Annotated in this window: 54 protein-coding genes and 1 tRNA gene (1 of these 55 running past the window's edge); 28 read left to right on the forward strand and 27 right to left on the reverse strand. The window is 49.9% G+C overall.

The window, feature by feature from the left end; all coding sequences use genetic code 11:
- Window positions 1-243: 243 nt before the first annotated feature.
- From hcp to BOO20_RS08250, 4 genes are all read right to left on the reverse strand, one after another.
- The gene (hcp, locus tag BOO20_RS08235; RefSeq protein ID WP_076791975.1) at window positions 244-1,872 is read right to left on the reverse strand and encodes a hydroxylamine reductase; all 1,629 of its coding nucleotides are present in this window, start codon (window positions 1,870-1,872) and stop codon (window positions 244-246) included.
- Window positions 1,873-1,898: 26 nt separating this feature from the next.
- Entirely contained in the window at window positions 1,899-2,309 is a 411-nt protein-coding gene (locus BOO20_RS08240; protein ID WP_076791976.1) for a tetratricopeptide repeat protein, read from the reverse strand.
- A 168-nt stretch (window positions 2,310-2,477) separates the two neighbouring features.
- Window positions 2,478-3,353 carry an ATP-binding protein gene (locus tag BOO20_RS08245; protein WP_076791978.1) on the reverse strand — a complete coding sequence of 292 codons (876 nt, stop codon included), beginning with the start codon at window positions 3,351-3,353 and terminating at the stop codon, window positions 2,478-2,480.
- Window positions 3,354-3,542: 189 nt separating this feature from the next.
- Window positions 3,543-3,965 carry an Rrf2 family transcriptional regulator gene (locus BOO20_RS08250; protein ID WP_076791980.1) on the reverse strand — a complete coding sequence of 141 codons (423 nt, stop codon included), beginning with the start codon at window positions 3,963-3,965 and terminating at the stop codon, window positions 3,543-3,545.
- 240 nt (window positions 3,966-4,205) lie between these two features.
- Between BOO20_RS08250 and BOO20_RS08255 the strand changes: the two genes are divergently transcribed.
- The 5 genes from BOO20_RS08255 (at window position 4,206) to folP (ending at window position 9,494) form a co-directional block, all read left to right on the forward strand.
- Complete coding sequence (locus tag BOO20_RS08255; protein ID WP_076791981.1) at window positions 4,206-5,105, forward strand: class I SAM-dependent methyltransferase; 900 nt, start codon at window positions 4,206-4,208, stop codon at window positions 5,103-5,105.
- Window positions 5,106-5,156: 51 nt separating this feature from the next.
- The gene (locus BOO20_RS08260; protein ID WP_076791983.1) at window positions 5,157-5,591 is read left to right on the forward strand and encodes a heme-binding domain-containing protein; all 435 of its coding nucleotides are present in this window, start codon (window positions 5,157-5,159) and stop codon (window positions 5,589-5,591) included.
- Window positions 5,592-5,969: 378 nt separating this feature from the next.
- Window positions 5,970-7,517, forward strand: coding sequence for a hypothetical protein (locus BOO20_RS08265; protein WP_076791985.1), 1,548 nt, complete (start codon window positions 5,970-5,972; stop codon window positions 7,515-7,517).
- A 62-nt stretch (window positions 7,518-7,579) separates the two neighbouring features.
- A complete protein-coding gene (locus tag BOO20_RS08270) occupies window positions 7,580-8,572 on the forward strand; it encodes a site-2 protease family protein (RefSeq protein WP_076791986.1) in 993 nt (330 codons plus the stop codon).
- A gap of 19 nt (window positions 8,573-8,591) precedes the next feature.
- Complete coding sequence (gene folP, locus BOO20_RS08275) at window positions 8,592-9,494, forward strand: dihydropteroate synthase (RefSeq protein ID WP_076791988.1); 903 nt, start codon at window positions 8,592-8,594, stop codon at window positions 9,492-9,494.
- A gap of 116 nt (window positions 9,495-9,610) precedes the next feature.
- Here folP and BOO20_RS08280 read toward each other — a convergent pair whose 3' ends face one another.
- Entirely contained in the window at window positions 9,611-10,156 is a 546-nt protein-coding gene (locus tag BOO20_RS08280) for an ORF6N domain-containing protein (protein WP_006365624.1), read from the reverse strand.
- A gap of 422 nt (window positions 10,157-10,578) precedes the next feature.
- Between BOO20_RS08280 and smc the strand changes: the two genes are divergently transcribed.
- The 4 genes from smc (at window position 10,579) to nth (ending at window position 16,054) form a co-directional block, all read left to right on the forward strand.
- Window positions 10,579-14,118: a chromosome segregation protein SMC gene (gene smc, locus BOO20_RS08285; RefSeq protein WP_076791990.1), complete on the forward strand. Its 3,540-nt coding sequence runs from the start codon at window positions 10,579-10,581 to the stop codon at window positions 14,116-14,118.
- A 21-nt stretch (window positions 14,119-14,139) separates the two neighbouring features.
- Window positions 14,140-14,841, forward strand: a complete 702-nt coding sequence (locus BOO20_RS08290) for an HAD family hydrolase (protein WP_076792054.1) — start codon at window positions 14,140-14,142, stop codon at window positions 14,839-14,841.
- 10 nt (window positions 14,842-14,851) lie between these two features.
- The gene (nusB, locus tag BOO20_RS08295) at window positions 14,852-15,346 is read left to right on the forward strand and encodes a transcription antitermination factor NusB (RefSeq protein ID WP_076791992.1); all 495 of its coding nucleotides are present in this window, start codon (window positions 14,852-14,854) and stop codon (window positions 15,344-15,346) included.
- A 72-nt stretch (window positions 15,347-15,418) separates the two neighbouring features.
- On the forward strand, window positions 15,419-16,054 hold the full coding sequence (gene nth, locus BOO20_RS08300; protein ID WP_076791993.1) for an endonuclease III: 636 nt from the start codon (window positions 15,419-15,421) through the stop codon (window positions 16,052-16,054).
- 232 nt (window positions 16,055-16,286) lie between these two features.
- Here nth and BOO20_RS08305 read toward each other — a convergent pair whose 3' ends face one another.
- The 3 genes from BOO20_RS08305 to BOO20_RS08315 form a co-directional block, all read right to left on the reverse strand.
- The gene (locus BOO20_RS08305) at window positions 16,287-16,745 is read right to left on the reverse strand and encodes a hypothetical protein (protein WP_076791995.1); all 459 of its coding nucleotides are present in this window, start codon (window positions 16,743-16,745) and stop codon (window positions 16,287-16,289) included.
- Between the two features lie 135 nt (window positions 16,746-16,880).
- Window positions 16,881-18,761 (reverse strand): aminodeoxychorismate synthase component I, encoded by a 1,881-nt coding sequence (gene pabB / locus BOO20_RS08310; protein ID WP_368665434.1) that lies wholly within the window; start codon window positions 18,759-18,761, stop codon window positions 16,881-16,883.
- On the reverse strand, window positions 18,748-20,307 hold the full coding sequence (locus BOO20_RS08315; protein WP_076791998.1) for a Ppx/GppA phosphatase family protein: 1,560 nt from the start codon (window positions 20,305-20,307) through the stop codon (window positions 18,748-18,750). Before BOO20_RS08315 ends, pabB begins: the two co-directional genes overlap by 14 nt.
- Before the next feature lie 89 nt (window positions 20,308-20,396).
- Between BOO20_RS08315 and BOO20_RS08320 the strand changes: the two genes are divergently transcribed.
- The 3 genes from BOO20_RS08320 (at window position 20,397) to BOO20_RS08330 (ending at window position 22,319) form a co-directional block, all read left to right on the forward strand.
- Complete coding sequence (locus BOO20_RS08320; protein ID WP_144277139.1) at window positions 20,397-20,603, forward strand: hypothetical protein; 207 nt, start codon at window positions 20,397-20,399, stop codon at window positions 20,601-20,603.
- 78 nt (window positions 20,604-20,681) lie between these two features.
- A complete protein-coding gene (locus tag BOO20_RS08325; RefSeq protein ID WP_076792001.1) occupies window positions 20,682-21,353 on the forward strand; it encodes a diacylglycerol/polyprenol kinase family protein in 672 nt (223 codons plus the stop codon).
- A gap of 18 nt (window positions 21,354-21,371) precedes the next feature.
- Window positions 21,372-22,319: an L-threonylcarbamoyladenylate synthase gene (locus tag BOO20_RS08330; protein ID WP_076792003.1), complete on the forward strand. Its 948-nt coding sequence runs from the start codon at window positions 21,372-21,374 to the stop codon at window positions 22,317-22,319.
- A 28-nt stretch (window positions 22,320-22,347) separates the two neighbouring features.
- On the opposite strand, the gene BOO20_RS08335 is transcribed toward BOO20_RS08330, so the two are convergent.
- The 5 genes from BOO20_RS08335 to hisH all read right to left on the reverse strand — a co-directional run bounded on the left by BOO20_RS08335 (window position 22,348) and on the right by hisH (window position 27,341).
- Window positions 22,348-24,384 (reverse strand): helix-hairpin-helix domain-containing protein, encoded by a 2,037-nt coding sequence (locus BOO20_RS08335; protein WP_233120931.1) that lies wholly within the window; start codon window positions 24,382-24,384, stop codon window positions 22,348-22,350.
- Between the two features lie 33 nt (window positions 24,385-24,417).
- Window positions 24,418-25,161, reverse strand: a complete 744-nt coding sequence (locus BOO20_RS08340) for a pseudouridine synthase (protein WP_076792005.1) — start codon at window positions 25,159-25,161, stop codon at window positions 24,418-24,420.
- Window positions 25,162-25,181: 20 nt separating this feature from the next.
- Entirely contained in the window at window positions 25,182-25,781 is a 600-nt protein-coding gene (scpB, locus tag BOO20_RS08345) for an SMC-Scp complex subunit ScpB (protein ID WP_076792007.1), read from the reverse strand.
- A 57-nt stretch (window positions 25,782-25,838) separates the two neighbouring features.
- Entirely contained in the window at window positions 25,839-26,609 is a 771-nt protein-coding gene (gene hisA / locus BOO20_RS08350) for a 1-(5-phosphoribosyl)-5-[(5-phosphoribosylamino)methylideneamino]imidazole-4-carboxamide isomerase (protein ID WP_076792008.1), read from the reverse strand.
- A gap of 126 nt (window positions 26,610-26,735) precedes the next feature.
- Complete coding sequence (hisH, locus tag BOO20_RS08355) at window positions 26,736-27,341, reverse strand: imidazole glycerol phosphate synthase subunit HisH (protein WP_076792010.1); 606 nt, start codon at window positions 27,339-27,341, stop codon at window positions 26,736-26,738.
- A gap of 159 nt (window positions 27,342-27,500) precedes the next feature.
- Between hisH and BOO20_RS08360 the strand changes: the two genes are divergently transcribed.
- The 7 genes from BOO20_RS08360 to BOO20_RS08390 all read left to right on the forward strand — a co-directional run bounded on the left by BOO20_RS08360 (window position 27,501) and on the right by BOO20_RS08390 (window position 33,859).
- Window positions 27,501-28,346: a sulfide/dihydroorotate dehydrogenase-like FAD/NAD-binding protein gene (locus BOO20_RS08360; RefSeq protein ID WP_076792012.1), complete on the forward strand. Its 846-nt coding sequence runs from the start codon at window positions 27,501-27,503 to the stop codon at window positions 28,344-28,346.
- A 105-nt stretch (window positions 28,347-28,451) separates the two neighbouring features.
- On the forward strand, window positions 28,452-29,876 hold the full coding sequence (gltA, locus tag BOO20_RS08365) for an NADPH-dependent glutamate synthase (RefSeq protein ID WP_076792013.1): 1,425 nt from the start codon (window positions 28,452-28,454) through the stop codon (window positions 29,874-29,876).
- A gap of 61 nt (window positions 29,877-29,937) precedes the next feature.
- Window positions 29,938-30,345 carry a nickel-responsive transcriptional regulator NikR gene (nikR, locus tag BOO20_RS08370; protein WP_076792014.1) on the forward strand — a complete coding sequence of 136 codons (408 nt, stop codon included), beginning with the start codon at window positions 29,938-29,940 and terminating at the stop codon, window positions 30,343-30,345.
- 125 nt (window positions 30,346-30,470) lie between these two features.
- Complete coding sequence (locus BOO20_RS08375; protein ID WP_076792015.1) at window positions 30,471-31,244, forward strand: transporter; 774 nt, start codon at window positions 30,471-30,473, stop codon at window positions 31,242-31,244.
- Between the two features lie 100 nt (window positions 31,245-31,344).
- Complete coding sequence (locus tag BOO20_RS08380; RefSeq protein WP_076792017.1) at window positions 31,345-32,358, forward strand: energy-coupling factor ABC transporter permease; 1,014 nt, start codon at window positions 31,345-31,347, stop codon at window positions 32,356-32,358.
- Complete coding sequence (locus tag BOO20_RS08385) at window positions 32,358-33,125, forward strand: energy-coupling factor transporter transmembrane component T (RefSeq protein WP_076792018.1); 768 nt, start codon at window positions 32,358-32,360, stop codon at window positions 33,123-33,125. The genes BOO20_RS08380 and BOO20_RS08385 overlap by 1 nt, the downstream gene beginning before the upstream one ends.
- 11 nt (window positions 33,126-33,136) lie before the next feature.
- On the forward strand, window positions 33,137-33,859 hold the full coding sequence (locus tag BOO20_RS08390; RefSeq protein WP_076792020.1) for an energy-coupling factor ABC transporter ATP-binding protein: 723 nt from the start codon (window positions 33,137-33,139) through the stop codon (window positions 33,857-33,859).
- 152 nt (window positions 33,860-34,011) lie between these two features.
- Here the strand turns inward: BOO20_RS08390 and BOO20_RS08395 are convergent, their stop codons facing one another.
- The 4 genes from BOO20_RS08395 to BOO20_RS08410 form a co-directional block, all read right to left on the reverse strand.
- On the reverse strand, window positions 34,012-34,443 hold the full coding sequence (locus BOO20_RS08395) for a DUF1499 domain-containing protein (RefSeq protein ID WP_006366315.1): 432 nt from the start codon (window positions 34,441-34,443) through the stop codon (window positions 34,012-34,014).
- 212 nt (window positions 34,444-34,655) lie between these two features.
- Window positions 34,656-35,498 carry an NYN domain-containing protein gene (locus BOO20_RS08400; protein WP_076792022.1) on the reverse strand — a complete coding sequence of 281 codons (843 nt, stop codon included), beginning with the start codon at window positions 35,496-35,498 and terminating at the stop codon, window positions 34,656-34,658.
- Between the two features lie 155 nt (window positions 35,499-35,653).
- On the reverse strand, window positions 35,654-36,673 hold the full coding sequence (locus tag BOO20_RS08405) for a ferrochelatase (RefSeq protein ID WP_076792023.1): 1,020 nt from the start codon (window positions 36,671-36,673) through the stop codon (window positions 35,654-35,656).
- 18 nt (window positions 36,674-36,691) lie between these two features.
- Entirely contained in the window at window positions 36,692-37,774 is a 1,083-nt protein-coding gene (locus BOO20_RS08410; protein WP_076792025.1) for an efflux RND transporter periplasmic adaptor subunit, read from the reverse strand.
- Between the two features lie 165 nt (window positions 37,775-37,939).
- On the opposite strand from BOO20_RS08410, the gene hisI reads away from it, so the two are divergent.
- The gene (gene hisI, locus BOO20_RS08415; RefSeq protein WP_076792026.1) at window positions 37,940-38,353 is read left to right on the forward strand and encodes a phosphoribosyl-AMP cyclohydrolase; all 414 of its coding nucleotides are present in this window, start codon (window positions 37,940-37,942) and stop codon (window positions 38,351-38,353) included.
- Window positions 38,337-39,086 (forward strand): bifunctional demethylmenaquinone methyltransferase/2-methoxy-6-polyprenyl-1,4-benzoquinol methylase UbiE, encoded by a 750-nt coding sequence (gene ubiE, locus BOO20_RS08420; protein WP_076792028.1) that lies wholly within the window; start codon window positions 38,337-38,339, stop codon window positions 39,084-39,086. The genes hisI and ubiE overlap by 17 nt, the downstream gene beginning before the upstream one ends.
- A 5-nt stretch (window positions 39,087-39,091) precedes the next feature.
- On the opposite strand, the gene BOO20_RS08425 is transcribed toward ubiE, so the two are convergent.
- From BOO20_RS08425 to BOO20_RS08445, 5 genes are read right to left on the reverse strand one after another with little or no spacing between them, the layout of a single operon-like run.
- Window positions 39,092-39,472, reverse strand: a complete 381-nt coding sequence (locus BOO20_RS08425; RefSeq protein ID WP_233120932.1) for a VanZ family protein — start codon at window positions 39,470-39,472, stop codon at window positions 39,092-39,094.
- An 11-nt stretch (window positions 39,473-39,483) separates the two neighbouring features.
- The gene (locus BOO20_RS08430) at window positions 39,484-40,110 is read right to left on the reverse strand and encodes an LOG family protein (RefSeq protein ID WP_076792059.1); all 627 of its coding nucleotides are present in this window, start codon (window positions 40,108-40,110) and stop codon (window positions 39,484-39,486) included.
- Window positions 40,111-40,128: 18 nt separating this feature from the next.
- A complete protein-coding gene (gene ligA, locus BOO20_RS08435; RefSeq protein ID WP_076792030.1) occupies window positions 40,129-42,153 on the reverse strand; it encodes an NAD-dependent DNA ligase LigA in 2,025 nt (674 codons plus the stop codon).
- A gap of 13 nt (window positions 42,154-42,166) precedes the next feature.
- Entirely contained in the window at window positions 42,167-43,705 is a 1,539-nt protein-coding gene (locus BOO20_RS08440) for a hypothetical protein (RefSeq protein WP_076792031.1), read from the reverse strand.
- 29 nt (window positions 43,706-43,734) lie between these two features.
- Window positions 43,735-44,460: an ABC transporter ATP-binding protein gene (locus BOO20_RS08445; protein WP_076792033.1), complete on the reverse strand. Its 726-nt coding sequence runs from the start codon at window positions 44,458-44,460 to the stop codon at window positions 43,735-43,737.
- Between the two features lie 106 nt (window positions 44,461-44,566).
- Here BOO20_RS08445 and BOO20_RS13265 point away from each other — a divergent pair, with 106 nt between their 5' ends.
- The 6 genes from BOO20_RS13265 (at window position 44,567) to BOO20_RS08475 (ending at window position 50,409) form a co-directional block, all read left to right on the forward strand.
- Complete coding sequence (locus BOO20_RS13265) at window positions 44,567-44,701, forward strand: hypothetical protein (protein WP_255372202.1); 135 nt, start codon at window positions 44,567-44,569, stop codon at window positions 44,699-44,701.
- Between the two features lie 65 nt (window positions 44,702-44,766).
- The gene (locus BOO20_RS08450) at window positions 44,767-45,504 is read left to right on the forward strand and encodes an SDR family NAD(P)-dependent oxidoreductase (protein WP_076792035.1); all 738 of its coding nucleotides are present in this window, start codon (window positions 44,767-44,769) and stop codon (window positions 45,502-45,504) included.
- A gap of 113 nt (window positions 45,505-45,617) precedes the next feature.
- Window positions 45,618-45,893: a hypothetical protein gene (locus BOO20_RS08455; RefSeq protein WP_076792036.1), complete on the forward strand. Its 276-nt coding sequence runs from the start codon at window positions 45,618-45,620 to the stop codon at window positions 45,891-45,893.
- Between the two features lie 25 nt (window positions 45,894-45,918).
- Window positions 45,919-46,317, forward strand: coding sequence for a hypothetical protein (locus BOO20_RS08460; protein WP_076792061.1), 399 nt, complete (start codon window positions 45,919-45,921; stop codon window positions 46,315-46,317).
- A complete protein-coding gene (locus BOO20_RS08465) occupies window positions 46,301-46,690 on the forward strand; it encodes a hypothetical protein (RefSeq protein ID WP_076792038.1) in 390 nt (129 codons plus the stop codon). Before BOO20_RS08460 ends, BOO20_RS08465 begins: the two co-directional genes overlap by 17 nt.
- 212 nt (window positions 46,691-46,902) lie before the next feature.
- Entirely contained in the window at window positions 46,903-50,409 is a 3,507-nt protein-coding gene (locus BOO20_RS08475; RefSeq protein ID WP_076792041.1) for an alpha-amylase family glycosyl hydrolase, read from the forward strand.
- 104 nt (window positions 50,410-50,513) lie between these two features.
- On the opposite strand, the gene BOO20_RS08480 is transcribed toward BOO20_RS08475, so the two are convergent.
- The 5 genes from BOO20_RS08480 to gltX form a co-directional block, all read right to left on the reverse strand.
- Complete coding sequence (locus tag BOO20_RS08480; protein ID WP_076792042.1) at window positions 50,514-51,776, reverse strand: cytochrome b N-terminal domain-containing protein; 1,263 nt, start codon at window positions 51,774-51,776, stop codon at window positions 50,514-50,516.
- Between the two features lie 35 nt (window positions 51,777-51,811).
- Window positions 51,812-52,357, reverse strand: a complete 546-nt coding sequence (locus tag BOO20_RS08485; RefSeq protein ID WP_076792044.1) for a Rieske 2Fe-2S domain-containing protein — start codon at window positions 52,355-52,357, stop codon at window positions 51,812-51,814.
- 174 nt (window positions 52,358-52,531) lie between these two features.
- Entirely contained in the window at window positions 52,532-53,662 is a 1,131-nt protein-coding gene (locus tag BOO20_RS08490) for a carotenoid 1,2-hydratase (RefSeq protein WP_076792045.1), read from the reverse strand.
- Window positions 53,663-53,807: 145 nt separating this feature from the next.
- Window positions 53,808-53,880: transfer RNA gene (locus BOO20_RS08495), tRNA-Phe, on the reverse strand.
- An 86-nt stretch (window positions 53,881-53,966) separates the two neighbouring features.
- Window positions 53,967-55,487, reverse strand: a complete 1,521-nt coding sequence (gltX, locus tag BOO20_RS08500; RefSeq protein WP_076792047.1) for a glutamate--tRNA ligase — start codon at window positions 55,485-55,487, stop codon at window positions 53,967-53,969.
- Window positions 55,488-55,737: 250 nt separating this feature from the next.
- Here gltX and ftsH point away from each other — a divergent pair, with 250 nt between their 5' ends.
- On the forward strand, window positions 55,738-57,671 hold the 5' portion of the coding sequence (ftsH, locus tag BOO20_RS08505) for an ATP-dependent zinc metalloprotease FtsH (RefSeq protein ID WP_076792049.1). The gene runs 52 nt beyond the window's last position; the window shows 1,934 of its 1,986 coding nt (coding positions 1-1,934); the start codon lies at window positions 55,738-55,740; its stop codon lies off the right edge, out of view.

Below are 57,671 nucleotides of genomic sequence, written 5' to 3' on the forward strand. Positions count from 1 at the left end.
AACCCGATGACTGCGTTGGGCGGTGCTCGAAATCCTCATGTACTCCGTGTACACTCCGGGTTCTGCGCTCCGTCCGCCTTGTTCTCGGGCTTCTCACGACAATTAATAGAGGTGCCCTGATACTTCTTTTTTTACAGTACGTTCTCACAGTACGTCCTCTCCCTTATTATACGGATTATCTATAATATAACAGAAAGCCCCGACCGAAGCGGGGCTTTACTGTTTGATTAAAAGGATCTTCCGTTATGCGCCAACCATCATGGCTTCCACATCGGCAGCAACTGTTCCGATCGGCTTGATACCAAACTTCTCCACCAGCACTGCAGCTACATTGGGGGTGAGGAACTCGGGAAGTGTTGGTCCGAGGCGGATACCTTTGACTCCGAGATAGAGCAGTGCAAGCAGCACCGTCACGGCTTTCTGCTCGTACCATGCGATATCAAAGGAGATCGGCAGATCATTGATATCCTCAAGTCCGAATACCGCCTTGAGCTTCAGGGCAATGACCGCAAGTGAGTAGGAGTCGTTGCACTGGCCTGCATCAAGCACACGCGGGATGCCGCCGATATCACCAAGCTCCAGCTTGTTGTAACGGTACTTGGCGCAACCTGCCGTCAGGATGACGGTATTGTCGGGCAATGCACCGGCAACATCGGTATAGTACTTGCGGGAGTTGTGACGCCCGTCACAGCCGGCCATCACCACAAAGCGCTTGATAGCTCCGCTCCTGACCGCAGCAACAACCTTGTCAGCAAGGGCAATTACCTGGTTATGGGCAAATCCTCCGACAATCTTGCCGTTTTCAAGCTCTTTTGGTGGCGGGCAGGTTTTTGCCAGTGCTACAAGAGCTGAAAAGTCTTTCTGACCCCCTTCAGGACGTGCCGGAATATGTTTCAGTCCGGGATAGCCCGCCATGCCGGTGGTAAACATACGGTTTCGGTAGGCTTCACGAACCGGTACAATGCAGTTGGTCGTCATGAGAATCGGACCGTTGAAGGAGTCAAACTCGCGATCCTGCGCCCACCATGCACTGCCGTAGTTACCGACAAAGTGTGAGTACTTCTTGAATGCCGGGTAGTAGTGTGCCGGAAGCATTTCGCAGTGGGTATAGACATCAACTCCGGTTCCTTCGGTCTGCTTCAGCAGATCTTCCATATCACGCAGGTCATGACCTGAAATGAGGATGCCGGGGTTTTTACCGACACCGGTCTTCACTGTTGTGATCTCCGGGTGACCGTACGATTCGGTGTTGGCCTTGTCGAGCAGGGCCATCGCCTTGACGGCAACAGCTCCGGTTTCGAGCACCAGCGCAGTGAGTTCATCGGCTGAAAGCTCTTTGGTCAGAGCGGCAAGAGCCTTGACGTAAAATGCATAGATGTCGTCATCATGGTAACCGAGAACTGCGGCATGATCAGTATAGGCTGCAAGGCCTTTGACGCCGTAAAGCACGAGGCTTTTCAGCGACTGAAGGTCTTCATTTTCACTCAGGCTTTCAATACCTGCCAAAGCCGCTTTTGCCAGAAACTCATCCTTTGAGCTGCCGCTCCAGCTTGCAGCGTCATGCTCGGGCTGAACGGCAAGAGTTGCACTCAGTTCATCACGAAGGGCTAGGGTCTTGAAAATACGGGCAACAATGGCATCCTCATCGAAATTGGTATTGGTAACGGTTACAAAAAGCGATTCACTGATCAGCTGACCGACTTTTCGCGACACACTTCCCGGCTGTTTTTCGGCTGCGAGCGCAAGACCTTCGGCTGCATAGACAAGCACATCCTGCAACATCGCGGTCATATCATCCTTTCCGCATACCCCTCTCACCGTACATCCGCTGCCATGGACACTCTCCTGACATTGATCACAGTACATTCCCATCTCTCTATCCTCCATTTTGGTTATTGTTATTGCACATCCGGTGAGAGCATCGAGGCTTGCATCCGGTCCTCTGCCGCACCTTCCTTATCGCCGATTTTTTCCTTAACTGATGCCCTGCTGTTGTATGCTGCGTGAAGCAGCCGATTGTTACCGGGCTTTCTCCTGATAATTTCACTGAAGTCTTCCAGGGCACCATAGATGTCACCAACGTTGAGCCGTGCAATCCCCCGGTTGCCGTAAGCCGTTATCGCTTCGCGGAATCGCAACCCGATTTTCAAGGCAGTTGTATAATCATCAATGGCATCCCGATAATCCCCCGTGCTGCTTAGTGCATTGGCCCTGTTGCAGTAGGCATCAGCATTGTCCGGATCAGCCTGGATTACCCGGCTGATCTCTATTGCTGTACCCCGGTATCCCCCCATCGCATCTTTCAGCATCGCTTGTTCTGGTTATTCATTGAATCAGGAATATCCGGGCAACCACAAGGGATTGCCCCTACATTCACCGCTCTCTTTTTCGTCTGTTTCGTGGTCAAATAATCTTCATCTTCTTTCTCGTAAATACAGTAAATCACGAACGTCCCCCCCCCAAATGCGTGGGAGCCCCTACATTAAAACCCACTCTTCTTTCAGGGTTTCGCCCTTGAGACTGATCACCACTTTTTTTACCGGAACCTTGCGCGAGGCCTTCTTCAGCGCTTCAGCCACAATCGACATCAACCCGCCGCAACAGGGCACTTCCATAATCGCAACCGTGATGGTGTTGATGTGTGACAGGTCAATCATGGCGGCAAGTTTGTCAACATAGATCTCCATCTCAGAGTCAAGTTTCGGGCATGCTATCGCAAGGCTTTTACCGCTCATGAACTTTGCGTGAAAATCGCCAACAGCAAATGCGGCACAGTCGGCAGCAAGTAAAAGATCGGAACCCTGAAAGTATGGCGCCTGCGGTGAAACAAGATGGAGCTGGATCGGCCACTGGCGTAGGGAACTCGCCGGTGAGGCTGCCAAATGAGCTGGCGCTGCGTCTGAAGAGGAACCGCTGTCACGGAAATCCACCATTTTGCTGCCGGGGCACCCCCCGCCATGCGTACCATGGCGGTGTGGAGCCCTGACAGATGGTGGAGGGAGCGGATTGGCTATTCCCTGCTCTTTGAGGTAGTCAAGCGCCTGCTGCAGGTAGCCCTGCTCGTTATGCTCAATCAGATGCCGGAGATGGGCTGCAATCACATTCGCCCCTCCCTTTACAATACTCTCGTGCATAACCCGTTTTTCATCGTAGGGTTCGGCTTCACGACTCTCTATTTTCATCGCTCCGGTCGGGCAGTGCCCGATGCAGGCTCCGAGACCGTCACAGAAGAGATCACTGACAAGGCGCGCCTTGCCGTCAATAACCTGCAGTGCTCCTTCCGGACATCCTGGAATACACTCTCCGCATCCGGTGCATTTTGTTTCATCAATGGAGATTATCTGACGTCTCATGGTTTTGTCCCTTTCATGCACCACTAATAATCTGTTACGTGCTTCGATTTCTGCGTTGGTCGGTGCTCGGAATCCTCATGTACTTTCGTGTACACTCCGGTGCCTCCGCTCCGTCCGCCTTGTACTCAAACCACTCACGACGATTATTAATGGCGCATATTTTATGAGTTAGATTGTTTTTACTGCCTGTCACTTCCTGTTTGCCGCTTCAAGGTCACGGAGCAGCTTGCCGATGGTGACTTTTTCAAATTCGCTCTGCACCACCTGCTCGATGCGCATGATCTCATGGCGCAGTACACACCTCGAACGGTTGCCGCAGATCTGCTTGCGGAACATGCACTCCGACACCTGTACCTTCCCCTGAAAAATTTCGATCAGTTGCGTCACCGTTATCAGGTCGGGATCCTTTTCAAGCATAAACCCGCCCCGCGCCCCCTCTTTTGAGATAATCAGGTTGTGACGGATCATCTCCTGCAGGAGACGGCGCAAAAACTGATAGGGAATATCCTGCCCTGAAGCAATTGCCTTTGCGGAGAGATATCTCCCCCTCGCTGCGGCAAGTGCAAGGAGTGCCCGTATGGCGTAATCCGTATTTTTTGTCAGTACTTTCATTGTTATTTTTTAATTGATACCAATTTAGTATCAGTTAATTGAAAAACAAAATCTTTTTTAATAGTTTCCGGCGATCATGATTTTTTAAAAAAAACACAACAGGTCAACTCCGCTTTCACAAAAGAAAAAGGACGCTTGGAAAGCGTAAGTACCCGTGCAAGTTGTGCGTTTTTTTATAAATGCTTCAGGCTGTGTATATTAGAGTTCAGGAAAAAGAAACCCTACAGACCGGGACACATTATGCTGCAACTGAAAACTGCGGGTTTCAAAGCGCTGGACAATCTTCGCAGGGAGGGAGTATTTCCTCCCGACTGGAAGAAGGTGGCGGAGCTTGAAACAGTGGTAAACTCCGTTTTATCCCGGTTTCTTGAAGAACGATTCAGGGTCTCAGAAAAATTCGGAGGAGGGTTTCTTCTGCCGGAACTGATTGACCGGGCGCTTCGCACCACGGAAAACGAGCATATGGATGACCGAAATCTTCCGGAATGCGAAAAGCTTAAACTGGTCAATGCGCTCGACCGGCAAAACGCCATGATGCAACTCTATCAGCGTTATGTCGATCTTCTTCTGCCGATGCTCCTTGATATTGCCCGGCGGGAACAAAGAAATGCAAGGGTAGTTGAACTGGCTTGTGGTTCCGGAGGGCTGACTCTGGCACTCGGTGAAGCTGTCCGGCAAAAAAAGCTGCCGGTAACGGTTACCGGATCGGATATCGTTCCGGCTTATATTGATGACGCAAGGCGCAAGGCAGCGGAAAAAAATATTCCGGCAGAGTTTCGCAGACTCAATGCCCTTGAACTGACAGAGCTGAAAAAAGATGAGTTTGACGTTATGGTGTTGGCTCAAAGCCTGCACCACTTCACACCGGGTCAGCTTGCAGTCATTATTGCCCGCTCCAGAGAGCATGCCACAACGGCATTTGTGGGCATTGATGGATACCGGAGTCTGCTGCTGGCGGGCGGAGTGCCACTGATTGCTGCAATGCAGGGCATAACGGCGTTTACACTTGACGGGCTGACCTCGGCACGAAAATTCTATACCGAACTCGAACTGGATATGATTGCAGAGATCGCGACAGGTAAAAGAGATCATCAGCTTGCCTGTTCCTGGCCTCTGAGCATACTTTCTGTCCGGTTCTGAACCCTGATTTTTTAATCCGTATTAATCAACGATAAGAAGGAGAACAAACAAATGAATTTTGTAAAATTTTTAGGCGGCGCAGCTATCGCCCTTGCAGCCATTCAGCTTGTTCCTTACGGGCGTGATCACGCAAATCCGCCGGTGACCGGTGAACCGAAATGGGACTCCCCGAGAACAGAGGAGCTTTTCAACCGAGCCTGCAAGGACTGCCACTCCAACAATACTGTATGGCCATGGTACAGCTCTGTAGCGCCTGCTTCCTGGCTGACACAGCTCGATGTATCAAAGGGACGCGAGGCATTCAATGTTTCCGAATGGGGACGGCCTGAAGAGAATGAGGGCGAAAAAGCTGCCGAAGAGGTAAGGGAAGGTAAAATGCCGATGGTTATCTACCTGCCGGCACATCCTGAGGCAAAGCTGAATGCTGCGGAGAAAGATGAACTGGTCAAGGGACTGGTCGCGACTTTCGGGGACGAGAAGAGTTAGAAAAAAGGTGAGAAGGGAGCTGCGGCCAAGCCTAAAGACAAGGACAACGACCAGGATTAAAGGCATCACAATTTATTTGCTTCGCTATTCGATTGCGTTTTTGGGCGGTGCTCTGAAAAGAGAAGATGAAGAGATTTTGAACCACGAAATATCTCGAAAAGGCACGAAAACAGAGATTCCGGATTGAGGTCCGGAGGAAGGCGATATTGGTAGTTGGACACCTGTGGACGAAGAGAACAGCTTGATGGTTTACTTCTGCACCATTTCGTGTAATTTCGTCTGTTTCGTGGTTCGAAAATTCTCAAACCGCTCACGACAATTAACAGGAGTGAACTCAAGTGAGTCGAATGGTTCAATAATCAATAAATACCGTCGTCCATGAGTGGTCGTCGTCACCATATGGGGGGAGTTATTATCCTTGCTGCAATTCTTGGATTTGCACCTCTTCAATGCGGAGCAGAGGAGGTGGCCGGGCCACAGCTAACGACAGGTGCCCTGAAAATTTCCTATGAAGAGTTCAGCCTGCCCGGAAGTGAAAAGATGGGAATGACCGCACTGGGGATAAGCCATAATTTCACAAAAAACTTTCATGCCGGTATCGGATCATGGATGGCGGTAAAAGGTGAACGGGGAGGGTTCATTACCATCGGCCTTGATGGAGGCCTCTCCCTGCCGCTCACGGAGAAATTAGGCCTTGATACCGGTCTTTTTGTCGGCGGAGGCGGCGGTCGCGGCGGATATACACTCAGTGGCGGCGGTCTTATGTTGCGTACGCATGCGGCTGTGACCTATGATATGGGAAGCCGGGGCAAGTTAGGAGCAGGGGTAAGTCATGTAGACTTTCCTGATGGAGGAACGATCACCACAACCCGGCCCTTTATCTCCTATACCCTTCCATTCTATTCGTTTATTGAAAACGGCAGGGAACGCAGCGGAAGTCGAGTCCTCTCCGGAGAGCAGTACAGGCAGTTATCACCAAAACAATATTCACTGGCACTGATCAAACGGGATCTGCATGTTGCATCTACAGCCCTTACCGATTTTGGAACTCCTCAAACGAATTTCTCGCTGATCGGTATAGAGTGGCGGACTTACCTTGATGAGCACTGGTTTGCCCGTCTGGAGACGGAGGGCGCCGCAGGTGGGAGCAGCGCAGGGTACATGCAGATTCTTATTGGCGGAGGCTTCAAAGTGCCACTTGGAGGAAATCTTTTTGCAAGTACCGACCTCTCCCTTGGCGGCGGCGGTGGCGGCAATATTGATTCCGGCGGAGGTCTTCTGTTCAATGCATCGGCAGGAGTGCAATATAATCTTACCCGCAATCTGTTTGCTGATCTCTCCGCAGGATACCTTTCGTCCCGTACTGGAACATTTGAAGCTAAAACTGTTGCCTTCAAGCTGGGTTACCAGTCAGGCGCAAAGAACAAAGTCAGCGCGGCCTTGATTGATCGTCCGGTTTTCGAACCCGCCTTCCTGCGTATTCGGGCAGTCAGCCAGAGCTATTTTAAAGCTGCTGATAATTGGCGCTCCCACCACGCCGATCAGAATGTTGACAATCTTGGTGTTCAGATCGATTACTTCCTCAACCGCGACTGGTATATAACAGGGCAGGGACTGGCAGCATATGGCGGTGGAGCCGGAGCCTATATGACCGGTCTGCTTGGCACGGGTGCAAGAAAAACAGTAACCGGAGATCTCTTCATCAATACTGAAGGCCTTGTCGGCGCAGCCGGCGGAGGCGGCCTGGCAATTGGCTCAGGTCTTGTCTGGCAGGGAAATATCGGCCTCGGCTATGACATCAACCCGACCCTCTCCGCGCTCCTGAGTGCCGGCCGAATGCAGGCGTTTAACGGCGACTTTAAAGCCAACGTGATCGGACTCTCAGTCGGATACCACTTTAAAAGTTATATGAGCGAAGCAGATTGATACAAGGGTGCATCTATTTATTTCCACTGCACAACCCTTTCCAATGTTTCAGCCAAAACAAGATGAAGACAAACCCTCAGAACTACCCTCTTCATCTCTCTCTGCTGCTCCTGACGGTTCTGACAACACTTTGGGCAGGAGCGTTCTGGGGCGGGCATCCGGTCACAATCAGCAAAGTCTTTCCGTTCATAAATAATCTCTCTTTCGGAGTTCAATACTCATTCTCCCTGCTGCTTTTTTTAAGTGTTCATGAATTCGGCCATTTTATCGCGGCCCGGCGTTATCGGGTTATGGCAACACTGCCTTACTATATTCCGCTCCCGCCGCTGCCGTTTATGTTCAGCCTCGGAACAATGGGCGCGGTCATAAAGATCAGGGAGAGAATACCCTCCACAAAAGCCCTCTTCGATATCGGGGTAACCGGCCCGTTGAGCGGTTTTATCGTCTGTTCCGTAATCCTGCTCTACGGCTTTCTGAATCTGCCTCCGGCTGATTTCATCCATACCATTCACCCTGAGTTTCAGAACCCCCTGATGACACCTCCCCAGGAGAACTTCACGCTGGGCAAAAACCTGCTCTGGATTCTGCTTGAAAAAAGTGTAGCCCCAAAAAACCTCCCGCCGATGACCGAGATGTACCACTATCCTTTTCTGTTCGCCGGATGGCTGGGCTCTCTGGTAACAGCCCTTAACCTCCTTCCCGTCGGACAGCTTGACGGTGGTCATGTCATCTATGCCATGTTCGGAAAAGGGGGACATGCAAAAGCCGCAAGAGGATTCCTGATCTTTATTACCATTCTCGGATTTCCCTCGCTGCTTGAACTGCTGCTTTCATTATTCAATCCGGAATCAGTTGCTCTCATCCCGGATCTTCTGCGCCGCTGGTCATGGTCGGGCTGGATTCTCTGGGCCGTCATTCTTTCAAGAGTTATCGGTTTGAATCACCCTCAGGTGGAATACAATGAAGTGCTTCCCTTTTCAAGAAAAGTTATCGGATGGGTTGCCATTACCATCTTTCTGCTGACCTTTACCCCTGTACCGTTCGGCATCAACTGAAACACACGAAGCAATCGTCATGAACTGCATTAATGCCGGAAAAGAGTTTCAGATCAATTGCAGAGGGAAACTGCTCGACCTCTCCTCCGGGCCAAAAATCATGGGAATTCTGAATACCACTCCTGACTCGTTTTTTGACGGGGGCACGTTTCACAAGACCCAAGGCAAAGTCGATCTTGACCGTGCACTTGAGCACGCGCTTGAGATGATCCGGGAGGGCGCTTCAATTATCGATATCGGCGGTGAATCGTCGCGACCGGGAGCTGAAAAGATTTCCGTCAGGGAGGAGATCATGCGAACCATTCCGCTTATCGAGCTTTTGCAGAGAAAAACCGATATAATTATCTCTATTGACACCTGGAAGGCAGAGGTTGCCGAAAAAGCCTTCAAAGCCGGCGCACATATGGTCAATGATATTTCGGGTTTTACCTTTGACGGCGATCTTCCCGGAGTGTGCAGTCAATACCGGGCGGCGGCAGTTCTGATGCACACTCCGGTGAAACCGGAATCAATGCAATGGAGCACCGATACCGGTTCCGGGAAGGGCGATATCCTTGCAAGGGTGAGCTGCTTTCTGGAGCAGTCGATTGCTGTTGCTGAAAAAAATTCGATCCATGACCTCATCATCGATCCGGGATTCGGATTCGGAAAAAGTGTTGAGGAGAACTTTCAACTCCTTGCCGGACTGAGATCTCTGCAAGCGCTCAAAAGACCAATCCTTGCAGGGCTCTCCAGAAAATCATTTCTCGGTCACGCCATCACCCCGAAGGGAGAAGAGATACTCCCCCCCTCCGAAAGACTGACAGCCACGATAACGGCAGATACTATTGCGCTTATGAACGGAGCGAGCATCCTGCGGGTTCACGATGTAGAAGCCGCAGCCCAATGCCTTCGGGTGCTGGAAGCGATGAAGAGATTTTAAATGGTGGATTGGTGTAGGGCGATCCTGCGTGATCGCCCTCTTTGAGAAAGGAGCATCCCTTTATTCCTCATCGTCCTTGCTGTCCCTGAACTCCTTCTGGTCCTTTTTCCCCGGCGTCATTTTTTCTTCTTTTTTATTGTATGCCTGAATTTCAATACTGCAAAGTTAAGTTCTATTGAGGTTTCAGAATCGCTTGTCTGTAAATCGTCGTCAAAGATCTCTGCAATCAACTCGCCACTTTTTTGCATAAGCGAATTTTGTTCGGCTTTATCTTTTGCAACAGACAATTCTTTTACACTTCTGGAGAGTTCTCTGATTTTTGAAAAGGTCTCGACAATTGAGATTGTAGCTTGCGTAGCTTGAGGACTTTTGAGTATAGTGGCAAGCATATAGAGCCCTTTTTCTGTAAATGCAGTTGGCAACTTTACTTTGCCACCTTTTATCGAAGTCGAAAATTTCGACTTCAATGCATCCCACTCATTTTTCTCAAGATCCAAAAGGTATCCATCAGGAAACTTGTCAGGGTTATTTTTTACAGCCTCATTTATTCGTTTGACTTCAACCCCATAAATTTCAGCAACATTGCTATCGAGCAAAACCATTTGCTCCCGTATTTCGATGAGAAGTTCTTTTAAATGCTCAATTTTCACAAGACCGTTCATGCGAATGCAGATTATATTGGCTATACTCTATATTTACGCCTTTCAGTAAAAAATCGCAAAAAAATATTTTACTTATCCATCAAGTACAAACAAAAGAGATTTTGAATTCGACGAAAAGATAATTTCTTCAAACTTCAGAGGAGCGTGATATTGGCAGCCCCCCATGTCATCCAGAACCCACCGTCATCCCGAACTGAAAGGAGGGAACTCACTCACGACAATCAGATCCCTCTCTGCGTTCGGGATGACAAAGAAAAATCGGGATGACAACAATAAAAGACCGCATTAGATTATGCTTCATTGTCCCATTTGTCCAGTGGATACGATTCCCTTGGAATCCTTCAAATTCACGGGTATACCGTTTTTTTTCTTACTTTCATTATCTATACCTGAATCGAGATTGTCAAACCCTCACTGTTCAGATGTACCTTTCCAAAATTGAACTCTTCGGCTTCAAAAGCTTTGCTCACAAGGTCAGAATAAGCTTTGACAAGGGACTGACGGCAATCGTCGGCCCAAACGGATGTGGCAAGACCAATGTCGTTGATGCAATGCGCTGGGTACTGGGCGAGCAGAAATCATCCCTGCTCCGGTCCGCCAAAATGGAAAACATCATTTTCAACGGATCGAAAAACCTCAAACCGCTCAGTCTTACCGAAGTTTCAATCACCGTTGAAAACACAAGAAATGTCCTCCCGATCGAGTATACCGAGGTTACTGTCACCCGCCGCCTATACCGGAGCGGAGAGAGCGAGTTTCTTTTAAACCAGGTGCCCTGCCGCCTGAAGGACATTCTCGACCTTTTCACCGATACCGGCATGGGCAGCGATGCCTATTCGGTGATTGAGCTGAAAATGATTGAAGAGATCATCAGCAACAAAAGCGAGGAGCGTCTCAAGCTATTTGAAGAGGCCGCAGGTATTACCCGTTACAAACAGCGCAGAAAACAGACATTCAAACTGCTTGAAAGCGCATCGCGTGACCTCTCAAGGGTGGATGATGTACTGAGCGAAGTGGAAAAAAAGGTTCGAAGCCTGAAACTCCAGGTCAGAAAAGCCGAAAAACTCCGGGAGCTGAAAAAGGAGATCCGCGAACTTGATCTGGCGCTCTCATGGCTCTCCATGGAGGAGTTACGCGAAAAGCTTGAACCCATGCTGGGGAAAATAAGAGCCGAAGAGCTGCTGAATCATGAGTGTGCGGCACATATCGCCAGAGAGGACAGTATTGCCCAGGAGCGTGAACTGCTGCTGCTCCAGGAGGAGAGTACGCTCTCTGAAACACAGAAATCACTGAATGAGCAGAATCAGCAGATTCACCTCCGCGAAAAACAGCTCCTCCAGCATGAAGAGCATCAAAATAACCTTGCTTCGGCTGTCACCCGAACGGCATTGCTGATCACTGAAAAAGAGCTGAAGATCAGCGAACAGGAGAAAATCAAAAATGACCTGCTGCGGCAGAGCGGCCCCTGTGAAGCAACCTGCTCGGAACTTCACAGCGCCTTTAAAACTCTGGCCGATGAGCACGACCAGCTCAACAACACCCTGCGCCAACAGAGGGATGAGCTTTCACGGGAACGCAGAACAAGCGCAGAACAGCAGCATGCCGACAATCAGCTTGCCCTCCTGAAGCGAAGCCTCGAATCGAAAAAAGAGCATCTGCGCGCCTCGATTGAACGGCTTGAAACCAAACAACTGAACATTCAGCAAAAACTGGAAGCCTCGGACGAAAATGAACGAAGGCTTTCGGAAGAGCTAAAGGGCAAACAGAGCGATCTGGCCGAAGCAAAAACAGGCGAGAGCCGGCTTCTGGAAAACCGCGAAAGCATAAATAAAAGAATCGAAGAAAAAAGAGAGGCCCTGATGCGGTTTCGGGACGAACGCGACAGGCTGAACAACCGTATTTTGCTGGCCAATTCAGTGCTTGACAACTTTGAAGGAATGCCGGAAGGAATCGCATTCCTTGAAAAGCAAAATAACGGAAAAGAGAGCATTCATGGATGCATTTCTGATATGATCTCGCTTGATGACCGATACAGAAAGGCGGTCAATGCGGCACTTGGCGAAAGCATGAACTACTATGTCTGCCGCTCGATCAATGATGCACATGAGGGTATTGCGCACCTCACAAAATCGAACAAGGGCAAAGTTAATTTTTTTGTGCTTGACCTGCTTGCCGGATCCAATGCGGAAGAGAAGAGAACGATCAGCGGTGCAGAGCAAACATTCGACGTTATCGACTGCCCGACCGAGCTGCACTACGCGCTCCGACTGCTTCTCCACAAAAGCTATATCACAGAGAGCCTCAACACGGCAGAAGTTCTCGCCCGGCAGCATCCTGACTGCTCCTTTGTCACGCTTGAGGGTGAAAAATTCAGCGGAAGCGGAGTGATCTTCGGCGGAAGCTCAAAAAACAGCGAAGGGTTACGATTAGGTAAAAAAGCCGAACGTGAACGACTGCAAAAAGAGGTTTCCGTAATAGAGAAAAGCATCATCAAGACTGAGGAGAACCTCCTGAAACTGCAGGAAGAACTCGCAGCAATAAAAGCGTCTGAACAGCGCAGGGAGATTGAACGCCTGGAGTCAGAACTCGGAATGCTTGAAAAAAACGCTGCCCGGCTTGATGCTGAAAAGAACGGAATGAAGCAGGAAAGAGAGCAAACCGGACGAGAAATTGAGGCACTCTGTGAGCAGAATAACAGTTGTGACACTGAACTGCAAAAGCTGCTGCCATCCATTGCTGAAAGTGAAGCAAAGGGACGATTGACAAGGGAGAGAATCCGGAAACTGCAGGAGAGCCTTACCTCGTTTGAAAACCACTACCATGAGCTTGGCAGGGATGTCCAGACCCGCCAGAGCCGGTATAAGGACGGGCTGCTCGAACTTGAAAAGCTCAAGCTGAACATAGCTGCTGCCGACCAGAGACTTACGACGCTGCATGACGAGATCAGCAGGATGAGGGACGAAAAGGAGAGTTCAGAAAAAGAGATAAGCAGGGGCTCCGGCGCATCCTTGCAAATCAGGGAAAAGCTCGACTCCCTGCGCATTCTTTCCGCCGAAGAGCAGAAACGGCTCAACGAGCTTGAATCGGCATACAGGGAACGCCAGGCACAGCATCATGAGACCCTTGGCCAGCTGAGGGATCTTCGCCGGAAACTTGACGTAGGTATGCAACTCCTCACTGCGCTTATGCAGGAACGCTCACAGCTCGATCAATCACTTGACCACCTCTTCACTGCCGTACAGCTGAAACATGATTGTGATCTTGCCATCATGACTCCACCGGCCATTGACAACTCATTTGACCGTAAAAAAGCGGCAGAAAAACTTGAACAGCTTCTGCGGCAACGGGAGCAGTTCGGAGCCGTCAATGAGCTTGCGCTGGAAGAGTATGAAACCGAGAAAGAGCGGTTTGACTTCCTGACAGAGCAGAAGGAGGATCTGCTCAGCGCTGAAACACAGCTTCGCACAACCATCGATGAGATCAACAAGACCGCCCTTGAGAAATTCGAAGCGACCTGGCGGGAAGTGCGGAAAAACTTTATCACGATTTTTCATGAGCTCTTTGATCCCGAAGATGAAGTGGATCTGATCATGCATGCCGGTGAAGACCCTCTTGAAGCCCATATCGAGATTGTGGCCAAACCAAGAGGCAAAAAACCGCTCTCGATCGAGCAGCTCAGCGGAGGAGAGAAAGCGTTGACGGCACTCTCGCTGCTTTTTGCCATCTATCTGGTCAAACCAAGTCCCTTCTGTATTCTGGACGAAGTGGATGCTCCGCTTGATGATGCAAACGTCGGACGGTTTATTAAACTCCTGAAAAAATTTGAGAATAACACCCAATTTATTATTGTTACGCACAACAAAAAAACCATGGCTTCCTGCCAGGCTCTTTACGGGGTCACCATGGAAGAGGAAGGGGTATCAAAGCTGATCCCTGTCCGACTGGAAAATATCAAAAACTGAATGAAGCCAGGGAAAGAGGGGATGCTCAGGAAACTGGTGTTATTTGACATTGACGGAACACTGCTCTCGGTTGGAAGGATCAACCGAACTGTCCTTGGCGATGCGCTTAAAGAGGTCTACGGCACTGAAGGTAGTACGGGAACTCACAACTTTGCCGGCAAGATGGACAGTGTCATTATGTATGAAGTGCTCGGCAGCGCCGGACTGAGCGAAGCGGATATTGCAGGGAAGTTTGAGCTGGCAAAGGCAACCTATATCGAGATGTTCAGGAGCTGTGCCAAAGCAGAGGATGTCACCCTGATGGAGGGAATCAGGGAGCTGCTTGATGAGCTGTCGGTTCGTTCGGAACTGATGCTCGGCCTTCTGACCGGAAATTTTGAGCAGTCGGGGCGCCATAAGCTTCGCCTGCCGTACATCGACCACTATTTTCCCTTCGGTGCTTTTGCTGATGACGCAAAAAGCCGTAACGCCCTGCCGCCGGTCGCCGTTGAAAAGGCTTACCGGATGACCGGGCGGAGGTTTTCAGAGGATGATGTCATTATTATCGGCGACACAGAGCATGATATTTCGTGCGCCAGAACGCATAATGCCAGGTCTATTGCCGTTGCAACCGGAACCTATTCAACGGAGGAGCTGAAAAAACACAAACCGGATGTGGTACTGGAAAACTTATGCCAGACCGATCTTGTTATCAGTGAGATACTCCGAACAAAAATCAACTAATTGCTCTTTTATGAAGACCTACCGTCGACAAATCCGTGAAAAGATTTTACAGGCACTCTATACCATAGAAATCAGAGAGACCGATATAGACTCTGCTGCCGGATGGCTTTTAACGCAGGAGATCCTTGATGATGCCAACGCCATGAAATTTTTCAATCTGCTTCTGAAAAGCGTCAAGGAGAACCGCGAGGAGATTGACCAGTACATTGCCAAGCACACCTTTAACTGGGATATGAGCCGCATTGCGATTATCGACAAGAACATCCTTCGCATGGCCCTTGCTGAAATCCTCTACTGCGAGGATATTCCTCCCAAGGTTTCGATCAATGAAGCGATCGAAATCGCAAAAAAATTCACCAGCACCGACAAAAGCAGCAAGTTTGTCAACGGAATTCTTGACGCCATCTTCAATGAACTGAAAGCCGAGGGAAAAGTCCATAAAAACGGACGCGGACTTATTGACCACTCAACCGCCAAGGTTCAGAAAACAGAAACCGGGAGTTGACGGGGAGGGGAGAGGGGGACGTTCATGATTTACTGTACTTATGAAAGATTTTGGTTTTGAAAGTTGACCTGTATGACTCCGAAAGAAAAAATCGTCCTGCTGAAAGAGGTGCTGGGAAACCGATACCCGAACCCGAAAAGCGAACTCAAATACGAAAACCCCTTTCAGTTGCTGATCGCGACAATCCTTGCCGCCCAGTCAACCGACCGGCAGGTCAACGTCATTACCCGTGAACTGTTCAAGGTTGCTCCGGATGCCAACTCGCTGAGCCGCATGGAGCTGGATGAGGTTAAAAACCTTGTCCGCTCTATCAACTATTTCAACAACAAGGCAAAAAACATCCTTGAAGTCAGCAGAATTCTGGTCAACGAATACGAAGGCAGAGTTCCTGACAGAAGAGCTGCGCTTGAAAGCCTTCCCGGAGTAGGAAGAAAAACCGCCAACGTTGTGCTGAGCAATGCCTTCCGCCAGCCGGTCATGCCCGTTGATACACATGTTCACCGGGTTTCAAACAGAATCGGACTGGTAAAGACAGGGAAAGTGGAAGAGACTGAAACCGAACTGATGAAAATCATCCCCGAAGCGTGGGTTATTGACTTTCATCACTATCTCCTGCTGCACGGACGCTACACCTGCAAGGCAAAAAAACCCGAATGCCAATGCTGCCCGCTCTCCTTTGTGTGCGAATACGCTCAATTGCACAGCTAAAAGGACTTAAAGGACTACAGGGACTACAAGGATGAAGAGAAATTTTATCCCGGAAGGGCGAACACGCAGGTTCGCCCCTACAGTTCAATCCAAAATTGTCTTCCCGATTTTTTCTTGTCATCCCGAACGCAGAGAGGGATCTCCTTTTACCGCAATCAGATCCCTCCTTTCAGTTCGGGATGACACGGGGGGAGGGCAATCCAAAATACAGCATTCAAAATCCGGAATCTCTTCAATGCAGCTCTATCTTGCGGTCAACAGCGTAAACCCATTCGCCTTCAGGACGCTGGCGGTTGCCTGCCCAGAGTTCAAGCGTTACCCCTTTTGCCGGGAAAACCGGTGAAGTGAAGATCTCAACCTGATAGAAAAGCTCATCAAGAAGATCATCCCAGACCTTATCAAGGCACTGACCTTGAGCCTCATATTCACGTGACGGCTTCAGCGCGTTTGCATCCGGCTGAAAGTAGTCGCTGATATAAATAAAACTGTCCGGCATCAGAAAACCACCGCTGAATGTTCCTCGCGGACGCTTCTGACCGGGAACTTCAATCCAGAACTCAAGAAGAGTATCGCCGGTCAGTTTGCCGTCACCGGAAAGCTTTTCGAAGAGCTGCTGAACGGTGTTCCGGATGAGCGCCTTGTTTTCACCGGAGAGCTCATGCATGGTAAAGTCAGGAGTGTGGTCACGCATTGTGGAAATCGGTAAAATGTTTCGGGAATAGCAAATTTATCTGTTCTTCCATCGCGGGTAAAGCTCACAACAACAAAGAGTTCTCCCTTTTTATAGTATTAACATACAGTAATATACAGCTCTTTAACGGCAGCATCAACCCTTCGTCTGCAAGAGAATTTCATCACCATTGAAAACCGCCAGCCTCAAACCGCGAACTGAATTTGCGATATAGATCATATCAGCATCCCGCAGGTCCTTGAGGGTGAGCACTTTTTCGGCAGCAGATGGCCTGGTAGAGAGAAAGTAGCTGCGAAAAATACCGTTCAGAATTCCTGATTGAATCGGAGGAGTAAAGAACTGCTTTCCTTTTCGGATAAAAAGAGAGCTGATCGCTCCTTCAGTGACCTCTTTATGCTCATTAAGAAAGAGTACCTCATCAAATCCCTTTTTCCGGGCAAGAGCAAAATAGCTGTCGTAGAGCTCTCTTTGTGTGGTTTTATGGTAGCGAAGAAGCTCTGAGGAGTCTGCAGGGTGAGCAGCAAGAGCGAGACGTACCGGCCCGGCCAGAGCATTCTGTGCTACCGGCTCATGAAGAGCGTTGAACGCTCCTTCGGCGGAGAGATTGAGCCGTACCTTGAAGCGACTTCCTGATCGGGATAACTCCGCTTCAAGCCTGCCGAGCAGCGCAAGTGCCGATCTCCGGTCAAAAAGAAACCCGAGCGCGCTTGCCGATGCTTCCATTCGATCAAGGTGCTCATCAAGCCAGTGATAGTGTCCGGCCCATAACAGGCTTTCAAACAGCATCATATCCCTGCTCATGGAAGCCTGAAGAATTTTCGCCTTGAGCCGGCACTCGCGGTACTCCTCTTCCGGATCGGAATCCCAGACAATCCCGCTGCCGGAACCATATACCCCTTCTCTTCCGGAAAGTTCAAGCGTACGGATCGCCACATTAAAAAGCATATCCCGCTCCGGAGTGATATACCCGATCGTGCCGGTGTAGATCCCCCGAGGATCCGGCTCAAGGGATTGGATCACTTTCATGGCCTTGATTTTTGGCGCTCCGGTTATTGATCCTGAAGGGTAGAGTGCCCTGAAAAGCTCATACAACCCTACATCCTCCCGCTCTTCACCCCGAATAGTCGAAACCATCTGGTGAAGGGTCGGCCATGTTTCGGTCACAAAGAGTCCCCCGGTCTCAACTGAACCCGGCTGGCAAATCCGTCCGAGATCGTTGCGAAGGAGATCAACAATCATGAGATTCTCAGCCCTGTTTTTCGGGCAAAGTGCAAGCCTCTCTCTGAGGGTTTTGTCCTCCTCCCCGGAGCTGCCCCTCGGAGCGGTACCCTTCATCGGCATGGTTTCAATAACCGGGCCGCTCCGCATGAAAAACAGCTCGGGTGAAAAAGAGAGCGTGATGCGCTCCCGGTAATTGAGCCATGCGGTATATGATGAGGGCTGCAGGGATCGCAAACGGGAAAAAAGCAGCGGGACATCTCCATCGAAAGAGAATCGATACCGTCCGGTAAAATTCACCTGATAGAGATTTCCTGCGGCTATCTCCTCCCGGATATTGCGGATTGTGGTGGTATACTGCTCCCCTGAAAGATTGAAGGTGAGATCAGAAAGACCGGCCGCCTTACCCGGTCCGGCAGATTCGGAAAAAAGCTGCGCTACCTGTTCGGCAGATAGACGACAGGGTTCCCTGTAGACACCAAACCATGCCAATGGGGATGGGGGGAGATTTGCTGCCCGGTCGGGAAAAATTGCCGGTTCAAACCCGTACCCCGCCTCATAACTCATCAAACCTGCGAGAAAAAAACCTTCATCAAGTTTTTTTTCGAGTCTTCTGAAAAAGGGTTTGATATCCGAAAGTGAGTTGAGTTCTACAATCTCCAGCGGATCGTAAAAAAGCCGCGCCCCTCCCTCATCTCCCTTACAGAAAGCGGATTCCAGCCAGATCGAACCATCCCTTGACATCAGAGCGGCAAGCTGCTCGAGAGTGGCAATCCCTTTGCCTTCAGTGCACAGCAAGAGTGATTTTTTTTTGTAAAACATTTTCCAGCCATGGTTTGAGCTGGTCGGCGGCCCAGATTTCAATTTCGGGCTCAACACGGGTTTTCAGGTAAAGCGTAATCCCCTTGCCCTTCTCTTCTGCTTCAATCGACTCTACATTCTGGCGATGCCCCCGCTCAAGTCCATTGGCAAGCCGGAGAATACCTGAAAGCACATCAACGGCACGCTTGTGTTTTGGCTTGAGCATACTGTAAGCCAGGTTCTTTTCGGAAGGAGGGGATTTGCGATGGTAACGGGCAACATGGCCGATAATCTCGATTTCCGAAGGGGAAAACCCGCGCAACTCCCCGTTCATGATGATATACTGGCTGTGCTTGTGATGCGAAGAGATGGAGATAAAGGTCCCGATATTATGAAGCAGCGATGCGTACTCCAGAAGTTCACGGTATGGCGCTTCAAGCTGGTGCTGAGCGGCAAGCGTATCAAACAGTTGCAAAGAGAGTCCTGCCACCTGCTCGGCATGCCCCTGGTTCCAGTCACATCGGAAGCCGAGTTCATAAACGCTCTCCCTTCTGATATCCTGCCCCGGAATCATCCCCTCATGAATTTCGCTCTCCAGGAGATGTCTGAGATAGTGCAGCACCATCCCCTCACGAAGGGCATAATCGGAGATGACAATCTCTTCTAAATTGAACAGTCTGAAAATCATATCGACAAGAATCAGACCCGGCACAATCAGATCAACCCTTTTTTCATCAAGGCCGGTCATTTTTCGCCTTTTGACGGCGTTGAGCGGCAGCACTCTGTGGTAGAGTCCAAGAAACTCCTCCCTGGTAAAGGCACTGTTGTTCAGTGATACTTCGCTCTCAAGACCGTTTACCGAGCGAATCATGCGGGCAATATTCTGAGCTGTTCCCGAGGATGCAATGGCTCTGGATACATTAAGTTCAGCCGCTCTGTTAACGGCAGAGACCATCTCTGCTGCAAAAAACTGTTCAAGCAGTTTGATATCGCCGGAATCAATCGGGTCCGAGAGAACAAACCGCTCACGCATTCTGGCGACGCCTATTTTACGGCTCTCAAGCAGCCGTACACCCTGCTGATCAGCAATAACAAATTCAACGGAACCTCCACCTATATCAAAGAGAAGTTCCGGAGTTTCACCAATCTTCACTGCGTTTCGTACCCCGTAATAGATAAATTCAGCCTCTTCCCTTCCGGAGATGACTTTAACCTTTATACCCGTTTCCTCCCTGATACGCCGGAGAAAATCACCCTGATTTTTAGCTTCCCGAATGGCACTGGTAGCAAAGGCAAGAACGTTTTCGGATGCAACGCCATGATGGGTGGCCAGTACAAGAAACTTCCTGAGGGTGGCGATACCCGAAAGCATAGCCTCTTCATCGAGCATTTTCGTTGAGATACTGCCTTTTCCAATACAGAGCATATCCTTGACCCGGTCAATCTCAACAATTCCCTTTCCTTTGCTCTCTTCAACAATAATCATGTGGAAAGAGTTGGTGCCGAGATCAATAGCGGCTACCCTGATTTTTTCATTCGTCATACCGTTGGGCTTGTCACGATTTAATAAAGCGCTAACAAAATACAAGAATTAGAGCAATTTCGGAGTTGAAGAGTGGGAAAGTGGACACTGTGGACGAAGAAATGGTGGACAAAAGTGGACAAGATGAAGAGATTTTGAATGGTGTAGGGGCAATCCCTTGTGGTTGCCCTGCATGGTTGATATTCTTCTTCGTCCCTGCTCGCCCTGAACTCCTTTTGGCCCCCTCACCTGTTGTTGAAAACGGCAAAATAAACCTTCCGCAGGAGGTACCCGCTTTTGCGTTGAAAAAGGTTTGAAAATTTCAGTGTATATTCCTGCCTGTGCCGGTTGACATTCAGGAAACCGTTTAATGATGACTATTTCACGACTTTTACATGATGCCTGTTAACAAGGAAGCAATCGACCGGCTTGAACTTCGTTATGAAGTAGCACGTAAAGCTATTCACCTCTCCTCCCTCTCCATACCGGTCATCTACTATTTTATCACCAGGGAGCTTGCTCTTCTTTTGCTTCTGCCGCTTTTTGCCGGGTTCTTTCTGGTTGATCTCCTGAAAAATTTCGTACCACCGGTATCGAAATGGTATCACAAAACATTTGACTCCATGCTGAGAACGCATGAGATCAAGGGAGAAAAAAACCATCTGAACGGAGCCACCTGCATTACCCTGTCGGCATTGCTCCTGGTTCTTTTTTTCCCAAAAATCATAGCCATCGCGGCATTCTCAATGGTTGCCGTCTCCGATACCCTGGCTGCCATTATTGGAAAAGCTTTCGGAAAACACCGGTTCGGCCAGAAAAGCATTGAAGGAAGTATGGCTTTTTTTCTCTCTGCTCTTCTGATCATGAAGTTCATTCCCGAAATCAATCCCGGTATCGGATTTGCCATGGCTTTAGTGGCAACGGTAACAGAGTCTTTTGTTTTGCGGATTGGCAGTTTCAGAATTGATGATAACCTTTCAATCCCTCTTGTCAGCGCAACATTCGGAACGCTCTGCTATATGCTCTTTCTGCCGGGAACGTTGGCATTTTTTTTCATCGGCCTTTAGTGCTCATTGCAGAATACCATGCAGACCATCCTCACTGACTCAACTGAAGAAGCCGCCCGCATTCTGAATTCGGGATGTGTAGTGGCCTTTCCGACGGAAACCGTTTACGGTCTTGGCGCCTGTATCTGCCATCCGGAAGCGATCGGGAAAATCTTTCAGGCCAAGGGCCGGCCGGGTGACAACCCTCTGATCGTGCATATATACAACATCAAACAGCTTGATGATGTAGCCTCAGAGATCAATGAAAGCGCAACAAAACTTATTGAACGTTTTTTTCCCGGTCCTCTGACTCTCGTACTGAAAAAAAATCCATCCGTCTCCGACATCGTCACGGCAGGCCTTGATACCGTAGGGGTACGCTGCCCGGCAAATCCTGTGGCAAGGAAGTTTCTTCGACTCGCCTGCGGTCCTGTCGCCGCTCCTTCAGCCAACCTGTCCGGGCTTCCGAGTTCTACAAGCTGGCAAGCCGTCTTCAAGGATCTTGACGGAAGGATTTCATGCATCCTGAAAGGAGAAATGAGCACCATCGGGCTGGAATCGACCATTGTTGACTGTTCGGGACCCTCCCCTGTCCTGCTCCGGGCCGGTGCTATCACGTTTGAAGCGTTGCAGGAGGTTGTTCCCGGCATCACACTGAATACCGGAACCGGAAAAGAGAGCCGCCCCAAAAGCCCCGGATTAAAGTACCTGCACTATGCACCGAAAGCATCAATAGTACTTTGCACTCCGCTTGAACCGATAACTGCCGAACCGGATTCAGCCTATATCGGTCTCTCCCGGCCACCCGAAGGAGTAAGGGTTGCCAGGCAATGCATCAGTCCGGAAGAGTATGGCAGGGAACTGTTCCGTTTTTTCCGGTTGTGCGATGCCGAAGGTATCAGGGTGATCTACTGTGAACTCCCTTCGCCGGAAGGTTTGGGCCGGGCAATCAGGGACCGGCTGACCAGAGCTGCCGGCAAGGAATAAGGGCAGGAAAAAGCAAGAGCGCCTCCGCTCAAAAGGTGAGCATGCATCCAAGATGCACTGACCCGGGAGCACTGGTCGCACGAAGGTCGTTCCCGGTGCTGTATACCGTCCGGTCTGAATACCAGCTCTTCTCGAATCTTGCCCCCAGCTTCATCTGTTTCATAACCTGCCACAGCGCTACGAGATAGAGGGATTTTCCCCGCCCGTCATATACCCCGAGGCTGGAGGTCAGCGGAAGATCATCTTCGGCTGCATAGAGTGCCGCATCATAATCTTGAGTATTGAAAAGAGTAATCCGCCCCTTGAAGACCAAACGGCCGGTTTCAACATGCAGCTGTTGATAAACCAGCCATCCATAAAATGTTTCATCTCCGTCAAGAAATCTGTTCACTACTTTTTTAACCTCTCCCCGGCTCCTGAACCTGATGCGTCGAGAGGGGCTGATTTCACAATCAAGCCGTGCCCTGCTTGTTTTGACAGGGAGTGCGGTCCAGATACCGGATGATCCTTGCGGGCTCTGCAGGCGAGCCTCCTCCTTATACTTCTCCTGAAGCTGCAGGTTCAGGGTTACGGGCGAAAAAGCCTTCCATGAAGCAAAACCTCTCAGGTCATGTCCGGTGGAGGAGAAGGGATAATCCGAATCACCACTCAGAGATGGAAAGGTAAAGCGGTCATAACAGGCTCCGAGAGTAACCCGCTTGCTGAGCTCTGCACTGATTCCAAAATAGTATCCATCCTCGTTTGACGCGCCGCTGCCCCTTTCAGCAAATGCACCGGCAAAAGGAGAAAAGTAATGCTCACCATAGCGCCGCAACGCTGCCACCGTATTGACTCCCCGGAACAACTCATACTCCAGGCCCGCCGTCCAGGAGAGATCTGCAGGACGTTCAGAAAAAGCTGTCTCTCCAAAAAGAGATACCTTTCCCAGTGAGCAATCAGTTTCAAGACTGTAGCTGCTCGAAGAGGAGATCCTGGAGCCCGTTCCATCAGGATCAAGCTGTGCAATCGGTTCGGAGTAGCTGTAGTAGAGCATGCTGCCTCCTATAAGACCACGAAAGCTCCCGGTATTAAAGTGATAGCGCAGGTTTGCTCCAACAGCGGTTTCAGTGACATTATCCTTGCGGCTCTCCTCAAGTTCGGTACGATGATAACCAGCTTCATCGAAACTGGAGATAACACCGGAGCTGTTGATACGTGCGTCAACCCGGTTTACCGAGTAAAACTGGGTTATCTCCAATGGATCAAGCTTCAGGGTCGCGGCGCCCCCCTGAAAGAAACCGTATTCTGAACTCGAAGCATAGGGCTGCAAAATTTTTGATGACAGCCTGACACTTCCAGCAGGATCAGACCCTTTTGAAAAATACCGCCCCTGGCCGATGAGCAGCCCCTGGCCGACATTGAGTGTATAGTTGCCGAAAACAGCACTCTTGATAATCCCGGCATCGTGCAGATTGATACTTACTGAGGTATAATCGGCAAGGTCCGCCTCTCCGATATCTTTTTCCTGAACAATAGTGGCGTTCACAAGGGGAACCGAGACTTGCAGCCGATTGTAAAGCTTGCTGTTCCCTCCACGGTAATTACCGTTACTCACTCCTGCCCTCTCGGTTGTCTCCCGAAAAAAACGACTGTACAGTGTTCCTTTAAATCCCTCTCTCTGTTCGATTTTACGCCTCGAACGTACTGCTTTCACCATAATATAGGGCGCAATAGCAGCGGTTTTCCCTTGTCCGATAAGAGGCTCAAGCTCCTCAACAAGAAGAAACGCTCCTTTCTGCCGGCGACGGGCAAGAATAGCATTGACGTCGGACGCCGTCAGCCATGGCAACTGACGAAGTTCACTCGCGTCTGCATCATTGAGAGAGATTCTGTTTTTTTTCAGCTCTTCAATCACCTCAATCAGGCGCTCGATATTGCCTTCGGATTCGGCCTTGTCGATAAGCTCCTGAAAATCATTGCCGGAACTGAAACCCGGGCGGGAGAAAACAGCGTGAAGAAGAAAAAGGAGAATAAACATCATAACCCTCATGGCATGATGTTTCTGAAAAAGTATCTGAAATTTCATGACCATGAGGTTTTATTCATTGATAAAACCGGCTCAGGGGCTTTCAGCAAGTTTATAGAGCTCCCGTACCTCATTGCGACTCAGATAGCGCCACTCTCCCCTGCGAAGTTCGCCGATAGTCAACCCTGCATAAGCCACCCGTTCAAGCCTTTTAACTTCATAACCGAGGGTCTCGAACATTCTCCTGACCTGATGATTTTTGCCCTCGTGAATACTCAAAAGCACCTGCAGGCCCTCATCAAGCAGTTTCGCCCTGCACGGGCGGACCTTTTCACCGGTATCCTTCAGGCGCATGCCTCCTGTCAGCTGAGGCAGCATGCTTGCCGGGAATTTCTCTCCCAATACCGCAATATACTCTTTTTTTACATTTGACGAAGGATGCATGAGTTTATTGGCCAGCGTTCCGTCGTTGGTCAAAAGAATCAGACCGGTAGTCTTTCGGTCAAGACGACCTACCGGAAAAACCCGCTCCTTGACATCGATGTAATCAAGAACCATCTCCCGGCTCTTCTCATCACTGCTTGTGGAGATGACGTTTCGGGGTTTATTGAAAAGGATATAGACCTTTCTGCTCTCGGGCTGTGCATACTTCTGGCCATCCACAATAACCTCATCCTTGTCGGGGTTAACCTTTGTGCCCGGCTGGGTAATCACGGTACCATTTATCATAACGCGCCCCTCCAGAACAAGCTGGTCGGCAGCCCGTCTGGATGCTATGCCACATAAAGCCAGAAACCTGTTTATTCTGACCTCTTCACTGTTCGTACTGTTTTTCATACTCGTATATCGTATCCCCTTTAATCGGATAAAACGTTTTCCTGTCCGTCAGGACGGGCAAGATACTCCTGCTCCTCGTTCTCCTGAAGAATTTCCCGGATCTCGCGCAGCTTCGGCAGATCCTTTAATGACGGGAGGTGAAAGAGATCCAGAAAATCCCTGGTTGTTCCGTATTGCAGCGGCTTGCCCGGAGTGTCCGCCCTGCCGCGAACCTCAATGAATCCCCTATGCAGCAGACGATCCAGAGCATACTCCGGACTCACCCCCCTGATCTGTTGAATCTCTGCACGGGTCACCGGCTGATTATAGGCAATAACGGCAAGAACTTCAAGAATTGATCGGGAAAGCCGTCTCTGAATTTTCGGAGCAAGCAGTTTTTTGATGGTATCGGCAAACTCAGGCGTTGAAAGAAATCGATAACCACCGGCAAGCCGGTGAATGCGAAATGTTCTTCCTGTAAACTCATACTCGGCGTTGAGCTGGTCAATTATCGACTGCAATCCCGCAGAATCAAACTCGCTGCCGGTAACCTGGCGAATGGTCTGAATGGTAACAGCCTCTTCAGAGGCAAAAATGAGCGCCTCGATCTGCTGCGGCAACTGTTGATCCTGATTATGCACGTTTTTCTGTTATCCCTGTTGGAAAAAAGGATAGGGAGGGGCTCAAAAAAAACGGAACTATTTTTTCCGTGCTGTCGAAAAATTGTGATCCAGCGTAATACCCTCTTCAAAGGCGTACCACAGCTCCTGACAGGGAAAATTACACTCGTAGAGCGCCTTGCCGATAATAACCGAATCAACTCCATACGGAGTAAGCTCGGCAAGCTTCTTCAAATCCTCGGAATTGGTAACCCCTCCGGAAGCCGTGATTTTCATCCCTGCCCGCTCGGCAAACCTTTTGGTGCTTTCATAACCGAATCCCTGCATCATGCCATCACGGGAGATGTCGGTATAGATGATCCTTTCAATACCCATTGACTTCATCCGAAGAGCCAGATCATAATCCTTAAGGCCGCTGCTCTCCGTCCAACCCTTGATTTTCGGAATGCCGTTTTCAGCATCAATGCCGACAACTATCTGGGAGGGCCGGTAAATGGTCATGAGCGTCTCAACCAGTTTCGGGTCGGTAACTGCTGCTGAACCGATAACCACCCGGCTGACACCGATATCAAGATAGCGCTTGACAGCATCAACCGAACGGATGCCACCGCCAACCTGTACCGGTATATCAAGATCAGTAACAATTTCCCGGATCTTCCCGAAGTTGGTCATCTCTCCGGTTAGGGCGGCATCAAGATCGACGATATGGAGCATCTTGGCATTCTGCTTGCGCCAGATGATCGCCATGTCGCGGGGATTGTCGAGATATATTTTTTTCTGGTTAAAGTCACCTCGGGTAAGCCGGACACATTTGCCCTCTTTGATATCTATGGCTGGAATGATCAACATACATGCACCTCTATTAATTTGTTCCGCGATTGCATCGGGATCGGGGCTCCATCCGCCTCGCATCACGACCAGATCGGGAGTTGCGACCATGGATAGATGTGCCCAGGAAAGAATCAAAAAACTGTTTTAGCATTCGGCAAAGTTTTTCAGCACCTGCAAGCCTGCATCGGAACTTTTTTCCGGATGAAACTGAACAGCAAAAATACCATTTTTTTCAATGGCCGAACAAAAATTTTTTCCGGCATACCCGGTTGTCGCAGCAATTGCATCTGTACTATGCGGCTCACAGTAGAACGAGTGAACAAAGTAGAAAAAGGTGTGGTCCGCAACTCCCCGGAACAGCACACTCTCCTTCTGCTGATCAACGGAGTTCCATCCAATCTGGGGAATTTTATCGGTTTCGCTCCTGAAATGCAGCACGTTTCCGGGTACAAGGTTCAAACCCCTGTATGCCCCCATCTCCTCACTGTCTGAAAGAAGAAGCTGCATACCAAGGCAGATGCCGAGAAGCTGACCCCCTTTGTCGACATGCTCCAGAATTGCCTCACTGAAACCGCTCCTGTTGAGCGTCTCTATCGCCTGGCCAAACGCACCGACACCGGGTAGTACAACCTTGCTGCAGCCGGAGAGCTTCCGCGGATCACTGCTGACCATGGCCCTGACTCCGAGAAAATCAAATGCCTTCTGGACAGAGCGAAGGTTACCTGCACCATAATCAGCAATAAAGAGCATGAAAAAAACGTTAGGATTACTCGCAATATGCAGACAAACAGCCGCAACCCCACGACCGCTCCCTTCTGCACGATTTTTTTATTGTGTATTTAATTCTTATAATAAAAAATTTTGCACCTTACCGAAAAGTCTCCACTATCATACGAAATCGAAGAGCCAATGTATACAATCATCTCCTCAGTTTTTTTAGCGGAAAATATCAAAAAAATTGAAATAGAGGCCCCTCGGATCGCCAAAAAAAGAAAAGCCGGTCAGTTCGTCATGATCAGGGTCGGCCAGACCGGTGAAAGAGTGCCTCTTACCATTGCAGGCTCTGATCCTGAAAAAGGAACCATTACCATCATTGTCCAGGGAATGGGTAAATCCACAAGAGAGCTGAACAGCAAAGAGGCCGGAGATACCATCAGTGATATCGTCGGGCCACTCGGCACACCGTCGCATATCGAGAAATTCGGTACTGCCGTCAGCATCGGCGGAGGTGTAGGCACCGCCATTGCCTATCCGACAGCTGTAGCACTCAAGGAGGGAGGCAATTATGTCATCACCATCAACGGTGCACGATCAAAAGATCTGGTTATCCTTGAAGAGGAGATGAATGCGGTCAGTGATGAAGCATACATTACAACCGATGACGGCTCATACGGCTTTCACGGATTTGTCACCCAGAAACTCCAGCAGCTTATTGATTCGGGTAAAAAAATTGATTACGTGCTTGCCATCGGACCGATTCCGATGATGCGGGCGATTGCCGAAGTTACCCGACCCTACAACATCAAAACCATGGTGAGCCTCAATCCGATTATGGTGGATGGCACAGGAATGTGCGGCGGATGCAGGGTTACAATCGGCAACGAGATCAAGTTTGCCTGTGTTGACGGCCCCGAATTTGATGCCCATCTGGTCGATTTTAAAAATCTTACGGACCGCAACAAGCTCTACCTGCCGGAAGAGAAGCAGTCGGCTGAAACGTTTGCCCACCAGTGCAATCTCAACAAGCCGGGCTGACTTCAAACCGTTCATCCCGTTTTATTGGCCTGAAAAGTGACTCCCCTTGTCATAAAGGGAGAGCTATAGCAGTATCAACAAACTCTCTTTTTCAGAAGGATTACTATGGACGCACAGCATATCACAAAAAAAGAACGCATGGCAATCCCCCGTCAGGAGATGCCGGCGCAGAATCCGGACGTTCGCAACAAGAACTTCAGGGAGGTCAATCTTGGCTATACCGCTGAACTGGCTCAACAGGAGGCGCTCCGATGTATTCAGTGCAAGGATGCCCCCTGTATCAAGGGGTGTCCGGTCAATATCAAGATTGATCAGTTCATCAAACTGATCGCCGAAGGTGATTTCACCGGTGCGGCCCGCAAGATCAAGGAGGATAATGTTCTTCCCGCTATCTGCGGAAGAGTCTGCCCCCAGGAGGATCAGTGCGAGAAAGAGTGCGTTGTCGGCAGAAAAAACAAACCTGTCGCCATCGGCAACCTTGAACGCTTTGCAGCCGATTACGAGCGTGAGAGCGGAAGTGTGGAACTGCCGAAAGTACAGCCGGCAACCGGCAAAAAAATCGCAGTTATCGGAAGCGGTCCTGCCGGTCTGAGCTGCGCCAATGACCTTATACAGCTTGGTCATGCCGTGACAGTTTTTGAAGCGCTTCACGAACTGGGCGGGGTGCTGATGTACGGCATTCCTGAATTCCGCCTTCCCAAATCAATTGTACAGGGTGAACTTGAAGGGCTCAAAAAACTCGGTGTGAATTTTGTAACCAATACCGTTGCAGGCCGTACCGTTACCATTGACGAGCTTTTGAAAGATGAGGATTTTGATGCAATCTTTATCGGTGTAGGTGCCGGTCTGCCATGGTTCATGGGTATTCCCGGTGAAAATCTGCTCGGAGTCTATTCCGCCAATGAGTTCCTCACCAGGGTCAACCTGATGAAGTCCTACCGGTTCCCGGACAATGACACCCCGGTATTCAACTGCAAGGGGAAAAATGTTGCCGTGTTCGGAGGTGGAAATACCGCCATGGATGCCGTACGCACCGCCAAACGGCTTGGCGCTGAGCATGCCTACATTGTCTACCGTCGCTCGGAAGCGGAAATGCCCGCCCGTAAAGAGGAGATCCATCATGCAAAGGAAGAGGGCATAGAGTTCCTGCTGCTCATGAACCCTCTGGAGTTTATAGGCAATGAGCAGCAGTGGCTGACGGGAGCAAAATGCCTTAAAATGGAGCTGGGTGAACCAGACGAATCAGGAAGGCGCAAACCGGTACCGATAAAGGGTTCCGAGTTCATTCTTCCGATTGACATGGCGGTCATCTCAATCGGCAATGGCTCCAATCCGCTGATCAATCAGACCACACCGGATATCGCTGTCAGCAAGCGGGATACCATTGTTGTCGATATCAACACGATGGCAACCTCAAAGGAGAGTGTCTATGCCGGCGGGGACATTGTAACCGGCGGAGCGACCGTCATCCTTGCCATGGGCGCAGGACGGACTGCCGCCAAAGCCATTCACGAAAAGCTGACCCGATAAACACGCAAAGGGGAGCGGAGAAGCCTCCGCTCCATTTTGTCCACCAACTCACCAATCCCAAATGAGCGAACTTTACAGATTCGGTGTCTCCCTTGAAAAAGCACTGATCGACACGTTCGACCGCCATATTGAGGCACAGCACTATAAAAGCCGCTCTGAAGCACTCAGAGACCTTATCCGTGAAGAGCTCATAAGAAAACAGTGGATCGATGGAGGTACGGTTGCCGGGGCCATTGTCATGACCTATGACCATCACAAGCGTGAACTGGTCAACCTGCTCCTTGACATCCAGCATGACTTTCAGGAGACCATCATTTCAACCCAGCACGTTCACCTCGACCATCACCACTGCCTTGAAATTATTGCTGTAAAAGGCCGTGCCTCCGATGTTGAAAAACTTGCTACAACCCTCAAGGTCCAGGTCGGAGTCAAGCATCTGAGCCTGAGCATCTCTTCATCCGCAGGCTGAATCAAAAAAAACGGCATGTATTGAGCAGCGGTACATTTTTTTTGATTAAAGTAACACGATTATTATTTTAGTGCTATCGTCAACCACAATCAGCGTTATAATTAATCCCGCTATCCTTCATACCCATGCTGAAAAAAAGCGCTGTTTTCATTTTCACTCTTTTTGTATCAACAAACGCCTACGCGACCCATCCGCTCGTAACTGATGATACCGGTACCCAGGGAAAGGGAAAATTCCAGATTGAAATGAACAGTGAGTTCGCAAGCGACAACCGGGACGGTGGAACAGAAAAAGAGCACAGCGGAGAGGCTGCAGCGGCTCTCTCCTGGGGCATTGCCGACAATATTGACCTCGTCACAGCTCTGCCCGAAAAATGGCTGTCGATAAAATCGAATGGCATTACGTCACAGGATGCAAGGGGCATCGGGGATATGACCATCGAAATGAAATGGCGTTTTTTTGATGATAAAACAACCGGTTTAAGCTTTGCCCTGAAACCGGGCATCACCATACCAACAGGCAATGCCCAAAAAGGGCTGGGAAGCGATCTATTCCAGGAGAGCTTGCTACTCATTGCAACCCGTGCAGCCCGGCTCGGAGCCGTGCACTGCAATCTCGGCTACAGCCGTATCGAAAAGGGTGATGATAATACAAGAAACCATATATGGCATGGTTCTATCGGAACCGAAATCAATGTAACGGGAGATCTTCGTGCCGTTCTGAACTCAGGAATTGAAACGAATGATGCAAAGGCGTCAAAAAAGCATCCTGCGTTTCTTCTCGGGGGAGTCATTTGCGCTGTTGCAGAGAGTCTTGATCTTGATTTCGGCCTCAAATACGGACTCAATGAAGCTGAAACCGATACAGCTTTTCTCGCCGGACTGACAGCCCGGTTTTAACGGTCGGAAATCTGTTTTCAACAAATCCACTCATTGCAGTTTGGTGTTACAATTATTAATTTCATAGCACGAAGATCAACAAACCGGAGGAACTATCATCATGCACATGTCTGACTCGCTCTTGTCTCCGGTTGTCGGCGGCACATTCTGGATTGCAAGCGGGGCGCTCATCGGCTATTCGGCAAAAATAATCACCGAAGAGAACGACAACAGCAAAACAGCATTCATGGGTGTACTCGGAGCATTTGTTTTTGCTGCACAGATGATCAACTTCACCATTCCCGGCACCGGTTCAAGCGGTCATCTTGGCGGAGGACTGCTGCTTGCCATATTGCTCGGCCCCTACCGGGCATTTATTACGCTGGCCTCGGTACTCATCATTCAGTGCCTCTTTTTTGCGGATGGAGGCCTCCTGGCCCTTGGCTGCAATATCTTCAATCTGGCATTTTTCCCTGCATTTATTGCATTTCCCTTTATCTATCGGGTTATCGGCGGGGGATCTGCATCACCGGAAAAACTTGCTTTCGGCAGCTTAATGGCCGCCACAGCGGGTCTTTTGATGGGTGCACTCTCCGTTGTACTGCAAACGGTTTTATCGGGAATAACTGAGTTACCGTTCGGCACTTTTCTGCTTTTCATGCTGCCGGTCCATCTTGCTATCGGTATTGTTGAGGGTCTGGTTACCTGGGGTGTACTCGTTTTCATTGCACGAACAGAGCCGTCTCTGCTCGTTCCCTCCGGAACCGCCGTTCATCCCCGTTCGACTTTCGCACTCTTTGCTGTTCTTTCGCTCCTCGTCGGAGGGGTACTCTCCTGGTATGCCTCCCCGCAACCCGACGGACTTGAATGGTCAATAGCGAAAGTATCGGGTTCCTCAGAGTTCCGACCGGTCAGCGAACCTCTGCATAATGCCCTTGCTGCTCTGCAGCAGAAGGTCGCATTCCTGCCCGATTACGGCTTCAAGTCCACCACGGAATCCCTCAGGAACCCGGAATCACCTGTAAATGCGGGCACAACTCTGTCCGGTATCGTCGGAAGTCTTTCCGTCCTTGCTGCAGCCGGAACCATAGGCCTGCTACTGGGCAGAAAACGAACTGAAGCGGAACGCCAGTGATGCGCTCCCGACTCCACTCAGATGACTCTGGCACTGCCAGGCATGAAAGAGCAACTCCGGTCTCTCTATTCCTCGGGAGTGACCGCTCTGCCCTGATCGTGACGGTTCTCTTTGTTTTCTCACTGCTTTCGGTTCCGAAATTCAACCTTCCAGGAGTAATTGCTTTCGGGACCTTTCCGCTATTTCTCATGTTTGCGACAAGGCTTGACGTGAACATCATTGTGAAACGACTGTTGCAGATCTCCCCCTTTGTGCTCTTTATGGCTGCCGGAAATCTTGTGCTGGACCGGAACCCCGTCATGACTATCTCCGGTATAACCTTCAGCGGAGGGATGATTTCCGGTACGGTTATTGTAGCAAAAACAATCATTTCCGTTGCCGGTCTCCTCACCGTTACCCTCTGCATTCCGTTTTATCGTATCTGCAGCGCGCTTGAATCACTTCATGTTCCCGATCTCCTCGTAACACAGCTTATACTGCTCGAGCGCTACAGCTCCGTTTTGCATAAAGAGGCCCAGGCAATGCAGAAGGCAAGGGATATCCGCTCGTTCGGCAGGAGAGGAAAAGGGCTCTTTCGAACAGCTCCTCTCCTTGGATCATTGCTATTGAGAACAACAGTCCGTGCCGAAAGGCTTTACCGCAGCATGAGTGCCAGAGGTTTCGATGGACGGCTCGCAAGCCGCTCTCCTGCGAACATGAGCCCTCAAGAGTGGAAAACCGTTGGACTCTGGACGCTCTTTTTCCTGGTGCTTCGCCTGATCTTTTAATTATCACCTGAATGATCTCCATTGAAGGACTCTCTTTTTCCTACCCTGACGGAACAAAAGCAATTGAGAACATCAACCTTGCCATAACCGAAGGGAGCGCCGTCGGTATTGCAGGAGCAAACGGGGCAGGGAAATCGACACTGGTCAATCACCTGAACGGCTACTATCTGCCCATGGAGGGCTCCATTTCGATTGGCGGCATAAGAGTGAGCAGAAAAAATCTTGACCTGATCCATAAAATGGTTGGCCTGCTTTTTCAGAATCCGGATGACCAGCTCTTTACGGCAAGGCTTTACGATGATGTGGCCTTCGGGCCGGAGAATCTCGGCATGAATCGCAGGGATATCGCAATCCTGGCTGAAGAGATGCTCCGGGAACTGAATCTCTGGGAGCTGCGCGATAAACCTCCGGCTCACCTCTCGCAGGGTCAGAAGCGGTTTGCCTCCTTTGCCACCGTGCTGATCATGAAGCCGGATGTGATTGTCATGGATGAACCGACGTCGGATCTTGATCCAAAAAACCGGAGAAAACTGATCAACCTGGTAAATTCGCTTGGAATAACAAAAATCACGGTTTCACATGACCTCGATTTTATCTGGGACACCTGCGATCGGGTATGCATCATGAACAACGGATGCATTGCTGCCGACGGTCAGACGAGAGAAATTCTCTCCGACAGAACACTGCTTGAAGCCAACAATCTCGAGCTTCCGCTGCGCTTGCAGCAATTATAAATTTTGAATGCTGATTTTTGGATTGCAAAGAAAATCAAAAAAAGGACCTCAGGGACTTCAGGGACAGCAAGGACGAAAAGAAATATCACCATAGCGGGCGATCACACAGGATCGCCCCTACACCAATTCGTGTAATTGCGTCTGTTTCGTGATCAATAGGCTTTCCTCAGCTCTTCGACCCTTGCGCGATTTACACCGAGATCGGAAAATCCGAGCCTTGAGGAGGATCGAACATGAATAACACGCTCTTCAGGACTGAGTCTGAACTCGACATCATCGATAAAACCGATTACCGGAACCGTAAATGTTGACCAGATATACCACTGCTCTTCATGCTGCACGGTTCCGCCCTTCTCCGTAATCACTTTTTTCAAGCGCGCCATAGCCTCTTCAGGTGACCCCGAAAATGGCAGCGGGTCGATCCGGTGAATCAGGTCGCTGCTCTCACTGCTTACACAGTTTGGTGTCGGGGGGCAGGGCCTGAGTTTTCCATTCACAAGCTGAGGGCTCACCTCGGGCTGCGGCCATAACCCGGAGAGCTGAGCGGTTACCGCCCCGATTGCATCACTGAAAATATCACTCATAATATGATCCGGTTTTATTATTGTTTAAAAAAGAACATAGAAGAGATCAGGGGCAGCAACGACGAAGAGCAGGGCAAACACACAGGTTTGCCCCTACAATTCAAATCTCTTCAATTTCGTGTCATTTCGTCTGTTTCGTGGCCAAAAACTTGTCCACCGTGTCCACTTCTGTCCACCATCTCATCCTCCACGGGAGTCCACGCTCTTCCTCTTCACCCCGCAGTTCGCGAAGCGAGTTCTTCAACCATCACGTTATCGATGAGCTTGACGGTGATTTCAGGAATCTCCTTTGCTTTATTCACATGGAAAACCGTCACCTCAAAAACATCACTCATCCGCACAATCGCCGTTAAATCCCTGATATAGTGGCTAACCCCGAGAAAACTCAGGGGGAGAAGACATTTGACATGGTAGGGGTTGCTCAGAAAAACTCCGTAGGGCTTCACCTTCAGGACTGTGCCGGTAAAATGCTCCCCGACATCGGGCAGTCGAGCCGGAAACCCGCCATGAGCAAGGGCTGAAGCGGAATCAGTACGCGGAGTATCTCCGCTGCGCAGGTGCCCGATACGATCTCTGAGCAGTGAAAGGTCACAATAGGTAACATTTGGTTCTGCAAGCAGTTCCCTTGCACTTAATCCCTGGGTGGAGTAGACAATAACCTCTTTTCCCTTCTCTTTCAGCGCTCTGAGCAGAGGAAGAAAATCACTGTCGCCACTGAAAAGCATAAAGGTATCATAGCGTTCACTGTCGATTAACGCATCGACAACAAGCTCGACATCAAGATTGCCCTTCATGATAACCTCTCCGGTCTCCTTGTTGACAATTTTTTTGACCGGTTTGGAGATGATCCGGTAACCTTGGGCAGTCAGTACCCTTGTAAATGCCGCATTTTCTTCCGATACCGGCTCGGATGCCGGAACGTAGTAATTGGCCTCTACCGAAGCATATCCTGTCATAAAAAAAGCCATCAGCCGTGAAAAATCTATCTGCCACCCGAGATGGCGCTGCGTATAAAACAGATTTGCGCCGTCAATAAAAACAGCTGCTCGACCCATAATATCAGCTCCTCTTCATTTTTTCAGCATCAATATGCATCCGCTCAAACTATTGGAACAACTGCGGGGTGTTAACCATTCAGTCCGATCTTTGGGAAGAGTGCAAGTACACGTACCATTGGTCAACAGTGCCCGATGCTGAAAGCCGGAGAGGGTTAGCCTAAGCGGGTTATCTGTCTTGCCGCCCGGATCACGCGATCACCAAGATAGGCTATAAACTCGCGGGAAGTGTTGAGGCAGGGAATAAGTACAGCATCTTGTACAGACGTTGCGGATCTGAGCTCATCAGCACGGCGAATGGTCTCATTTCCGTCGGAAAAATATCCGCAGGCAAAAAGATCAACACGTAAAGAGCTCTCTTTTTGAAGCTGCGAACAGATTTCAGAAAAAGAGGGGGTGGTCCAGCTCCCGCCAACATCATGATTGAGGTATACCGTCATGATCCTGCCGTATGGATTGCGGCTGTCACCGGGAATCAGATCTCCGAGCCGTTCGGCAAAACCCAGTGTACCTTCAAGGCCGGTCCGAAACGGAGGAACTTCACCTTTTTTGTTACTAACCAGTGTACCGTGAAACAGAAGCAGCAGAAGCCGCTCTTCATCCCTCAGAACCGGTTGATCTTTCGGCTTGTCACCGCAGGATTGAAACAGGTGATCAAGATAAAGCCTGTGCAGCTGCTCATCCGCCCAGAACCTGCTTAACACTCTGACGTTTCCGAGCTCCCCCGGGCTGCGCGATGATTTCAGCCAGGAACAGAGCAGACCGCAGGATAGGCTTGAGTCAACAGGTGCCATTGAGATAATGATCTGCCCTGAACAGTCTCGGGTCGCTTCAATGACGCTCTCCGCATAGGGCGGTGAGGCTGAAAAAGCTGCATGCACCTCAAAATCAGGAAGATCCTGAAATGCAGATGCATCCAGATAGTGCTGCAGGGCTGCGACCTGGTCACGGGTAATCCGGTTTTGGGGGGAACAGCGGGGATCGGTTCGGGCACGAATAATTTTTTTCAGCGAAGAGGATACGGCTATCGTGCGCTGCAGAAGAGCTGGAATCGGCATCACAAGTGATGCGTGAGCAAGTGTTTGACGGGTTACGCGATAGTTTTCTGTAAAAAGATTGGTCTCTGCCTCACCATGAGCGACAAGAATAACGGCTATTTTCTCTTTTGAGGGCATTCGGCGGCAATCAATATCTCAGGGTTTCCCTGCCTGAACAATTCTGACATCCATCCCTTCATGAAGTCCCTTGTCGGGAACAAGAGCCACTTTATCCCCTTTTTTTAACCCCTGCAGAACTTCAACAAAGGTCAGGTCACTGGATCCCTGGCGAATCGGCTGCTTTTTCAGGCGACCCTTTTCGATTTTCCAGACATAGTTCTGATGATTCTCCTCAAAAACCGAACTTTTTCTGACCAGCAGGGCATTTTGGCGGACGTTGTAGATAATGTTTGCTGTCGCTGTCATACCTGCCTGAATAGTACCCGCCGGCTTGTCAATGGTCAGATAGATCTTTGAAGTTTTGGTGATTTTGTCCGTCTGCGGCACGATGCGCGAAACAACTGCTGAAAGCCGCTGATCAGGGTAGGCATCAAAGACAACCGTGGCCTTCTGACCATTGCGGATACGGGGCACATCAAGTTCATCGACCTCCACACTGATCAGATAGCCCGCAGGATCAACCACTCTGGCAACAAGAGTACCGGCAGGGAGATAATCACCCTGTTTGACGTTCTGCAAGGTCAGTACCCCGTCGAAAGGGGCCTTCACGAAGAGCTTGTTGAGATCATCCTGGCGCATCTTCAACTGTAATGCCTTTTGCTGAAGCAGCTCATCAGCCTGAACGCTCTTCTTCTCGGCTTCATCAAGATCCTGGCGGGAGATCGCCCCTTCATGGTAGAGATTTCTCTTTCTCTTCAGTTGCGCTCTGCTCTCCCGTGCCTGGGCATCCTGCTCGGCAACTGATGAACGCGCTTCACTGACGGCAAACTGGGGCTGGGGACTGTCGAAGGAGATGATGTTCTGGCCTCTTTTGACCGACTCGCCCTCCTTTGCGCCAATATAACTGACGGTTCCGGAAAATTCTGTATTGAGGTTGGCTATCGACTCCGCCTCAACAAACCCTGTAGCATAGATCGCCTGGACAAGTTCAGCATTGGTCACCTCTCCGGCCTCAATATCAACGGTATTTCCCCTTGTAATCAAAAAAAACACCGTGATAACAAACAGAACACCAAGGGCTATGGAATATTTCGGAAAAACTTTCTGTAGGGTATTCATTTATAGTTTATCTGAATAATTCGGCTTTGGGAAGTTACATGTTTTGCACTATTTCTCCATTCCGACCTTGGTTTTTCCATAATTTTATCAATCTTTAAAAACATTTTCGATTCCTGCCGCCAAAAGAGGGGCCGGGGTATAAAAAACACTTAATCTACAGTATCAATGGGCGATAATCAAGATAACAGGAAAAGCTTTCTTGACACCGTAAAGTTCGATGAAAAAGGACTGGTACCGGCAATTGTCCAGGATCATGAAACCGGCAAGGTACTCATGATGGCATGGATGAACCGCGAAAGCCTTCAAATGACCTTCGACAGAAAGAAAGCCTGCTACTGGAGCCGAAGCCGCAAGGAGCTCTGGCTGAAAGGAGAATCATCCGGCAACATGCAGGATGTTCATGATATTCTTATCGACTGCGATGGCGATACCCTGCTCCTGAAAGTATCCCAGACAGGTGGTGCCTGCCACGTTGGCTACCACTCATGCTTTTATCGCAAGGCAAACCCTGATATGACCATGGATATCTGCGATACGCTGATGTTTAATCCGGAAGAGGTATATGGTAAAAAAAGCTGAACCAATGGCAAATCAATCCAAAGAGAACGCCAAATCCCTGAACCGGACCAAATCGAGAGCCTCGATTCAGCAGATGTTTGATGAGGTTGCTCCGACCTATGATTTTTTAAATCACCTCTTGAGCCTCGGAATAGACAATTACTGGAGGGCAAACGCCACCGGCAGGGCAAAAAAACTGTTGCAGAACACTCCTCTGCCTCAAATTCTTGATGTCGCCACCGGCACCGGTGATCTGGCTGCCTCCATGGCAAAAATAGCTGGGGCAAAGGTTACTGCACTTGATCTTTCGCCTGAAATGCTGGTGCTCGCAAGAAAAAAATACCCGGAGATAACGTTTCTTGAGGGGTATGCAGAAAAACTCCCCTTCAATGATGCAAGTTTCGATATAGTCAGCGCGGGGTTCGGCGTAAGAAACTTTGAAGACCTTGAAAAGGGAATGCAGGAGTTCCACCGGGTGCTCAAACCGGGGGGCTACACCCTGATTATTGAGCCGATGATACCGAGAAACGACGTGATGAAAAAGCTTTACCTCATCTACTTCAAGAAGGTTCTGCCGAAAATCGCGGGTCTGTTCAGCAAATCCACCTTTGCCTACGACTACCTGCCCCACTCGGTTGAAAAGTTTCCACAGGCTGAAGCATTCACCGCAATCCTCCGCAAAGCAGGATTCAGCAAGGCGGACTATTTCCCCATGACCTTTGAAACCTCTATTCTCTACGTAGCCCGGAAATAAAGAGATTACACCGCCCAGCGGGCCTGAAGCAGAGGGAGGCGCTGGAGCATCGGAATGGAAACAAGGTAACTGCCTATACCGACAATATCGACAAGAAGATCGGCCAGAGAGGCTGAACGGCTGGGCAGAAATGACTGCACATACTCAATGGCAAGGCCATAAAGAATGAGCGGTATGATCTTGAACACCCCGAAGCGGCTCTTCGGAAAAGCAAAATCCACAAGCACGGCAAGCACAGCAAAAGCCAGAAAGTGAAGCAGCTTGTCACCGTTTTCGACATGCAGATTCACTCCGCTCCGAACCGTTGCCTGCCAGCTTATAACTACCACCGCAGCGGTCAGCATCAGCCGCGAGAGGATCATCATATACCGTTTTTTCTCTTTCATCGCGTGCATCGTTACTGGTTCTGTGCATCAAGCTCATTGCGATATTTCGAGAAGTTCCTGCATGCATGCTCCTGCTTGAAGCGATCGCTATGGATTTTTTTAATCAGCTCTACCACCTGCTCCGGCTCCATCACATGAAAAATCATGTGCATATCGCCTTTACTGAAAAGCCCGCGCTCCATCACCTCACGCTTCAGCCAGCTCAGAAGATCACTCCATATCGCACCATAAAGAATGATCGGCGTTTCGCAGATTCGCTCCACCTGGACAAGCTGCCAGGCGTAAAAGAGTTCAAGCAGTGTACCGATTCCGCCGGGGGCAACCACTACGGCATCGGAAAGTGCCATAAAGTTGTCGAGACGACTGCTGAAAAGGGGGAACTCCTCCTTGATATCGAGAAACGGATTCGGCTCCTGCTCACGGGGAAGCCGGATGTTCAGCCCTATTGAGCGGCTCTCTGACCGGGCACTTCGGGAACCGGCATTTGCCGCCTGCATAAGCCCGGGTCCACCGCCGGTCACAATATCAAACCCCTCTTCAGCCAACCCTCTGGCAATCGCAAAAACATCCTGATAATCCCGGTCACCCTCTTCAATTCTGGCCGACCCGAAGATCGCCACCCGGTAATGTGGTGCCATTGCCATACTGGATCAGATTTATAACATTGCATCAAACGCATCCTCTGATACTACCCTCACCCCGAGCTTCAACGCCTTTTCAAGCTTGCTTCCGGGATCACGGCCGGCAACAACAAGGCCGGTTTTTTTACTGACCGAACCGACCACCCTGCCACCCCGCTCAATAACCAGTTCGGAGGCTTTCTGACGGTCATAACGCTCAAGCCCGCCGGTAAAAATAACGCTGATGCCCTCAAAATTCCGGTTGACCTGCTCGGGCTTTCCTGCCGCACTTACCTGAACTCCCGCATCACGCAGCGTTTCAAAGAGGGCTGCCAATGAAGGCTTTGCAAAAAAGTCAACGATGCTGCGTGCCACAATCGGGCCGACATCGGGAACCGTTGCAAGCTCCTCCTCGCCGGCCTGCCGCAGGAGATCAAGCGAAGGGTATGCCGCCGAAAGCTCACGGGCGGTTGCACGACCGACATGACGGATACCGAGTGCGTAGAGCAGCCTCTCATAACTTTTTTCACGGCTCTCGGCAAGAGCCCGAACAAGATTCTGCGCGGACTTGCGGCCCATGCGCTCCAGATTTTCAAGTTGCGGCTCCTGGAGCAGGTAGAGATCTCCGACATCGCGAACAAGCTTCATCCCGACCAGCTGATCGACCAGAGCCTTGCCGAGTGTCTTGATATCCATGGCGTTGCGCGAAGCAAAGTGAAGCAGCCTTCCCCTGATTTGAGCCGGGCACTCCGCTTCATTGGGGCAGTACCAGCTCACCTCGTTCTCCGGCTTTTCAAGAGGGGCATTGCACTCCGGACAGAGAACAGGAACGATAATCGGCTCCGCCTCTACCGGGCGCTCCGCGAGAACGACACGGATCACCTTTGGAATCACCTCTCCTGCTTTCTCGATAATCACACGGTCATGCACCATAAGACCGAGCCGCTCAATCTCATCGAAGTTATGCAGGGTGGAGCGCGATACGGTTGAACCGGCAAGCAAAACCGGCTTGAGTTCTGCTACCGGAGTGATGGTTCCAAGCCGGCCAACCTGGAAGAGCACATCAAGCAGCTCCGTTGCCGCCTGCTGAGCAGGATACTTGTAGGCAATTGCCCAGCGGGGGCTTTTTGCTGTCGCCCCTATCCTCTCCCAGAGCCGGACATCATTGAGCTTCAAAACAATACCGTCGGTCTCATAAGGGAGCTTCCATCGCTTCTCGGTCCACTCTTCAATAAAGCGGTTGATCTCGTTCTGTTCCCGGCAAAGCCGGTAGTGACCGCCGGTATGAAATCCCAGACGTTCGAGTATCTTCAGTCTTGAGAAATGCGAAGCGGTTTCATCACCGAGACCTTTGAGATAGTATGCAACAAAAGAGAGCCTGCGTCTGGCTACTTCAGCAGAGTCCTGAAGCTTGAGGGTCCCGGCGGTGGCGTTGCGGGGGTTGGCAAAGCGATCCTCTTCGGGGCGGGTTTCGTTAAGGTGTTCAAAATCCTGCTTCGGCATATAGACCTCTCCCCGTACCTCAATCTCCCTCCCCTCCCCCTGAAGTTCACCGGCAAGAGAACCCTCAAGCCGCAGAGGGATTGTGGCGATGGTTTTGAGATTGACCGTAATATTGTCACCCTGAACTCCGTCACCGCGTGTCGCACCCTGAACAAGAAGAGCGTCCCGATAGAGAAGCGTGACGGCAACACCGTCAAACTTCAGCTCGGCAACCAGCTCCTGCTCCTGCACTCCTTCAAGCAGAAGAAGCTTTCTCAGCCGGTTGCAGAACTCCTCAACCTCCTCAAGCGAGTAGGTGTTGGAGAGGCTCAGCATCGGCTCCCGGTGCCGGACAGCTGTGAACTCCTTCGTAATGGTACCGCCAACCCGCTGCGAGGGGCTGTCGGGAGTTACAAGTTCGGGGTACTGCTGCTCAAGCGCAACAAGCTGCCCAAGAAGCAGGTCAAAATCGTAATCGGAGATTTCGGGTTTTGCCTCCTGGTAATAGAGCCGGTTGTGGCGTTCAATCTCTCTGCGAAGCCGCAGAATCTCCTCACTGGCACTGATGATATCGGTCATTGATGACAAGTGGTTATCGGACTGGAGACCAGGCCCATCCGGCCAGATTTTTCAGAAAACCAAGCGAGCCCTGAATGCCGAGTTTCTCCCATGTTGCCGTCAGTACCCTGGGGTATCGCCAGGCCACACGAAGCATGACATGAATGAGCTCCTCGATCTTCATTTCATCACGAAACATCGCCTGACGATAGTGCCGGGGCAGTTCATCAAGCACAATCATAACCTCGTTCATCATATCATTGACAAAGTTCGGCTCATCGGTGGCGGAGTTAAAACACATATATTTCATAAGATTGGCCATCGAAGCAACATTTGGCTCATAGGCGCTGATCTTTTCGAGATGCCTTTTCGAGAGATTGTTGTCACTCAGAGCCCGGTCAAGGTCGGCGGTCAGATGCGACAGATTGCGCACCATGGATCCGAAGCCGCAGAAGGTGAGCGGTGAGCCAAGTGAAGCGGCATCCCCAAAGAGAATAATCCGGTCATCGGCAATTTCTCTGGTCCGGTTAAAGCCATCATGAAAGTAGGCGGGAATGATACCGTAAACCGGGCGGTGAACCGCAAAATCCTTTCCGGGCTTTTTATACTCCGGCAGTGTACGGAAGTAGGTTTCAAACAGCCCGAGCAGTGATTTATCGTTCGGGGAGTCAACCTCATCATAGAAAAATAGATAGGTGATATACTGCCTTGCTTCGGCAGGAAACCCTTCCCAGATAAGCTGCCGCCCGGTTCCCGAAGTGGTATCGGCCGGAGCGGTACTGACAAGAATTTCACCGGTATCGAAATCCGCATTTTCAAAACCGCTTGCAATGGTGCCGACTGTCGGGCATACATGGGTCTGGGGCATCCCCTCGTTCAACTGCATTGCAACAGGAGAGAGAATACCCATCACATCAACCAGCACCTTCGCCCTGTAGAAAAGGCTCTTTCCCTGCTTGTCCTCAACCTCGACAACAATATGATCATCAAACCGGTAGCAACCGATAAACGACCGTTCTGCAACCACCCGGCATCCCGGAAAGGCCTGAACTTTGGCCTCTGCCATGCCGAGCAACCGGTCGGCATCAACCGCACAATCAAGCACATTTTCCATATAGAGCCGCTTCTGACTGCCGTCGGGCTTGTAAAACCCTACCCATCCGGTTTTATAGCTCCGGACAATGACGGAATCAACCTCCTCTTCGGTAAAAAGGCCTATTGCGGAGAGATTAAGCAGCTCCTGGCGTGAAATATTCCAGTCCCGTGTCGATTTTGCCGGCAGACGGCGATCAAAAACCATAACCTTCCGGCCATAGGTTCCTGCCATCACGGCAGCATGCAGGAGACCAAGCGTCCCGCCTGCATAGATCAGGTCATATTCACCGCTTATACGCACATCGGCGGGAAGCTGCTCTGCAGGCAAAATAACCTCTCTGACAGGATGCTTCACAAGCGGCCAGTACCGGTCGAGTTCACTGATCCGCTGAAGATGCTGCTCACCATCATCAAGCAATGAAAATGCCCGGTGGAGATGGGGATGGGTAAGCTTAATTTGATCGAGTGACAACGGCATAGCATACGTTTGTAAAAGGGTCTGACTGATCACACCTGAATCGGCTTCCCGGCTGACGCTCTGAGCAGACGGTCACTATCGATTTTTCCGTCAACAAGATGAATCCGCCGCCCTGCACGGTTGGCAAACTCCTCATCGTGGGTCACAACAATAATGGTCTGACTTAACTCCCGGTTCAACCGGTCAAAAAGCTGGTAGACATTGTCTGCTGATCGGGAATCAAGGTTACCGGTCGGTTCATCACCAAGAAGCAATTTTGGCTCGTTGGCCAGAGCCCTTGCAATGGCAACCCGCTGCTGCTGACCGCCTGAGAGCTGGCTTGGCTTGTTGGTATATTTGTTCTGAAGTTCCACCATGTCAAGCAGGTGCATTGCCCGCTCCCTGATCTCCTTGCGGCTGCGCCGTCCATTGATCATCATCGGAAGACTCACATTTTCAACGGCATTGAACTCGGGCAGAAGAAAATGAAACTGGTAGATAAACCCTATCTTTTCATTGCGGATGCGGGTCATCTCCGACTCGTTTTTTTCGGTTATCTCCTCTCCGTCAAGCCAGACTGTACCGAGTGTCGGTTTGTCAAGCCCGCCCATCATATAGAGCAGTGTCGATTTGCCGGAACCCGATGGACCGGTGATAGCAATAAACTCTCCCTTCAGAATCTCAAGCGAAAGGTTTGGAATGATGGTCTGGCGAATATCTTTGGAGAGTTCGAGTTCCCGGCGGATGTTTTCAAGCCGGAGTATGGTTTCAGCCATCAGATGTCACCTTCATTGTTCTGGATTACCGGTCGAGCTGTTGCAACCATGCAACTCAGCAGATATACAACGAATAATATAATAACAAAAAAGCCACTAAAGACTATTGAACGAAAAGGACTACAAGGAGATCAATGACTTCAGGGAGTTCAGCGACAAAGAGAAATTTCATTCATGTAAATACCCGAAAAAAGTTGCCGCAATTTTTGCGACATTTATAGTATGGCAGACGAAAATCTGAGAAAGCCGCTCTACACTTCTCTCTGAAAGAGCGTGTTACGGAAACAGCGATTAAACAGAATAAAGATGGCAACCGCAGGCAGAAAAGTATGCTTTATGACCGGAGCATCCGGACGACTCGGTAGTGAAATTGCGCTCTCGGTCGCCGGTCAGGGTTACTCTCTGTTCTTTACCTGGCACTCTTCTGAAGCGGCCGCTGCCGGGCTGCTTGAAAAGATCCGCTGGATAAGTCCGGAATCGGGTATGGTGCAGTGCGATATGGCAAAAGCCGGAGAGATCACCCGTGCTTTTGCAGCGTTCCAAAGGCAGTTCGACCGGCTTGACCTGCTCATTACCAGTGCTTCAAATTTTTTCAGTACCCCGTTGCCTGATGTGACCGAAGAGGAGTGGGACAGTCTGGTCGATACCAATCTGAAGGGTACGTTCTTCACCATGCAGGAGGCGGTAAAAATTATGCAGAAACAGCCTTTTGTTTCGCGCATCATAGCCATGACCGATATCTCGGCCGAGCTGGTCTGGAAAAATTTTGCCCCCTACACCGTATCAAAAGCGGGAATCCGCCATCTCATCAGAATCTTTGCAAAAAAATTTGCGCCTGCTGTTCTGGTCAATGCTGTCGCACCCGGGACGGTAACAATAAACCCCGACAGGGAGATGGACTCCGAAGAGGAGATGATCAGAAAAATTCCGCTCAAACGGCTCGGCGATCCTCTTGAGATTGTCAGAACCATTATCTTTCTGCTTGAAAATGACTATATCACCGGCCAGACCATAACGGTAGACGGAGGACGCCTTTTGCAGTAGCCTGCAGAGCCCGCTCCTCCTGAACGATAGAGTGCCGTGCAAAGACCGCAGAGTTTTTATATATTGCTTTAGATGTCGTTGTAATGGAATTTATCAACTGATTGTAGACAATTATGGAACAGGAAGTCCCGGTGATCATACAGAGCGGTGAACCGAAAGAACCGGTAAAAACATCGCAGCAGGAGACAAGTATTCCGGATCAGGTAAAAGAGATCGGTGAAACCCTCTCTGAAATATTTGCCCGACTCAGGGAGAGCGAATCCTACGACAAACTTCTTGAGAGTGTTGAGACAGCAAAGGAGTATGTCAGAAAATACCCGGCAAAAGCGCTGCTCTATACCTTGGGAGCAGCTGCCTTTTTCGGACTTCTCATCAGAAAAAAGCGATAACAGGACATTGAACTGAAGGGATATGATGAACCATGAGGGAGAAAAGCATAAAGAGAGCACGCAGGTGACGCGCAAAAACACCGGAATACATAAGCTCCTGAATGAGACGGCAGTATCGACTTATGAAGATGTCATTGATATTGTCGAGGCAAAAATTGAACTGGTCAAGATTGAACTGACCGATAAAATTTCGCTGCTCTCCGCTGTTGTCATTCTCAGCGTCGTGCTGCTGATCGGCCTTGCCTATCTGATCACAACCCTGGCTCTCCTGGCAGGAGAACTGCTCGGGCACACCTGGCTGGGCTATCTGCTGGTAAGCCTTATTTTCCTTTCATCCTTTCTGTTTTTTGCAAAAATCAAGCCTCTGCTTTTAAGAAACATGATCCAGAACATTCTCCTATCGGTCCATGACTACAAAAAATGAACATCTCTCCGGCATTCAGGCACGCATAGAAGAGCTGCAGAACACGATTACTGAAAAGGAAGCAAAGATAAAAGCGAGAAGCCGTCAGTTCAAGGATGATCTGGAAGCCGAGCTTTCTCCCGTTGAACTGGTCCGACGCTATCCCCTCAAGGCTGTCGCAACAACCTTTATTGCAGGTTTTTTGGTTACACGCTCTCTCAAGGGCCCGAGAAACCCCCGGAAAACGATGCCGGCCGACTCCTGTGTTGCACAGGAGTCATCTTCATCGCAAAATAGCAAAGCACTGGCCGCAATAGGGCTGGATATACTTCGCTCCGCGAAGGATCTTGGATTTACCTACCTGCAGCGATACATCGACAAGAAAATCAGATAACCTCATCAGCAATGGGCTTCCTCTTCAGGCTCACTTCTCCGACGAGAGATCTTCTCCTCACAAAAAGCTCTGCCTTGCAGAGCTTCAGCACGAGAGCCTGATTTTTATTACAGAAATTCCGTACCTTGTGACATGTCAGTAACGGCTGTTCACAACCACAAAGCTGCGCTGCTCTTTCAACCAGTTTAATACTTTGGCATTGCATTCCAACTATGACAATCAAGCAGAACCAAACCTTGTTTCAGAACAAAGAACACTTTTATGTCAACCGGAATGCCAGAGAACTTTTTCATCTGACTGATCCCGAGTTCCTCTCCCTTCCTTCAGCCGGAAAGGAGAGCTTTATCAAGGCCGAAAAACAGGCCCTCGTCATCAATGATTATCTAAAAAAAAAGAGCGGTGAAGGGCTGAAACCGGTTCTGCCCGCTCAGCTCCATGGCATGAAGCTGCTGCACGAGCTCTTTCACTATGTCATGACAAGATCAATGGCTTCCCGACAGCCGGACCTCCTTGAAAAAGTATATAACAAACTGGGGACAGAGCTTGACGGAATGCCGCCGGAAGAGTATATGAACCGGTTTATAAGCGCTTTTCCTACCCAAAAAATATACTGCGGTTTTGAAACGCCTGCCGACTGGCTGAACCGTCAGGAAAACAGGAGTGAGGTTCTTGAAGAGTCCTTCCTTGTCTGGCTCAATAACCAGAATCCCGCGCTTGACCAGTTTTCCGAGCTGTTGACCGATCATGCGCTGATGCGCGAACAGGCATACCGGAAGCTGATTGCCACCATGCAGAGCTCCATGAAAACCATGGGCCCGGTAGGGCCGGATAATATGGACCTCGCTGAACTGCTTACCCAGCCGATACGGCACTCTCCCGCATCCATTCTTGAACAGCTTCGCTATATCCGGCTCAACTGGGCCGAACTGCTTGGCGACTCCCCCTTCTGGGAGCTGCTCGACGGGGCCATAGATTTTATTGAAGATGAGGACAAGTATCTCTTTTTTGAACAGATTGCCAGAGAGCGTGAAGCCGGCAGGGAGGAGCACTGGTTTGAAAAAGAGGCTCACATTCCAAGTTACAGTTCACTGGATGATGCTCCGGCAAATTATTCGACCGACTCTTCCTGGATGCCGGAAGTGGTCATGCTGGCAAAAAGCACCTATGTCTGGCTCGACCAGCTCAGCAAAATATACCACCGCCCCATCTATCGCTTGCAGGACATTCCCGATGCCGAACTTGATGCGATGGCTGACAGAGGTTTTACCGCCCTCTGGCTGATCGGCCTCTGGCAGCGAAGCCATGCCTCCCAGAAAATCAAGCAGCTCCATGGTAATCCTGAAGCAAAAGCATCGGCTTATGCTCTCGAAAAATATGAGATCTCCGACGATATCGGCGGTTACGAAGGCTACGAGAACCTCCGACACAGGGCAAAGAGCAGGGGTATCCGTCTGGCCAGCGACATGGTTCCCAATCATACCGGCATGGATTCCGAACTGGTGCGGAACTCCCCCGACTGGTTTCTGTCAACCAATACGCCGCCCTACTACAACTACTCCTACACCGGGCCTAACCTCAGCAGCGATTCGCGTTACGGCATCTATCTGGAAGATGGTTACTGGAACCGCAGCGATGCGGCAGTAACCTTCAAGCGGGTTGATTACCTCAACGGTGATACGCGCTACATCTACCACGGCAATGACGGTACCAACATGCCATGGAACGATACAGCCCAGTTGAACTTTCTCAGCCCGGAGGTGCGCGAGGGGGTGATTCAGCAGATCCTGCACGTTGCAAGGATGTTTCCCATTATCCGGTTTGATGCCGCAATGGTTCTTGCCAAGCGCCACATCCAGCGGCTCTGGTTTCCGCTCCACGGCCACAGCGCCGGTGTTCCGTCCCGATCATCCAACTCCATGAGCATGGCGGAGTTCGATGCCGCAATACCTGAAGAGTTCTGGCGTGAAGTGGTTGACCGCATTCAGCGTGAAGTGCCTGATACACTGCTGCTTGCAGAGGCGTTCTGGATGCTTGAAGGTTATTTTGTCCGTACACTCGGTATGCACCGGGTCTATAACAGCGCATTCATGCACATGCTGAAAAAGGAGGATAACGCAAGTTACCGCTACCTGATCAAAAACACTCTTGAATTTGATCCGGAGATCCTCAAGCGCTATGTCAACTTCATGAATAATCCTGACGAGGATACCGCCATTGCGCAGTTCGGTCGGGGAGACAAATATTTCGGTGTATGCGTAATGATGCTTACCACACCCGGCCTGCCCATGTTCGGCCACGGTCAGGTTGAGGGTTTTACGGAAAAATACGGCATGGAGTATGCAAAGGCCTATTACGATGAACAACCTGATGAGAACCTTGTCAGCCGACACTACCGGGAGATCTTCCCCATCATGAAAAAGCGCCCGCTCTTTGCTGAGGTATGCAACTTTTTCCTCTATGACGTCTACTCGCCTGAAGGGTCGGTCAATGAGAATATTTTTGCCTACTCCAACCGCCTCGGCAACGAAAAGGCTCTCGTGATCTTCAACAACTGCTTTGAGCAGGCTACCGGATGGGTAAACAGATCGGTCGGCTACCTCCAAAATAACGAAATACAGCAATGCTCACTGGCCGAAGGATTGACGCTCGGCACAGAGGCCGACACCTACGTCATCTTCAGGGATCATGCCAGCAACATGGAGTTTATCCGTTCCAACACTCAAATTGCCGAGCAAGGGCTCATGGTTGCACTGAGCGGATACAAATACAATGTATTCCTTGACTTCAGGGAGGTTCGACCCTCAAAACTGATGCCCTACGACCGGATTGCGCTTGAGCTGAACGGAGCCGGAGCCGCATCAATTGATCGTGCGGCACTGACCATGAGCCTCTCTCCGCTGCACAGGATCATCATGGCAGAGCTTGCCGATGAGAAGTTTATTCCTCTGAAAGAAAGCCCGCTCACTGAAGAGTCGTTTGCGGTGTTTGAAACACAGCTCACCGCTCTGCTCGGAACAGTTGCGGTTCAGTTCGGCGAACTGATGGAAACAACGGTCACGGTTCCTGAAGAGCTGGCAGCAAAGGCCATACTGCTCTACCGCAAAGCACTGGACCTTGCAACCCTTTTACCACTACAGGCTGAGTCAAAGAAGATTCGTACAGCTCTTGCCCTGATCGAAGAGAATGCATCGGGATACTACACCGTAATCCGTCACTGGATTCTGCTTCATGCGCTGCAGGAGATGCTTCATTCATCAGGAGCTTTACGATCGAATATCATTGACGACCTTCTGATGAGCGATGCGCTTGCTGCACTCTATCCTGAAAAAGGTGTTATCGGCATTCCAGGCGAAAACCTGCCCGACCTGCTCTGCTGCCTGCTTGCGCAGCTACCGGAACTCGACCTGCAAAATCCTGAGGGATGCTTTGACATCATGCTGAAAACACTTGCATCAGCCAACACCATCCATTTTGGCCGGATGCTGCAGTTTGACGAACGACATGGCAAACAGTGGTTCCGTGAACACCGCTTCAGCGTGCTCACCGCATGGTTCGCTCTGCTGACACTGCTGCAGGAACCGGATCATGCGCCCTCTGCCGCACCGGAGACTCCATCCGCCGGTACGATTACCGAATGGGTCGAAGCAGAAGAGCGTCTTGAGATGCAAGCCTTCCTTGCAGGATATGAGATGGGAGAGCTGCTGCATAGAAAGCCCTGAAGCACTCTCGCTGTAATGCGCTCCCCTGCAAGTAAATCGACAGGAAAAGCGAAAAGCCCGGACAACCCGGGCTTTTCGCTTTGGTGTAAAAAGAGATCTCTCTCTTAGAAGCCATACTCGGCAAACACACGGTAGGTGTTAATGAGCAGAGCTGCAATGTAGAGAATACCGATGATGGTAAACACAGGGCTTTTCTCTTCGCGTGATGCGCGCTTGTCAAGGAAGGGGACAAGTGCCCAGAAAATAGCACCGACAGTGAAGAAGATAATGGCATAGAACTCGCCATTCTCAAAACTGAAATCTTTCAAAAGCAGGAACTGGGCCCAGAAATACCATTCCGGTTTGATACCGAGAGGTGCCGGTGAGAGCGGATCGGCCTTCAGACCAATCTCTCCAGGAAATACCACTGCAAGATAGATAATCAGTACAAAACCGAGTATCCAGCCGACAGCATCCTTGGCAAGAAAGGTAGGGAAAAACTTCTCGTATCCTTTAATGCGTCCGGACTCCTTGTAACCTATCGGAGCAGAGGTGCCGAGCACCTGCACCAGAAGCAGATGGGCTGCAAGAAAAAGAAGAAGAAGACCCGGAAGCAGCACAACGTGCAGGGAGAACATACGGGTAAGGGTTTCACCGGTAACCTGTTCACCTCCACGAAGGATGTCGACTAAAAATGCACCGCCGGGAACCACTTTGGGTACTTCCGTACCAACCTGTGTGGCAAAGTAGGCAATCTCATTCCATGGAAGCAGATATCCGGTAAATCCGAAACCGAGGGTGAGCACAAAAAGCACTGAACCGCTCAGCCACATCAATTCGCGGGGTTTACGGTAGGACTTCAGGAAGAAGGTACTGAACATGTGAATAAATACCGAGAAGACCATAAGATTGGCCGACCATGCATGAACCTGGCGAACAAGCCAGCCATAGGAGACCTCTCTCTGGATAAAGACAAATGATGCATAGGCCTCCGCTTCAGTCGGCTTGTAGTACTGGAGGAGCAGCAGACCGGTAATGATCTGGATAAGGAAGAAGAAGAGAGTCAGGCCGCCGAAATAGTACCAGAAGGAGTGACGGTGCTGGGGAACCTCCTTTTTCTTCAGGTAATCAATAACCGGAATAAGAACATGGAAGCGCTCGGCAAACCATGCATTGAGGGAGCAACAGCGGGAATCCTTGTACGGATTCGTCTCCTGGCGTTCTACCGGTGGTTTATAGACGCCGCCTTTCGGGGCTGCGGGCTTTGCTGCTGCCGGAGCAGCGGGTTTGGCTGCGCCTGAAACTGCCGGTTTAGCGGCACCCGGAGCAGCGGGTTTCGGCTTGGCCGGAGCATTTCCTGCCAAAGCGTTCTCATTGTTTTCAGCCATATTTCCTGACTCCGTTGGTTTTCAATAATTAAAAGTTACGCTTTCGTGACTATCAGATCTTCACCCTCAACCCTGACCTTGAACGGGGGCAGTGGCAGAGGCTGCGGGCCGGAAATGATCTCACCGGTCTCTTTGTATTTTGCACCGTGACAGGGGCAGGAAATATTATTGGCGGCACTGTCCCAATGCACAAGACATCCGAGATGCGTGCAAACGGCACTTGTTGCCGTCAGTGTTCCATTATTATTAACGACAAGTACCTTATCCTTGTTGAACTGATAGATTTTGCCACTGTTGACCGGAACCTCGGAGGCTTTGCCAACAACAATTTCATTCTTGCTTGCAACAGTTGATACCGGGGGAATGAGAAACTTCACAACAGGATAGAGAGTCGAAACAGCTACTGCGGCGCCTATCCCCCCTACCACTTTTCCGAGAAAACTGCGACGTTCGAAGTCGACTCCTTTCAATCCCTCTTCACGGGGCTTTCCGGCGGAAACTGATCCGGGTGATGAGAGTGGAGCACCATCTCCAAGTGTGCCCAGCCTTGATGGACTCTTGAAATTACCTTGTTGTGCCATTACGATCTATCTCCTTGTTAAGAGTATTGTTATAAAATCAAAAAGGCGAAAACCGCACGGCGGTTTAACAATATCCTGCAAACCTCGTCACGCCAGTGCTGCACCTGTAAGTGAACCGAAAGCACTTCATAGCTGACTTTTCCGGCTTGAATGAAGTGTGAATTTATAATTTTTTCACCGATTATTCCAATCAATAAACCGTTTAAACCCATTATAGGTCTTGTACATTACCGAACACTCTCCATCCCTCCATATCCGGCTTCTGGTGAAAAAACGCATAAATTTAGACTGAAGACGGACCGGGTCCAGAAACTCCGAAATGCCGCGTATTCCCTCAATGTTGCGTCCATCAACCTGCAGTGATATCTCCGAAGAGAACCTCAGGTAAAACGGTCCGGCATCCAGAACCCTGTCGTTATGGATTTCAAGAAAAACCCGATCTTCCTTCAGCGCAAGATTCATGCTGTGACGCGGTGAAAAAAAGCCTTTTCTGAAATTGCTTTCGCAGATTTTAACCGTGTCATAAATAGTTGCCGTTTCACGTTCATTATCATGCAGCAGCAGCAGGGTAAGCGGCTGATACTCATTGCTTCTGAAATAGATAGCATAATAGATGAGGTCAAAGGCATCGGAAAACGCCCGTCCCCAGTACCATCGGGATATATACTCCTGCATGGGAACGGCGCCAAAGTTATGATCATGGTATCCGATGGCTCTGACGGGGATCGTGCGCAACTTTCCGCTTTGCTGTTCCGTAATGGAGATAGAACCCTGAACATCGGCCTTCGGCACACTTAACAGCCATTGGTGAAGAGGCACCTCTCCGTGATTGTTGCTGTCTTTTTTTTCATAGACCACTCTTTGGCATGCTTTGAAGAGCAGTGAGGCTTTCAATGCTTTTCTTCGGGCGGGAAAGACAAAATCGATATCCAGAGTATACTCATCGGTCAATGGATTAAAGGAAAACCGGTTCTTTTCAAACCGGACGCCGATATCTGTTCGGCTGCTCTCAAAAAGGTCTGCACCTCCTTCCCTGATAAAATTCAGAGTCTCCACTCCGTTTTCATATAACTGAAAACTGAAACCGGCATAGTCGGATGCAAGAGGAAGTTCGGAGGTTAACTGATTTTTCCAGTTCTCGTAATGAGTGGTATAGTAAGGGGAAAAAGGAAAGCCGGAAAACCATATGAGCACAAGGGAGAGGCCGCTCTCTCTGTCTTCAGCATCAAAATACCACCACTCGTAAGCTCCTGGTTCCTGGATATCATGCCAGAGTTCCTGACTTGATTCAGTGGTAATATTCATGCTGGATGCTGATAGTGTTCAGACCATAACATAGAGGTGCCCTTATGTGACACTGCACTACACGGTATTGAACAAAGAAGGGAAAAAGAAGAGGACATGAATAGTTGCAGCGGAGCAGTATCAGTGAAACTATGATCGACCGATGTGGACAGAGAGGGAATCGAACCCCCGACACAAGGATTTTCAGTCCTTTGCTCTACCAACTGAGCTACCTGTCCATCCAACAAGAGGCAAAATATAGAAATAAATTTTTTTTCACCAAAAGAAAAAACAAAAACCAGGCGAGCCGCCTCAGCCAGCACGGTTACTCCAGGGGCAATTCTGAAAACGTAATCAGTTCAATCCCTTTCAGAATACGGCGAAGTACCGTCTCCTTGCCAAGCACTTCAAGCATATGATAGAGGCTCGGGCCGAAACTGACTCCGGAGGCAAGAATTCTCAACGGATGGATCAGTGCCGCAGCTTTCAGCCCTTTCGGAGCAACGAACTCCTTGAGTTTTACCTCGATATTCTCTGCACTGAACGATTCAAGAGCATAGAGCGTATCGGTAAATTCCCGCAACAGCTCATTGGTATCCGCCGTCCACCTTTTCCTGACTGCCTCTTCGTCATAGGATTCAGGCTCAAAAAAGAAATAGGGAGAAAAGGTTACGAATTCATGCTCAAATCCTACCCGCTCACGCATCAGCTCGATTACTTTATTCAGATACTCATCACCGGTGATGACCTCCAGCGGCATCAGCGAAACTTTCTGTTCAAGTTCCGCCTCCAGAATTGGCTTGATAACTCCGAGAATCTTCTCAGCAGGACGCTGCTTGATATACTGCTTTTCAAGCCAGTTGAGCTTGTCAACATTAAATACGGCACCGGCTTTGCCAACCCGCTCAAGTGAAAACTTCTCAATAAGCTCCTGCATGCTGTATACTTCCTGCTCACTTCCCTCTCCCTCATTCCAGCCGAGCATGGCAACAAAATTGATTATCGCATCACTGCTGTAACCCTTGCGGACATAATCCTCAACAGCAACATCACCCTGCCGTTTGCTGAGCTTGGAGCGATCAGGGTTGAGCAACAGGGGCAGATGGGCCACCTTAGGAGGCTCCCAGCCGAAAAACTCATAGAGCAAAAGATGCTTCGGCATCGAAGGAAGCCACTCCTCTCCCCTGATAATGTGGGTAAACTCCATCAAATGATCATCAATGACACTGGCAAAATGATAGGTCGGAAAACCGTCCGACTTCATCAGTACCTGATCATCAATAGTCGCCGAATCAAACTCTATGGGACCACGTATAATATCTTCAAACCAGACAGAGACGTAATCAGGCACTTTCATCCTGACGACATAGGGATCACCTGCATCCAGTCTCTTCCGGATCTCACTTGCCGGAACCGAACCTCCCAGCTCTTCAGGAAGCCATTTTCTGTTATATTTTGGCTGAAGACCCTGCTTCAGCTGCAACTGACGGTTCTCTTCCAGCTCTTCCGAAGTGGCGAAACAGTAGTAGGCATGGTTGTCCTCAAGCAACTGATCGCAATAACGCTTATAGATGTCAAGCCTCTCGGACTGGACATAGGGGCCAAAATTTCCACCTTTTTCCGGGCTTTCATCTGCAATAATGCCTGCCCATTCAAGCATTCTGACAAGATTTTTCTCCGCGCCCTCTACCTTCCTTGTTTGATCTGTATCTTCAATTCTGATAATGAACTCCCCATCCATTTTTTTTGCAAACAGATAGTTGTAGAGTGCGGTTCTGAGTCCGCCTACATGCAAATATCCTGTAGGAGAAGGAGCAAACCTGGTCCTGACCCGTTTTCCAAGCATAATGAGCGTCGAACTGTTATGGTTAATGGACAGTGAACTATTGCAAGAGCAATGAATTTAAGAAAAAGTAGCTGCTTTTTTCAGAGTGAATGATAAATGATTATCCCCAAACTGTTAAAAATAAGTGATAAACAGCAATTCTCTCTCCGGAATGGCAGTTGAAATAAACTATTTGTTTTCCTTTGCAGTTTTACTTTTAATTACTTTAACTGTATTAAGTTAGATTTTATATTATAACACAACACACTTTATGGCAAAAACTCCTGTAAAGAAGTCAGGAAAAGATGATTCCGGAAACAGATTCAAGCCGGTGAGCGATGAAGATCGCAACCCCGGATGGTTTCAGGGAAAAAGCGAAAACCCGCAGGGAAAGTTTCCCCGTTTGCTCCTCTTCATGATGATGGCACTCATCATGCTCTTTGTTTTTCAGCGATTTTTTTCAGGCAGCGAAGCTCCGGAGATCACCTATAATGAATACCGCTCAATTCTTGCAAGAACGCTGGCAAGCGAGGTGAGCGTCAAGACCATGGAGGACAAATCCGCCCTGCTGAATGTCAAGCTGAAAAACCCTGTTCAACTACAGCTTGTCAACAAAACATCCCTCCAAAGTGACCGCTTTTCAGTGCGGCTCCCTTCGTTCTCTACCGAGCAGGCCGACCTCCTCACCGACCAGGGCATAAGAGTCAAGGTTGAGGATGGATCGGGCGGCATCAATACCTTTCTCGTCCTCTTTGCTCCATGGATTATCTTTGGGGTGATCTATTTTCTGCTTATGAGGCGCATGAACAGCCAGAATGGCGCCCAGTCAAAAAACATTTTCAGCTTCAGCAAGAGCCGCGCCAAACTCGTCAGCGAATTTGATGTAAAAACAACCTTCAAGGATGTCGCCGGAGTTGACGAAGCAATTGAAGAGCTGCAGGAGACGGTTGAATTTCTGACAAATCCCGAGAAATTCCAGAAAATAGGGGGGAAAATACCTAAAGGGGTGCTTCTTCTCGGCCCTCCGGGCACAGGAAAAACGCTTCTGGCCAAAGCCATTGCCGGTGAGGCAAAGGTTCCTTTTTTCTCTATCTCCGGTGCGGATTTTGTCGAAATGTTTGTTGGCGTTGGCGCGGCCAGAGTAAGGGATCTCTTTGAACAGGCAAAGAAAAATTCACCCTGTATTATTTTTATTGATGAAATCGATGCGGTTGGCAGAAGCCGCGGAGCCGGACTTGGCGGAGGTCATGATGAGCGGGAGCAGACACTGAACCAGTTACTGGTTGAAATGGATGGTTTTACCACAAGCGAAAATGTGATCCTGATTGCCGCAACAAACCGCCCGGATGTGCTCGACACTGCCCTTCTGCGACCGGGCCGCTTTGACCGTCAGATCACCATTGACAAACCCGATATAAGGGGACGCGAAGCCATACTGAACATCCATACGCGAAACACCCCTCTTGCTGAAAATGTCGATATCACAGTCCAGGCAAAAAGCACTCCGGGATTCTCGGGTGCCGACCTGGCAAATCTTGTCAATGAAGCTGCACTGCTGGCCGCACGGAACGGACAGGATCTTATTTCCGCTGATAATTTCGAGCAGGCACGCGACAAGATTCTGATGGGACCGGAAAGAAAAAGCATGATTATTTCTGACGAACAGAAAAAACTTACCGCATATCATGAAGCCGGTCACGTTCTGGTTGCAAGCTATACAAGAGGATCAGATCCCATTCACAAGGTAACGATCATTCCAAGAGGCCGCAGTCTCGGTCTGACGGCTTATCTGCCTCTTGAAGACCGCTACACCCATAACCGCGAGTACCTGCAAGCCATGATCACCTATGCCCTCGGAGGAAGAGTGGCGGAGGAGCTTGTTTTTCAGGAGAGCAGCACCGGCGCGGCAAACGATATTGAGAAAGCTACCGATATCGCCCGCAGAATGGTGCGGCAGTGGGGAATGAGCGACAAGCTCGGTCCGATTAACTATGGCGACAGTCACAAGGAGGTTTTTCTGGGCAAGGATTACTCCCACATACGCGAATACAGTGAAGAGACTGCCCTCCAGATTGATGTGGAAGTCCGTAACATCATTATGTCGTGCATGGAAAATGCCAAAAAGATTCTCAGTGAAAACCGGGATATTCTCCATCGGCTTGCCGGACTCCTCATTGAAAAGAAGTCGCTCAATGCGAAGGAGAT

This window comes from Chlorobium sp. KB01 (genome assembly GCF_001975465.1).
GTDB lineage: Bacteria > Bacteroidota > Chlorobiia > Chlorobiales > Chlorobiaceae > Chlorobium.

Bases quoted from the DNA above. Each gene is read 5' to 3' on its own strand.
- hcp (WP_076791975.1), bottom strand. From the start codon at position 1,872: ATGGGAATGTACTGTGATCAATGTCAGGAGAGTGTCCATGGCAGCGGA.
- BOO20_RS08240 (WP_076791976.1), bottom strand. From the start codon at position 2,309: ATGCTGAAAGATGCGATGGGGGGATACCGGGGTACAGCAATAGAGATC.
- BOO20_RS08245 (WP_076791978.1), bottom strand. From the start codon at position 3,353: ATGAGACGTCAGATAATCTCCATTGATGAAACAAAATGCACCGGATGC.
- BOO20_RS08250 (WP_076791980.1), bottom strand. From the start codon at position 3,965: ATGAAAGTACTGACAAAAAATACGGATTACGCCATACGGGCACTCCTT.
- BOO20_RS08255 (WP_076791981.1), top strand. From the start codon at position 4,206: ATGCTGCAACTGAAAACTGCGGGTTTCAAAGCGCTGGACAATCTTCGC.
- BOO20_RS08260 (WP_076791983.1), top strand. From the start codon at position 5,157: ATGAATTTTGTAAAATTTTTAGGCGGCGCAGCTATCGCCCTTGCAGCC.
- BOO20_RS08265 (WP_076791985.1), top strand. From the start codon at position 5,970: ATGAGTGGTCGTCGTCACCATATGGGGGGAGTTATTATCCTTGCTGCA.
- BOO20_RS08270 (WP_076791986.1), top strand. From the start codon at position 7,580: ATGAAGACAAACCCTCAGAACTACCCTCTTCATCTCTCTCTGCTGCTC.
- folP (WP_076791988.1), top strand. From the start codon at position 8,592: ATGAACTGCATTAATGCCGGAAAAGAGTTTCAGATCAATTGCAGAGGG.
- BOO20_RS08280 (WP_006365624.1), bottom strand. From the start codon at position 10,156: ATGAACGGTCTTGTGAAAATTGAGCATTTAAAAGAACTTCTCATCGAA.
- smc (WP_076791990.1), top strand. From the start codon at position 10,579: ATGTACCTTTCCAAAATTGAACTCTTCGGCTTCAAAAGCTTTGCTCAC.
- BOO20_RS08290 (WP_076792054.1), top strand. From the start codon at position 14,140: ATGCTCAGGAAACTGGTGTTATTTGACATTGACGGAACACTGCTCTCG.
- nusB (WP_076791992.1), top strand. From the start codon at position 14,852: ATGAAGACCTACCGTCGACAAATCCGTGAAAAGATTTTACAGGCACTC.
- nth (WP_076791993.1), top strand. From the start codon at position 15,419: ATGACTCCGAAAGAAAAAATCGTCCTGCTGAAAGAGGTGCTGGGAAAC.
- BOO20_RS08305 (WP_076791995.1), bottom strand. From the start codon at position 16,745: ATGCGTGACCACACTCCTGACTTTACCATGCATGAGCTCTCCGGTGAA.
- BOO20_RS08315 (WP_076791998.1), bottom strand. From the start codon at position 20,307: ATGACGAATGAAAAAATCAGGGTAGCCGCTATTGATCTCGGCACCAAC.
- BOO20_RS08325 (WP_076792001.1), top strand. From the start codon at position 20,682: ATGATGCCTGTTAACAAGGAAGCAATCGACCGGCTTGAACTTCGTTAT.
- BOO20_RS08330 (WP_076792003.1), top strand. From the start codon at position 21,372: ATGCAGACCATCCTCACTGACTCAACTGAAGAAGCCGCCCGCATTCTG.
- BOO20_RS08335 (WP_233120931.1), bottom strand. From the start codon at position 24,384: ATGAAATTTCAGATACTTTTTCAGAAACATCATGCCATGAGGGTTATG.
- BOO20_RS08340 (WP_076792005.1), bottom strand. From the start codon at position 25,161: ATGAAAAACAGTACGAACAGTGAAGAGGTCAGAATAAACAGGTTTCTG.
- hisA (WP_076792008.1), bottom strand. From the start codon at position 26,609: ATGTTGATCATTCCAGCCATAGATATCAAAGAGGGCAAATGTGTCCGG.
- hisH (WP_076792010.1), bottom strand. From the start codon at position 27,341: ATGCTCTTTATTGCTGATTATGGTGCAGGTAACCTTCGCTCTGTCCAG.
- BOO20_RS08360 (WP_076792012.1), top strand. From the start codon at position 27,501: ATGTATACAATCATCTCCTCAGTTTTTTTAGCGGAAAATATCAAAAAA.
- gltA (WP_076792013.1), top strand. From the start codon at position 28,452: ATGGACGCACAGCATATCACAAAAAAAGAACGCATGGCAATCCCCCGT.
- nikR (WP_076792014.1), top strand. From the start codon at position 29,938: ATGAGCGAACTTTACAGATTCGGTGTCTCCCTTGAAAAAGCACTGATC.
- BOO20_RS08375 (WP_076792015.1), top strand. From the start codon at position 30,471: ATGCTGAAAAAAAGCGCTGTTTTCATTTTCACTCTTTTTGTATCAACA.
- BOO20_RS08380 (WP_076792017.1), top strand. From the start codon at position 31,345: ATGCACATGTCTGACTCGCTCTTGTCTCCGGTTGTCGGCGGCACATTC.
- BOO20_RS08385 (WP_076792018.1), top strand. From the start codon at position 32,358: ATGCGCTCCCGACTCCACTCAGATGACTCTGGCACTGCCAGGCATGAA.
- BOO20_RS08390 (WP_076792020.1), top strand. From the start codon at position 33,137: ATGATCTCCATTGAAGGACTCTCTTTTTCCTACCCTGACGGAACAAAA.
- BOO20_RS08395 (WP_006366315.1), bottom strand. From the start codon at position 34,443: ATGAGTGATATTTTCAGTGATGCAATCGGGGCGGTAACCGCTCAGCTC.
- BOO20_RS08400 (WP_076792022.1), bottom strand. From the start codon at position 35,498: ATGGGTCGAGCAGCTGTTTTTATTGACGGCGCAAATCTGTTTTATACG.
- BOO20_RS08405 (WP_076792023.1), bottom strand. From the start codon at position 36,673: ATGCCCTCAAAAGAGAAAATAGCCGTTATTCTTGTCGCTCATGGTGAG.
- BOO20_RS08410 (WP_076792025.1), bottom strand. From the start codon at position 37,774: ATGAATACCCTACAGAAAGTTTTTCCGAAATATTCCATAGCCCTTGGT.
- hisI (WP_076792026.1), top strand. From the start codon at position 37,940: ATGGGCGATAATCAAGATAACAGGAAAAGCTTTCTTGACACCGTAAAG.
- ubiE (WP_076792028.1), top strand. From the start codon at position 38,337: ATGGTAAAAAAAGCTGAACCAATGGCAAATCAATCCAAAGAGAACGCC.
- BOO20_RS08425 (WP_233120932.1), bottom strand. From the start codon at position 39,472: ATGAAAGAGAAAAAACGGTATATGATGATCCTCTCGCGGCTGATGCTG.
- BOO20_RS08430 (WP_076792059.1), bottom strand. From the start codon at position 40,110: ATGGCACCACATTACCGGGTGGCGATCTTCGGGTCGGCCAGAATTGAA.
- ligA (WP_076792030.1), bottom strand. From the start codon at position 42,153: ATGACCGATATCATCAGTGCCAGTGAGGAGATTCTGCGGCTTCGCAGA.
- BOO20_RS08440 (WP_076792031.1), bottom strand. From the start codon at position 43,705: ATGCCGTTGTCACTCGATCAAATTAAGCTTACCCATCCCCATCTCCAC.
- BOO20_RS08445 (WP_076792033.1), bottom strand. From the start codon at position 44,460: ATGGCTGAAACCATACTCCGGCTTGAAAACATCCGCCGGGAACTCGAA.
- BOO20_RS08450 (WP_076792035.1), top strand. From the start codon at position 44,767: ATGGCAACCGCAGGCAGAAAAGTATGCTTTATGACCGGAGCATCCGGA.
- BOO20_RS08455 (WP_076792036.1), top strand. From the start codon at position 45,618: ATGGAACAGGAAGTCCCGGTGATCATACAGAGCGGTGAACCGAAAGAA.
- BOO20_RS08460 (WP_076792061.1), top strand. From the start codon at position 45,919: ATGAACCATGAGGGAGAAAAGCATAAAGAGAGCACGCAGGTGACGCGC.
- BOO20_RS08465 (WP_076792038.1), top strand. From the start codon at position 46,301: ATGACTACAAAAAATGAACATCTCTCCGGCATTCAGGCACGCATAGAA.
- BOO20_RS08475 (WP_076792041.1), top strand. From the start codon at position 46,903: ATGACAATCAAGCAGAACCAAACCTTGTTTCAGAACAAAGAACACTTT.
- BOO20_RS08480 (WP_076792042.1), bottom strand. From the start codon at position 51,776: ATGGCTGAAAACAATGAGAACGCTTTGGCAGGAAATGCTCCGGCCAAG.
- BOO20_RS08485 (WP_076792044.1), bottom strand. From the start codon at position 52,357: ATGGCACAACAAGGTAATTTCAAGAGTCCATCAAGGCTGGGCACACTT.
- BOO20_RS08490 (WP_076792045.1), bottom strand. From the start codon at position 53,662: ATGAATATTACCACTGAATCAAGTCAGGAACTCTGGCATGATATCCAG.
- gltX (WP_076792047.1), bottom strand. From the start codon at position 55,487: ATGCTTGGAAAACGGGTCAGGACCAGGTTTGCTCCTTCTCCTACAGGA.